This window comes from Clostridium perfringens (assembly GCF_016027375.1).
Classification (GTDB): Bacteria; Bacillota; Clostridia; order Clostridiales; family Clostridiaceae; genus Sarcina; species Sarcina perfringens.
The window spans coordinates 57,672-115,342 of record NZ_CP065681.1 but is presented as its reverse complement, the minus strand read 5'-3'; the positions used below and the strand labels follow the sequence as shown (position 1 = coordinate 115,342).

The window sequence follows — 57,671 nt, the reverse complement described above, 5'->3', positions numbered from 1 at the left end:
TTTAAGTACATGGAAAAACTTTAATATTTTATTTAAATGGAGATTTATAAAAATTCATATATAAAATTTATAATTTTGTATAAGAGTTTTTAAATAACTCCATTTTTTTTATTTAGAACTAGAATTTTATGATAATATGTTCAATGGAAAGGCTTCAGAGGTCTTTAATATAAGTGCTGAGTAGAAGTTATTTTAAGAAAAAGTCTATTTAAGGTTTTATAGTTAATTTAGAATATAAGCAAGGTAAGGGGGAGGTATTATGAGATATTCTGTAGAAGGTGTTTGCCAGAAGTTTAAAAGTGGAGAGGAACTAGAGTTTTTATTTTTCTGGGGACATACAAAAAATAAAAATGAAAAAATAACTAAGGCTTGTTTTAGCCAATGGTATCTTTCTGATTTTACAGTTAATGGAGTTTTATATAACTGTGCAGAGAAGTATATGATGGCTGAAAAGGCAAGGTTATTTAAGGATTATGAAACCTTAGAAGAAATATTATCTGTTGAAAATCAAAAAGAAATAAAAGACTTAGGAAGAAAGATTAAAAACTTCAATGAAGAGCTTTGGAATAGAGAAAAATATGAAATTGTTAAGAGTGGAAATTTAGCTAAGTTTTCTCAAGATGAAAATCTTAAGGAGTTTTTATTAAGCACAGGAGATAAAATAATAGTTGAAGCAAGTCCATATGACTCTATTTGGGGAATAGGAATGGGTGCAAAGGATGAGAATATAGAAGACCCTACAGCTTGGAAGGGAGAAAATCTCTTAGGTTTTGCTCTTATGGAAGTAAGAGACTTGCTAAATACAATGTAAAAATCTTTAAAGAAAAAATTTTAATATGTTTCTTTTATTAAAATTTAGATAGTGTATTTTAAAATTATGAAAATATATTAATTTTAAAAAGGGCATGTATCAAAACAATTTTCAATAGAAATTACAAATTCTTATAGAGGTTTAAGGACTCTCTAAATATTTTTGTGATTTTTCTTATTGTTTTTATATAGCCCTTTTTCTTTTATGCTTCAAATTTAGTTTTTTCTATTTCATTTAGTATTTTAACTATATTACCTAAGTCATATTGTACTGCTAAATTTGAAAATATATAAATATTATTATAGTTTTTTGGTATGTAATTAGGATCGAAGTTTGTAATTACAAGATCATAATTTTCTTTTTTATATTCATCATAAACTTCCACGATAACATCAAATTTTCTTCTTAAAAATTTTCTTAAATAGTCAATAGTGGTGTTAAGAATCAAACTATCTATTCTAGATAAAATACCTATAGTAAGGGAATGTTTGGACACTCCATTAAGATAATTTAAGGTTAATATTATGCAAAGTTTAAAGTAATCTGGGTCAAAGGAGTATTTTACCTTATATAAAGAGTTAATTTTTAATAATAAGTCATTAACAAATTTTTCTCTAGAATCACTTGTGAATTCATTTAAATAATAATTTGTAACAATTTTATTGTTTGAATAAAAAATTCCCTTAAAGAAGTAACTTTTAAAGCATAAACTTAGTAAATGCAATTTCACTTCATTATTGAAGTTATTAGGGTGAGTGGTATATAAGTTACTCATTTCCTCAGTCATTAAAGAGAAAATCTTAAAGGGAGTACTTTCATTAACTGTAGAAAATTCTTTAATAACTTCATATGGGATTATATTAAAACTTAAAATAAAGCAAAGAGTAGAGTATGCTAAGTATGTACTAGAGGACTTACTTAAGGAATCTTTTTCAAAGAAATTTTTAAGCTCTATAAAAATTTCAGTGTTTTCTAATATGCTTAAATTCTTTTTGGTGAATTCATCCTTAAAGAAATCTTCAACAAAAAATTTTTTTCTTATCATTAAGATTTTTAACCAAGTATATAAGGGATACTTTTCACTAATTTTTAAGGTGATATTAAAAGTTTTTTCAATTACTTCAGTTATGTTGTGATTAGCTGATACTACAGAAGATATATCTATTCTGTTATTCCAAAATAATAAATAATAAAAATAAGATATTTGAAGTTGAGAACCTGTAAGTTCATAGTTCTTAATAGATATATCAAACTCTTTAAGGAGTGAATTACATTCTAATATTTTTCTGTTTAAAGTTGCTAAACTTATATTAAAGTAATTACAAATTTGTATTCCAGTAAATTTCTTGGTGTGCTTAATAAAGAAAAATTTTAAAAGTTTATATTTAAGAGAACTTTCTATGTAGTAAGTTGTTAAAGAATGAAGACTTACTCCAGTTTCATACTTTAAAAAAATAAAGTCCTTTGAAGAGGATATTTTTACTTTTGATTTATAATATTTATTTAATAAGTATTCAATTTTCTTTAAGTGAGTTTTTAAAGTTGGCAATGATATATTTAAATCGGAGCATAAATCATTTTTATTAATCTTCCCGTTATTTACATATACTTTTTTAAAAATGTTATATTGAATTTTTTCAGATGTTTCTAATAAATCTTCTTTAAACATGTTTAAACCTTTCCATTTAGAATTTGCTTAATATATTACTTACAAATTTTTATAAATAGATAAAATATTTTTTATTAAAATATGTAAATGTTACATCTAAAATATAACTTAAAAAAATTAGCATTTCAACTAAAATCAAGAAAGTTTTATCTCTTAAGGGTTTTTATGAGTTATAAAATTAGTTGAAAATATATAAAATTATTTTAAGATTAACTCTCAATTTTTCAGAAAGTAAAAAAAAGTTGAGATTAATATATTAGAAAAATGAAGTATTATTAATACATAATTAGTTTCATTAAATATATGCGTAAGGGAATACTGGGTAAGATTTAAAATTAGCTTAATATGAAGTGCTTAGAAAGTATTTTAAATCAGGTATTAATTACAAATTAAAACTGAAAAAAACTGGTTTTTATTTATGTAAAAATCAGTTTTTTTTGTTTTTTATTAAAAAATGTTTGATTTTTTTGAAAATTAGTATAAAATATAAAATAACTTTAATAATTTATACATAAACTTTTAAAGAATATTTATAAATTAATATTGTTATATATGAAAAGCAAATAATTAGGGTAAGTTTAAAAATTTAATAGGTAATAATAAATTTTATTATAAATCAATCAGTAAACGTTTAAAGGAAAAGTTTTTTTAAAAACTAAGGAGGAAAATTTATGCAAGTTTTAATTGGGGCAGGACTTTTATTAATAGTTTTAGGATTGTTTACCTTATTTAGTTATAAGGCACCACATGGAATGAAGGCTATGGGAGCATTGGCAGGGGCAGCTTGTGCAAGCTTTTTAGTTGAGGCATTTCACTCATCATTCTTTGGAAATGTTCTAAATATAGAGTTTTTAAAGAAGGTTGGAGATGCTAATGGAAGCTTAGGAGGAGTTGCAGCAGCAATTCTTGTACCTTTAGCTTTAGGAGTTTCACCAGTTTATTCAGTTTTAATAGGACTATCATGTTCAGGATTAGGAATATTACCAGGATTTATAGCAGGTTATTTAATGTCATTTGTGGTTAAATTCTTAGAAGAAAAATTACCAAGTGGTTTAGATTTAATTGTAATAATAGTTGTGGCTACGCCTCTTACAAGAATAATAGGTGATTTTACAGCACCAGTAGTTGATTCTACTTTATTAAAAATAGGACAGGTTTTAATAGCTTCAGCAAACTCTAATCCAATAACAATGGGAATAATACTTGGAGGAATTATAACTGTAGTTGCTACGGCACCTTTAAGTTCAATGGCTTTAACAGCTATGCTTGGACTAACAGGAGCACCAATGGCAATAGGAGCATTATCAGTTTTTGGTTCATCTTTCTTAAATTTTGTTTTATTCCAAAAAATGAAGTTTGGAAGCAAAAAAGATACAATATCAGTTGCCATAGAGCCATTAACGCAGGCGGATATAATAACAGCTAACCCTATTCCTATTTATGTAACTAATTTTATTGGTGGCGCTTTATGTGGGATTATAATAGTTTTAATGGGACTTACTAATATGTCTCCAGGGACAGCTACCCCTATTGCTGGTTTTGCTGTAATGTTTGCATATAACCCAGCATTTAAGGTATTAATGGCTTCTCTAGCTTGTGTAGTTGTAAGTGCAGGTAGTGGATACCTAGGGTATTTATTATTTAAAAACTACAAAATACATACAGTAGATGAGATACGTGGAAATGATTTAGAGGTAGAATAATTAAAAATATAATATTAGGGATGTATCAAAATAACTTTATATATTTTGGTGCACCCCTTTTTTAATTTAAAATTTATAAACTTAGTAAAAAAATAAAATTTAAAATCTTTCTTATTAATAAAAATAACAAAAAAATTTGAAGTTTTTTTTAATTAATAGAAAAAATTTTAGTGGATTCAAATTCCATAAATGGAACTCATGTTATAATTGGAATCCCAGTTATTCACGATTAAAGCCCAGTTCTGCACAAAGTATTGAATGAGCTTATTTCCTCTGATATATTAAGGGTACTTATTACAAATGAATATTAAGTGAATATTTTCTGAACTTGATTTTAACTTTAGAGAGAGTTTAGGGAAAAGAAAAAATTAGAGTTTATTTAAGCTATGTTTACTCAAAAAATAATGTTCTTAAGATAATCTTAACTCTTAAGATTTACTAAAAAGTTAAATGAAAATGTTTACTTGGAGTTCAAAATAATAAGTCTTTTAAACCCTATTAAGTTTTTAAAACTTAAAAGCAGTATAAAGTTTTTAGGATTTATGAGCTTAATAAATTAGGGGAAAAATAAAAAAAAAGGGGGATTTATATTATGATAAGATTTAAGAAAACAAAATTAATAGCAAGTATTGCAATGGCTTTATGTCTGTTTTCTCAACCAGTAATTAGTTTCTCAAAGGATATAACAGATAAAAATCAAAGTATTGATTCTGGAATATCAAGCTTAAGTTACAATAGAAATGAAGTTTTAGCTAGTAATGGAGATAAAATTGAAAGTTTTGTTCCAAAGGAAGGTAAAAAGACTGGTAATAAATTTATAGTTGTAGAACGTCAAAAAAGATCCCTTACAACATCACCAGTAGATATATCAATAATTGATTCTGTAAATGACCGTACATATCCAGGAGCATTACAACTTGCAGATAAAGCATTTGTGGAAAATAGACCTACAATCTTAATGGTAAAAAGAAAGCCTATTAACATTAATATAGATTTACCAGGATTAAAGGGTGAAAATAGCATAAAGGTTGATGATCCAACCTATGGAAAAGTTTCTGGAGCAATTGATGAATTAGTATCTAAGTGGAATGACAAGTATTCATCTACACATACTTTACCAGCAAGAACTCAATATTCAGAATCTATGGTTTATAGTAAATCACAAATATCAAGTGCCCTTAATGTTAATGCTAAAGTCCTTGAAAACTCACTTGGAGTAGACTTTAATGCAGTAGCAAACAATGAGAAAAAAGTTATGATTTTAGCATATAAACAAATATTCTATACAGTAAGTGCAGACTTACCTAAGAATCCATCAGATCTTTTTGATGACAGTGTTACATTTAATGATTTAAAACAAAAGGGAGTAAGTAATGAAGCACCTCCACTTATGGTTTCAAATGTAGCTTATGGAAGAACAATATATGTTAAGTTAGAAACTACTTCTAGTAGTAAAGATGTACAAGCTGCTTTCAAAGCTCTTATAAAGAACACTGATATAAAAAATAGTCAACAATATAAAGATATTTATGAAAATAGTTCCTTCACAGCAGTAGTTTTAGGAGGAGATGCACAAGAACATAACAAAGTTGTAACTAAGGACTTTGATGAAATAAGAAAAGTAATTAAAGACAATGCAACTTTTAGCACAAAAAACCCAGCATATCCAATATCTTATACTAGTGTTTTCTTAAAAGATAACTCAGTTGCTGCTGTTCACAATAAAACAGATTATATAGAAACAACTTCTACAGAATATTCTAAGGGAAAAATAAACTTAGATCATAGTGGAGCCTATGTTGCACAGTTTGAAGTAGCCTGGGATGAAGTTTCATATGATAAAGAAGGAAATGAAGTTTTAACTCATAAAACATGGGATGGAAATTATCAAGATAAAACAGCTCACTATTCAACAGTAATACCTCTTGAAGCCAATGCAAGAAATATAAGAATAAAGGCAAGAGAGTGTACAGGTCTTGCTTGGGAATGGTGGAGAGATGTTATAAGTGAATATGATGTTCCATTAACAAATAATATAAATGTTTCAATATGGGGAACTACTTTATACCCTGGATCTAGTATTACTTACAATTAAACTAAAGTAAAAAACTGATTTTAGCTAGGCTAAAATCAGTTTTTTATTTCATATTTTAGAGTTATAATAAAGTAAATATTAGATTTGTTTTGGACATCACTATACAATAAATTTGGTTTACATGTATTAGATTCATATGAATTAAAAAAGTGTTTATGAAGCCGAGTTTAATAAAATTTTTATTGGAGGAATTAAAATGAAATTAGCTGAGGCATTGATTTTAAGAGCAGATTTACAAAAAGAATTAATGAGTTTAAAAAATAGAATAAATCAAAACTTACTAGTTCAAGAAGGTGAGAAACCCTCTGAGAACCCATATACACTATATGATGAGATACTGTTAAAAGTAAGTGAATTAGAGGGGTTAATTCTAAAGATTAATAAAACTAATAGTAATTACATAACTAGTAATAATGAAAGTATTTCTGATTTGATTGTAAAAAGAGATATGCTTGGAAAGAAGATAAGCATATTAAAAGAAATAGCTGAAGAAGCTACAGTAAAAGTAAATAGATACTCTCAAACTGAAATAAAAATATTTTCTGCAATGAAGGTAGATCAATTACAGAGAGAGATAAATAAATATTCTAAGGAATATAGAGAACTAGACACTAAGTTACAAGGTTTAAACTGGACAATAGATTTAATGGAATAAAAGTATCTAAATTATAAAGTTAATTATTCCTAGTTTAAACTAGATAATAGATTAATTAAATAGATGTTTAAATGTTGGTAGCTTTTATTAAGGAGGTCATAAATCCTAACCTGGGGAAAAAGGTGATTATACATGTATCTAGGAGCAGATACTTATTTTATAATTTATGCTCAAACAAGTTACATGGGTACTATTTAAGAATTACAATTTACAACCATATGACTATTAATAATAAGCGAGGATGGGGTAAGGGGATACAATTTAAAGAAGATAGAGTTATGATTCATTAAGGAAATTATAGCTCTATTTTTTTATTTTAAATTACAAAGTTATTTTAATTAAAGTAAATAAAAGCTAATTAAAGTTAATACATATCTTTTTATATAATTCTATTCTAAAAATTTAATTTTAACTTATTTTAGCTTACTAATAATTTCTAAAATTAAATGTAGAAAAATACTTTTTAAAGAATTTTCTTCTTTAGTTATAGCAAATACTTAATAAGTAAAAATTTTAGTAATCGTTTAATGGGCTATACTTCTACATAAACTCTTCAAAAACAATTAATTATAAAGTTTCTTCAAAATTATTTTCCAATAAAATCAAAAAAATATAAATTATAATAAATTATTAAGGATAATAATAAATAAAAAACTAAATTTCAATATAATTCACAGAAAATCAAGTTTAACCCCTAATAAATAATAAAGAGTAAATTTTAACTAAAAAACTTAAAGAAATAAAAGAGGTTTTTCATCTAATTATTAATAAGTTAATTTATTTAGAAAATAATGATAAAATATTAAAAAATAACAATGTTTTTATGCAATATATCAATAAAGAGAGCTTTTTATAAATATTATGCATAATACTTAATGTTAAAAATATTTTAACTAAGGATGATTTAGTAAAATAATTTAGTAAAATTATAGTTTTTTTACTAAATATTCAAATTTTGTACATTAACATTTCCACAAAAAATGATATTATAATGTCAGAAAACGTTTCCTAAGGAAACTTTATACTTAAAATATGAAATATGAGGGGGATTTTTAAGATGAGTGAGAGAAAAAGGTCGCTTAGTTCAGGGGCTTTAATGCTTATGACATTTACGGCGGTATTTTCATTCGGAAACATAATTGATAGTAGTGTAAATATTGGACTAGCTACAATACCATCATACATATTTGGTACAGTATTTTACTTTTTACCATTTGCTTTGATGATTGGTGAGTTTGCTTCAGCTAGTTCAGATTCTGAATCAGGTATAAATAGTTGGATAAAGAAATCTTTAGGGGCAAGATGGGCTTTCTTAGGATCATGGTCTTATTTCTTTGTTAACTTGTTCTTCTTTACTTCACTATTACCTAAAATATTAATTTATGCATCTTATACCTTTGTTGGTAGAAACGTATTTGATGGAAAAACAGTATTAATTTCTGTTATATCAATAGTATTATTCTGGGCAGTAACTATAATTTCTACTAAGGGTGTATCTTGGATTTCAAAAATAACAAGTATATCTGGTGTAGCTAGAATAATTTTAGGTTTAGGATTCATAGTATTATCTTTCGGAGTTATTTTATTCTTAGGAAAAGCTCCAGCTCAAGAATTCACAGCAGAAACTATTATGCCTAAGTTTAACTGGTCATATTTCATGGTTTTAGCTTGGATTTTACAAGCAGTAGGTGGTGCTGAAAGTATAGGTGTATATATTAAAGACGTAAAGGGTGGAAATAAAACATTCATAAGAACAATGGTAATTTCAACTGCTATAGTTGGTGGTTTATATGCACTTGGAGCTGTTTCAGTAGGTTTAGTTGTACCTTCAGAAGTATTACAAGGTAATTTCTCAAATGGTTTATTTGATGCCTTTGCAATATTAGGTGCAAACTATGGAGTAGGTAACATAATAACTAACATAGTTGGATTCATAATGATGCTTGCTTCTTTAGGTTCATTAGTTTTATGGACTGCAGCACCTGTTAAAGTATTATTCTCTGAAATTCCTGAAGGAATCTTTGGTAAATGGATTGCTAAAACAGATAAAAAAGGAACTCCTGTAAATGCTTTATATGTACAAGCTGTAATAGTAACAGTATTACTATTAGTACCAGCTTTAGGAATAGGTTCAGTTGATAGCTTACTTGAAATGTTAATAAACATGACTGCTTCAACTTCATTAATTCCAGTATTATTCTTCTTAGTTGGATACATTGTATTAAGAGCTAAGAAAGACGATATGGAAAGATCATTTAAAGTTGGATCTAAAAACTTTGGAATAGCAATTGGAGTATTATTACTTGCTTTATTCGTATTCGTATTTGTAATATCTTCAATTCCAGCTCCTCAAGACTTTGCAGCTTACTTTAATGGAACATTAGCAGAAGGAGCAACAAATCCTGTATTCGTACTTTTATACAATGTATTAGGATTAATATTCTTCTTAGGTTTTGCTGAAATCTGCTGGAGAAAATATGAAAAGAAAGTTGGAAAAGCTGTAGCTAATGAATGGGATCAAGAAGAGATTTCAGAAATAGCTTAATTAAAGTAATGACAAAATTATAAAAGACATCAATTAAGGAATAAGCTATAAAAATATAGCTTATTCCTATAACTATAAATTTATTTAGAAATACACAATTTACTTTATAGATTAATAAGAGAAAAAATGATTAACTTGGTAAGATGGAGGGATTATTTTGAAAAATTATGGACCAATAAGTTCTAAAGTAACAAAAATGCTTCATGGAGCAGATTACAACCCAGAGCAATGGATTGATATGCCTAACATATGGGGAGAAGATGTTAGATTAATGAAGCTTTCTCATACAAATGTTGTAGCTGTAGGCATATTCTCATGGACAATGTTAGAGCCAGAGGAAGGTAAGTTTAACTTTGAATGGTTAGATGAAATCATGGATTTAATGCACAAGAATGGAAACTATGTAATACTTGCTACACCAAGTGGAGCTAAACCAATATGGATGGCTCATAAGTATCCAGAAACTTTAAGAGTTGCTCCAAACAGAGTAAGAAACTTATATGGAGAGCGTCATAACCATTGCTATACATCTCCTATATATAGAGAAAAAATTGCTATAATAGACAGATTATTAGCTGAAAGATATAAAGATCACCCAGCTTTAATCTTATGGCATATTTCAAATGAGTTTGAAGGTCAATGTTACTGTCCTTTATGTGAAGAAGCTTTTAGAGATTTCTTAAGAGAGAAATATGATAATGATATAAATAAATTAAATAAAGCTTGGTGGACTAAGTTCTGGAGCCATACATATGCTTCCTTTGATGAAATAGAAGCACCAGCTCCTCATGGAGAACCAGCTCTTCATGGATTAAACTTAGATTGGATGAGATTTGTTACTCACCAAACTTTAGATTACTACAAGCATGAAAGAAGCATATTAAAGGAAATCACACCAGATATCCCTGTAACTACTAACTTCCATGATTATATTTCATTATTCAGAGGAATAGATTACTGGAAATTTGCTCCTTACTTAGATGTTGTATCATGGGATAACTATCCTTACTGGCATGGTGAAAGAACAGATGACCATGAAGGTAGTAGAATTGGATTTGTTCATGACTTAAATAGAGCTATTTTAAATGGTAAGCCATTTATGATGATGGAAAGTTCACCAAGTTCAACAAACTGGCAACCAGTTGCAAAACTTAGACGTCCAGGAATGCACGTTTTATCTTCTCTTCAAGCTGTAGCACATGGTTCAGATACAGTTCAATATTTCCAATGGAGAAAGAGTAGAGGATCATCAGAAAAGTTCCATGGAGCTGTTGTTGATCACTGTGGACATGAAAATACAAGAGTATTTAGAGATGTAACTAAGGTTGGAGAAATTCTATCAAAACTTGATGACGTAATAGGAACTTCTGTAGAGCCACAAGTAGCTGTTATTTACGATTGGGAAAATTATTGGGCAATAAATGATGCTCAAGGTCCTAGAATAGAGCAAAAGGATTACTTTGAAACTTGTCAAAAGCACTATAAAGCTTTCTGGGATATGTCAATTCCAACAGATGTTATAAACATGGATTGTGATTTCTCAAAATATAAGGTGGTTGTAGCACCAATGCTTTATATGGTAAGACCAGGTGTTGGAGAAAGATTAGAGGAATTCGTAAATAATGGAGGAACTTTAGTAACAACTTACTGGAGTGGTATTGTTGATGAGAATGATCTTTGCTTCTTAGGAGGATTCCCTGGCCCATTAAAGAAAGTTACAGGAATCTGGGCTGAAGAGCTAGATGCACTTTATGATGAAGATGTAAACTATGTTTCTATTGAAGAGGGAAATAGCTTAGGAATGAAAGGTGAATATGAAGCTAGAATATTCTGTGACTTAATTCACTCAGAAGGAGCTGAAGTTCTTGCAACATACAAAACAGATTTCTACAAAGGAATGCCAGCTTTAACTTGTAACAACTTTGGAGAGGGACAAGCTTACTATATAGCATTTAGAAATAATGATGAGTTCTTATCAGATTTCTACTCAAGCTTAGCTAAGAAGTTAACTTTAAAGAGAGCTATAGAAATTGACTTACCAAAGGGAATTAATGCTCAAGTTCGTATGGATGAAAAGAATGAGTTTGTATTCTTTATGAACTTCTCATCAGAGGAAAAAACAATAGACATTAAAGATCTTGATTTAACAGATATGGTAACTGGTGAAAAGGTAACTAAGGAAATGGAAATAGAACCTTATGGAGTTAGAATAGTTAGAAGAAAATAAAATAGATATTAACGTATAAATAAGATTTATAGTTAGTTTAATAGATTAATAAGAAAAAAGTAATGCTGAATACTTTTAGTCAAAATTGAATTTTTTATATGAGACAGGTAAGTGAAAACTTACCTGTCTTTATTTTATCAATAGTTTTTTTAAGAAGAGATTAAACTAAAAAATTATAACTTTTATTATTTATTAAGATAAGAATTTATAGAAAAAGTAAGAAGAATTTGAAATATTTATATTAAATTTAAGGGTGAATTTAGTATAAAAAGGGCTTAATATTAAAATTTTTTAAAAATATTATTCATCAAATATACATCATATATTCAATAAAAATTGATTATTAGTATTAATTGCAATATATGGGTTTTACAAAATTTGCTTGATTAACCGGTTTATTAAATAGTATTTTTTCTGAATAAAAATAAAAAGTTATATACAATAATTCCCATTTTATGGTTTGTAATCGTTTTGTTGAGGGTGTATAACATAGGTGTGGGACGGACAAGGACCTACAAAGTTATAAAAGTTAAAAGGAGGAAGGGTATATTATGAGAGATGACAGAGCATTAAATGTTACTTCTGAAATAGGAAGATTAAAAACAGTTCTATTACATAGACCTGGAGAAGAAATTGAAAACTTAACACCAGATCTATTAGATAGACTACTATTTGATGACATTCCATACTTAAAAGTTGCAAGAGAAGAACATGACGCTTTTGCACAAACTTTAAGAGAAGCAGGAGTAGAAGTGCTTTATTTAGAAGTTCTTGCTGCTGAGGCAATAGAAACTAGTGATGAGGTTAAACAACAATTTATAAGTGAATTTATTGATGAGGCTGGAGTTGAAAGTGAAAGATTAAAAGAAGCATTAATAGAATACTTCAACTCATTTAGTAATAATAAAGCAATGGTTGATAAGATGATGGCTGGGGTAAGAAAGGAAGAACTTAAGGATTACCACAGAGAATCATTATATGACCAAGTAAATAATGTATATCCATTTGTATGTGATCCAATGCCAAATCTTTATTTTACAAGAGATCCATTTGCAACAATTGGACATGGTATTACATTAAACCACATGAGAACAGATACAAGAAATAGAGAAACAATATTTGCTAAATACATATTTAGACATCATCCAAGATTTGAAGGAAAGGATATTCCATTCTGGTTTAATAGAAATGATAAAACTTCTCTTGAAGGTGGAGATGAATTAATACTTTCAAAAGAAATTTTAGCAGTTGGTATATCACAAAGAACTGATTCAGCATCAGTTGAAAAATTAGCTAAAAAGTTACTTTACTATCCAGATACAAGTTTTAAAACTGTATTAGCATTTAAAATACCAGTATCAAGAGCATTTATGCATTTAGATACAGTATTTACTCAAGTAGATTATGATAAATTTACAGTTCACCCTGGTATAGTAGGACCTTTAGAAGTTTATGCATTAACTAAAGATCCAGAAAATGATGGACAACTACTTGTAACAGAAGAAGTTGATACTTTAGAAAATATATTAAAGAAATATCTAGATAGAGATATTAAATTAATAAAATGTGGTGGCGGAGATGAAATAATAGCTGCTAGAGAACAATGGAATGATGGTTCAAATACACTTGCTATTGCTCCTGGAGAAGTTGTAGTTTACTCAAGAAACTATGTAACTAATGAAATATTAGAAAAAGAAGGAATAAAATTACACGTTATACCTTCATCTGAATTATCAAGAGGTAGAGGGGGCCCTAGATGTATGTCAATGCCTCTAATAAGAGAAGATTTATAAAATAACATTTAACTAGTAATTTACTATTAGAAATTTAAAAAAAGTTAATATTCTCATACCTACAAAAGAATGTATATAAGAATATTTAATATTAGGAGGAATTCAAAATGGCAGTTAACTTAAAAGGAAGAAGCTTTTTAACATTAAAAGACTTTACACCAGCAGAAATAAGATATTTATTAGATCTTTCTCATGATTTAAAGGCTAAAAAGAGAGCTGGAATATTAGGAGATAGCTTAAAAGGTAAAAATGTAGTTTTACTATTTGAAAAAACTTCAACTAGAACAAGATGTGCTTTTGAATGTGGAGCTGCTGAAGAAGGTGCTCATGTAACATTCTTAACTAACTCACAAATGGGTAAAAAAGAATCAATAGAAGATACTGCTAAGGTTCTTGGAAGAATGTATGATGGTATTGAATTTAGAGGATTCAAACAATCAACTGTTGAAGAATTAGCTAAACATGCAGGTGTTCCAGTATGGAATGGATTAACTGACGCTGACCATCCAACTCAAATATTAGCAGACTTCTTAACAATAGAAGAACATGCACATAAACCATTAAGTGAAATCAAATTAGTATTTACTGGTGATACAAGAAATAACATGAGTTATGCATTAATGTATGGTGCAGCTAAAATGGGAATGCACTTTGTAGCTCTTGGACCAGATAGCTTAAAACCAGATGAAGATATTCTTAAAGAAATGCAAGAATACTCAAAAGAAACTGGTGCAACTATAGAATTTAGTTCAAATGTTGATGAAGCAGTTAAGGGTGCAGATGTTATCTACACTGATATCTGGGTATCAATGGGTGAAGATGAAAGCTTATATCCAGAAAGAGTTAAATTATTAACTCCATACAAAGTTACTAGAGAAATGATGAATAAAACAGGAAATAAGAATACTTTATTCATGCACTGCCTACCATCATTCCATGATGAAGATACAGAAGTATGTAAAGATATGATGGATAGATTAGGTCTTGATATAAGAGAAGTTGAAGATGAAGTATTTAGAAGTAAAAATTCAGTTGTATTTGATGAAGCTGAAAACAGAATGCATACAATCAAAGCAGTAATGGTAGCAACTGCTGGAAGATAATAAATTTTCTTAAGGGGCCGTATTTATAATATCATCTAAGGAATAATTAGCATTTAAATTATTTAATTTTAATAACTGAATTTTCCTTTCATTGTATTATAAATGCTGCCCTGTTTTTAATAATATGAAAGTGGGTGAAGTTATATGGCAGAGCAACATAATGAACCAAAAAAATTAGGATTTGCTCAATTAGCAGCCTTAATAGTTGGTTCTATGATTGGTGGCGGAGCTTTCAACCTTCCATCAGATATGGCAAGGGGAGCTGGTACTGGAGCAGTTATAATAGGATGGATTATAACAGGTATTGGTATGATAGCTTTAGCATTTGTTTATCAATCTTTAGCTAACAGAAAGCCTGAATTAACAGGTGGTGTTTATAGCTATGCGAAAGCAGGATTTGGAGAATACATAGGATTTAATTCAGCTTGGGGATATTGGTTAAGTGCATGGATAGGAAATGTATCTTATTCAGTACTTCTATTTGGAGCAGTAGGTTATTTCCTACCTATGTTTGGTGCAGGAAATAACGTAGCATCTATTATTGGTGCATCAGTATTACTTTGGGCATTTACATTACTAATATTAAATGGGGTAAGTGGAGCAGCACTTATAAATCTTATAACTACTATAGCTAAGTTGGTTCCAATATTCTTATTTATAGTTATCTCATTATTTATGTTTAATTTTGATAAATTTACTTTCCAATTTTGGGGTACAAGTGATTTAGGCGGAATTGTAACACAGGTAAAGAGTACTATGCTAGTAACATTATGGTGCTTCATAGGAATTGAGGGAGCTGTAGTTGTTTCAGGAAGAGCTAAGAAACAAAGCGATGTAGGTAAGGCAACAGTACTTGGTCTTATAGGAACATTAATAATATATATGTTAATAACATTAATGGCACTTGGAGTTATGGACAGAGTTAAACTTTCAGGTCTTGAAAACCCATCAATGGCATATGTTCTTGAATTTGCAGTTGGTAAATGGGGAGCAGTTCTTATAAATTTAGGATTGATAATTTCATTATTTGGATCACTTCTTGGATGGGCATTACTTGCAGCAGAAATTCCTTATGTAGCAGCGAAGGATGGGGTATTACCTAAAGTCTTTGCTAAATTAAATAAAAAGGGAACACCAAGTGGTTCATTAATAATAACTAATTTATTAGTACAAGCATTTTTAATATTAACTTTAGTAGCAAGCAGTACTTATCAAGCTCTATATTCAGTAGCTAGTACAGCTATATTAGTACCATATCTTTTAAGTGCTATGTATGGATTTAAGTTAGCACTAACAGGTGAAACTTATGATAAAGATCCTACAGGAAGAACTAGAGATAAAATTTTTGGTGGAATAGCAACCGTTTACGCTATATGGCTATGCTATGCAGCAGGACTTAAATATTTATTATTATGTTTCATATTATATGCAGTAGGAATTATATTCTTCTACATTGGTAAGAAACAGAATAATAAAGATGCAGAAGTATTTGTAGGAAAAGAAAAAATACTAGCAATAATTGTTTTAGTTATAGCAATTATAGCAATAGTAATGTTATTTAACGGAACAATAACTATTTAGATTAAAAATAAAATGGAAACTTAGAGATTAAAGTTAGAAAGATGAAGGAGGAAAAGACTTATGAAAATTGTTTTAGCATTAGGCGGAAACGCATTACAAAAGGATTCAAAGGATAAAAGTGCAGAAGGTCAATTAGAAACATGTAGACAAACAGCTGTTTCAGTAGCTGATTTAATAGAAGATGGACATGAGGTATCAATAGTTCATGGAAATGGTCCTCAAGTTGGACAAATATTAGCTAGTATTGAATTAGCTCATCAAGTTGATAATGGAAATCCATTATTCCCATTTGATGTAGTTGGTGCTTTTTCAGAAGGTTATATCGGTTATCACCTTCAAAACACAATTAGAGAGGAACTATTAAAAAGAGGAATTGAAAAATCAGTAGATACAATTACAACTCAAGTAATCGTTGACAAAAATGATCCTGGTTTTAAAAATCCAACTAAACCAATAGGTTCTTTCTATACAAAAGAGGAAGCAGAAAAGTTAGAAAAAGATAAAGGATATACTATGAAAGAAGATGCTGGTAGAGGATACAGAAGAGTTGTAGCTTCACCAAAGCCAGTAGATATAGTAGAAAAAGAAGCTATAAAAACTATGGTAGATAGTGGCTTTATTGTAATCGCTTGCGGAGGCGGTGGAATCCCTGTAGTAGAAGATGGGGATAGATTAGAAGGAGTTCCAGCAGTTATAGATAAGGACTTTGCTGCTGAAAAATTAGCTGAAATATTAGATGCAGATGCATTATTAATCTTAACAGCAGTTGATAGAGTTTGTGTAAACTTCAACAAGCCAGATCAAAAGGCTTTAAAAGAAATTAATTTAGAAGAAGTAGATAAATATATAGAAGAAGGTCAATTTGCACCAGGAAGTATGCTTCCAAAGGTTGAAGCTTGTAAGAAGTTTGTACTAAGCGGAGACAAAAAGGTAGCTATAATTGCATCTTTAACTAATGCTAAAGCTGCTTTAAGAGGAGAATCAGGAACAAAAATAGTTAAATAAAATTGCCCATATATATTAATTTCATTGTTTATATAGCATACATACAGGGTTAAAGGGAGCAAAGGAGATATTATGAGTAATTTAGAGAAATCTTTAAGACATGAAGTAATATTAGATATAATAGAGAGCAAATGTATCTGTAAACAAGAAGAATTAATAATTGAGTTAAAAGAATGCGGAATAAATGTAACTCAAGCCACTTTGTCAAGAGATCTTCATGAGATGAATATAATTAGAAAAAGTTTTGAAAATCATGAGCATAGATATATAGTTACAAAGGAAGACAAGTTTATAAAAAAGTTTAAAAATATATTTAAGAGTTCTGTAAGAAGCATATCTATGCAAGAATATTTTATATCAGTTAATACTTTAGATGGTATGGCTAGTTTGATTGGAGAATTTATAGACAGGCTTGGTGATGGAAGAATAGCTGGAACAGTAGCTAAAAAAAATCATATTCTAGTTTTATGTAGAAGTGTTAATGCTACTCAGCAAATATTCAAGGAACTAGACTCCCTAAGAGTTTAATTAAAGCAATTAACTCTACAAAGAGTTAAAAATAAATATTAATAGCTTAAATGTTGCATTGTATAATTAATCATTATACAAAAAATCCATAGACTAAAATATTTTATATTTTTTACACTTTAACAGTAGTAAGAAATACAAAGATATTTTAGTTTATAAAAAGTCTTAAACAATTACCTAAAAAATACCTTTTTAATATTACGGTGAAGAGTGTAATTTACTGAGTTGCCAATAAAGTACATTGAATCACCGTAATATTTTTTTGTGTGATTAACTGGAATAATAATACATTTAATTTTAGTTATTAATGTATTAAAAAAATAAGTACAAAAAATAAAAAATAATAGGATTATTTAGAAATGACATATAAAAAATTACAAATTTTATGTTATAATTAAAAAAGTTACTAAATTAATAACAAATGGTGAATGATTTTTAAATGTGTAAGGTTATTTTAAATTATGTATATAAGAAAACTTAAGCTTAAATAAGCAAAGTTTTATTTATATAAATATTATTTAAGATAGAGGAGGCATTTAAACATGAAGAAAAACTTAAAAAGGGGAGAGCTAACAAAACTGAAGTTAGTTGAAAGATGGTCAGCTACCTTTACTTTAGCAGCATTTATTTTATTTAATAGCTCATTTAAAGTATTTGCAGCTAATAAAAAGGTAGAGAATAGTAATAATGGACAGATTACTAGAGAGATTAATGCTGATCAGATTTCTAAAACAGAATTAAATAATGAGGTAGCTACAGACAATAATAGACCATTAGGACCTAGTATTGCTCCATCAAGAGCAAGAAACAACAAGATTTATACATTCGATGAACTTAACAGAATGAATTATAGTGATCTAGTTGAATTAATAAAAACAATAAGTTATGAAAACGTACCAGACTTATTTAATTTTAATGATGGTTCATATACTTTCTTTAGTAATAGAGATCGTGTACAAGCTATAATATATGGTCTAGAGGATAGTGGAAGAACTTATACAGCAGATGATGATAAGGGAATTCCAACTTTAGTTGAGTTTTTAAGAGCTGGATATTATTTAGGATTTTATAATAAACAATTATCATACCTAAATACACCGCAGTTAAAAAATGAGTGTTTACCAGCTATGAAAGCGATTCAATATAATAGTAATTTTAGATTAGGAACAAAGGCGCAAGATGGAGTTGTTGAGGCCTTAGGAAGACTTATAGGTAATGCTTCAGCAGATCCAGAAGTTATTAATAATTGCATATATGTTTTAAGTGATTTTAAAGATAATATAGATAAGTATGGTTCTAACTATAGCAAGGGGAATGCAGTATTCAACCTTATGAAAGGTATTGATTATTATACTAATTCAGTAATATACAATACTAAGGGATATGATGCTAAAAACACTGAGTTCTATAATAGAATAGATCCATATATGGAAAGATTAGAAAGTTTATGTACAATAGGTGATAAGTTAAATAATGATAATGCTTGGCTTGTAAATAATGCCTTATATTACACAGGTAGAATGGGTAAGTTTAGAGAAGACCCATCAATATCTCAAAGAGCTTTAGAAAGAGCTATGAAAGAGTATCCTTATTTATCATATCAATATATTGAAGCTGCCAATGATTTAGATTTAAATTTTGGTGGCAAAAATTCATCAGGAAATGATATAGATTTCAATAAGATAAAAGCAGATGCAAGGGAAAAATATCTTCCAAAAACATATACTTTTGATGATGGCAAATTTGTAGTAAAAGCTGGTGATAAAGTAACAGAAGAAAAGATAAAAAGATTATACTGGGCTTCAAAGGAAGTTAAGGCTCAATTCATGAGAGTAGTTCAAAATGATAAGGCTTTAGAAGAGGGGAATCCAGATGATATTTTAACTGTTGTTATTTATAACTCACCAGAAGAGTATAAGTTAAATCGTATAATAAATGGATTTAGTACTGATAATGGTGGTATATATATTGAAAACATAGGAACTTTCTTTACTTATGAAAGAACACCAGAGGAAAGTATATATACATTAGAAGAATTATTCCGTCACGAATTTACTCACTATCTTCAAGGTAGATATGTAGTTCCTGGAATGTGGGGACAAGGAGAATTCTATCAAGAGGGAGTTTTAACTTGGTATGAAGAAGGAACAGCAGAGTTCTTTGCAGGTTCAACTAGAACTGATGGAATAAAACCAAGAAAATCAGTTACACAAGGGTTAGCTTACGATAGAAATAATAGAATGTCTTTATATGGTGTATTACATGCTAAATATGGCTCATGGGATTTCTATAATTATGGATTTGCTCTATCAAACTACATGTACAACAATAACATGGGAATGTTTAATAAGATGACAAATTACATAAAGAATAATGATGTATCTGGTTATAAAGATTATATTGCATCAATGAGTAGTGATTACGGTTTAAATGATAGATATCAAGACTATATGGATTCTTTATTAAACAATATTGATAACTTAGATGTTCCTTTAGTTTCAGATGAATATGTAAATGGACATGAAGCTAAGGATATAAATGAAATAACTAAGGATATAAAAGAAGTTTCAAATATAAAGGATCTTTCTAGTAATGTTGAAAAGTCTCAATTCTTTACTACTTATGATATGAGAGGAACATATGTAGGGGGAAGAAGCCAAGGGGAAGAAAATGACTGGAAAGATATGAATTCTAAGTTAAATGATATATTAAAAGAATTATCTAAAAAGAGCTGGAATGGTTATAAAACTGTTACTGCATACTTTGTAAACCATAAAGTAGATGAAAATGGTAACTATGTTTATGATGTTGTATTCCATGGAATGAATACAGATACAAATACTGATGTTCATGTTAATAAAGAGCCTAAGGCTGTTATAAAATCTGATTCTTCAGTAATAGTTGAAGAAGAAATAAACTTTGATGGAACAGAGTCAAAGGATGAAGATGGTGAAATCAAAGCTTATGAATGGGACTTTGGAGATGGAGAAAAATCTAATGAGGCTAAAGCCACTCATAAGTATAATAAAACTGGAGAATATGAAGTAAAATTAACAGTTACAGATAATAACGGTGGAATAAATACTGAAAGTAAAAAGATAAAAGTAGTAGAAGATAAACCTGTTGAAGTTATAAATGAAAGCGAGCCAAACAATGATTTTGAAAAGGCTAACCAAATAGCTAAATCTAATATGTTAGTTAAGGGTACTTTATCAGAAGAGGATTATTCAGATAAATATTATTTTGACGTAGCTAAAAAAGGCAATGTTAAAATAACTCTTAATAATTTAAATTCAGTAGGAATAACTTGGACACTTTATAAAGCGGGAGACCTAAACAATTATGTTTTATATGCAGCTGGAAATGATGGAACAGAATTAAAGGGTGAAAAGACTTTAGAGCCTGGAAGATACTATTTAAGTGTATATACTTATGATAATCAATCAGGAGCTTACACAGTAAATGTAAAAGGAAACCTTAAAAATGAAGTTAAAGAAACAGAAAAGGATGCTATAAAAGAAGTTGAAAATAACAATGATTTTGATAAAGCTATGAAGGTAGATAGTAATAGCAAAATAGTTGGAACATTAAGCAATGATGATCTTAAGGATATTTATAGCATAGATATACAAAATCCAAGTGACTTAAACATAGTAGTTGAAAACTTAGATAATATAAAAATGAACTGGTTATTATATTCAGCTGATGATTTAAGTAACTATGTGGATTACGCTAATGCAGATGGAAATAAATTAAGTAACACTTGTAAGTTAAATCCAGGTAAATATTACTTATGTGTTTACCAATTTGAAAACTCAGGTACTGGAAATTACACAGTGAATTTACAAAATAAATAAAACAATGGTTAAAATAGTATAAATAGAGGCTGTATCAAAGCTCAAATATAGAAATTATAAACAATACTTTTATAATTTTTATGTTTTAAGAGGGATGATACAGCCTTAAATTTTCTTTAAAATAAGTTTTATGTATTTTTATGAAGACTAATTAGTAGCTTCTTCTAAAACAGATGTACAATGAGGACATCTAGTAGCTTTTATGTCTATTTTAGTACAGCAATAAGGACAATCTTTTTCTGTAGCTTCAACTTTAACTTCTTCTTTTTTCTTAGTGAAGTTTTTAAGCTTGTTTATTTGTTTTATAACTATAAATATAGAAAATGCTATTATTAAGAAGTTAATTAAGTTATTTAAAAATAGTCCGTAATTTATAGTAGCAGCACCAGCAGCTTGAGCTTCTTGTAATGAGTTAAATTGTTGTCCACTTAAGTTTATGTATAAGTTAGAGAAGTCAACTTTTCCAACTAAGCTACCAACTACAGGCATTATAATATCATTTACTAATGAAGTTACTATTTTTCCGAAAGCACCACCTATAACAACACCAATAGCTAAGTCTATTACATTTCCTTTCATGGCAAACTCTTTAAATTCTTTCCACATCTTATTTCCTCCTTTTAAATTTTAATATAAGTTTATAAGAACTAATTTAATACAAATTATTTATTAATATTCCATATCTAAAAATAAAAATTTTTATTAAAATAATAAACAAATTGTAACAGATATTGGTATAGAAAGTCAATTTTTAATAATTTATGTTAACTTAGTTTAAAGAGTGATTATAGAAAGTATTAAATATAGATTTTATATTGTGTAGTAATAAAAAATCTATGCATAAGAGATTTTATTTTAAGAGAGTTAATGAATTTTTAAAAATAAATTCAAAAAGGTATTGATTTTTAATATGAATTATATTAAAATTTAATAAAAATTGCTAGTTTTCAGATAGAATTACTAGGATATAAATGCATTGAAAAAGTAAAGTAGCATTTTGGAAAATCACAGAGAGGAAAATGATGGTGAGAGTTTTCTATTTAGAAGAAATGTGAAGTGCACTTTGGAGCAGAAATCCGAAATTTTTAGTAGGGTTCTCCGGGATCACCCGTTATAGTGATTAGGCATGTTAGTGCTAAATTTTGAGTGCAGGTATATCTTTTATATCTGAATTAGAGTGGAACCGCGAGTTACCTCGTCTCTATAGATTTTTATAGAGACGAGGTTTTTTTATTTTAAATTTGCTTTATATAGTTGTTTTAATGCTAATATATCCTATTACATTATTTGAAAATTAATCAATTTAAAAAATATAGTTTATTTAGATTTTAATTAGGGGGCTAATAAAATGAATTCAGTAAAATATTTTAATTCCATAGCTAAAGAATGGAATAAAATGAGAGTAGACTATTTTAAGGATGAATTAAGAGAAATGGCAATAAAGTCTGTAGATATTAGTAATAAAGTTATTGCTGATTTAGGAGCAGGTACAGGTTTTATAAGTCTTGGTATTGCAAAGAAAGCTAATATAGTTTTTTCTTTGGATTCATCTAAGAACATGCTAAAAGAATTATATAGTTCTGCCAAGGAAAATGAGATAAATAATATTTATCCCATAAAAGGAGAACTTGAGAATCTTCCACTCTTTGATGATTCCATAGATTTAATTTTTATGAATATGGCATTACACCATGTAGCTAATCCTGATAAAGCTATTAAGGAAATGAATAGAGTATTAAAGCCTAATGGCAAAGTGGTCATAACTGATGTGTTAGAACACAAGGGAGAGTGGGCTAGAGAGGAAATGTTTGATACTTGGTTAGGGTTTAACTATGATCAATTAATAAATTGGTTTGAAAAAGCGGGATTTAAGAATATAAGTATAAAAAATACAGGATTAGTTGCTCGTGGAGAATCATCCTTTGGGGAAGTGATAGAACCAGGTATTTTTATGGCAATAGCTAAAAAATAGTAGTATGTGAAAAAATTAATTTAAATATATTATTTAGAGCAATAAATAAAAGGAGATGTAGTTATGAAGAAGAATTCTTTATTAATACATGGGGGTATAAGTATAGATGAAAAAACTGGGGCAGTAAATATTCCAATATATCAAACATCCACATACAAGCAAAGATCTTTTGGGGAGAATAGTGGATATGAATATTCAAGAACAGGAAACCCAACTAGGGAATCATTAGAAAAGTTAATTGCAGATATAGAATATGGAAAAAGAGGGTTTGCCTTTGCATCAGGCCTTGCAGCAATCACTGCAGTATTAAGTTTATTTAAAAGTGGAGATAAATTATTAATTACTAATAATCTTTACGGTGGAACATTTAGAGTAATTGATAAGATATTCTCTAACTTTGGTATAGGATATGAAATAATTGATGACTTTACAAATATTGAAGAAAAAATTGACGAGAGTGTTAAAGCTATTTATATAGAAACACCTACAAACCCTCTGTTAGATGTTATAGATATAAAAATAGCATCAGATAAAGCTAAAAAGTATAATTTATTAACAATAGTAGATAACACATTTATGACTCCATATTTTCAAAATCCATTAAATCTTGGGGCAGATATAGTTATTCATTCAGCAACTAAATATCTTGGGGGGCACAGTGATTTAGTTGCTGGGCTTGTAGTTGTGAAAGATGAAGAGCTTGGAGAGAAAATACACTTTATACAAAACTCTACTGGTGGAATACTTCAACCTTTTGATAGCTTCTTACTAATAAGAGGAATCAAAACTTTATCAGTAAGAATGGATAGACATGAATTAAATGCTAATTTTATAGCTGAAAAGTTAGGTGATTTAGAGGGGATAGATAATGTATATTATCCAGGAGTTAAAACTCATGTTGGACATGATATACAAAAGAAACAAGCTTCAGGTTTTGGTGGAATAATATCTTTTATTTTAAATAAGAAATATAATTATGAGAAGTTCTTTAATAGTTTAGAACTTATAACCTTTGGGGAAAGCTTAGGCGGAGTGGAGTCTTTGGCATGTCACCCAGCTTCTATGACTCATGCAGCTATGCCATTAGAACTTAGAGAACGTATAGGAATAACAGATAGGTTAATAAGAATTTCAGTTGGTATAGAAGATAAAGAGGATATTTTAGAAGATATACAACAAGCTTTAGGAAAGGCTGGTGATAAAAATGAAATATTATAATGATATAAGAGATTTAATAGGAAATACTCCAATATTAAAACTAAATAATATAAGTACCAAAGAAGGAGTAAATATTTATGCCAAAATAGAAGGTACTAGTCCAGGGGGAAGTTGTAAAGATAGAGTTGGAATATATATGGTAGAAAAAGCTGAGAAAGAAGGAAAACTTAAATCTGGAAGCACTATTATAGAGGCTACGGCTGGAAATACAGGCATTGGAATAGCTTTGGCAGCTATTAATAAAGGTTATAAAATAATATTTATAGTTCCTAATAAATTTTCTATAGAGAAGCAAAAGATAATGAAAGCTTTAGGTGCTGAAATAATAAATACTCCTAAAGAAGAGGGGATGGAAGGTGCTATAAATTTAGCAAATTCATTATTAAGTGAGATTCCTAATTCATTATCATTAAATCAATTTAAAAATGAGGCAAATCCATTAGCTCATTACGAGACTACTGGTAGAGAATTATATGATGGATTAGATGGACAAATTGATTATTTTGTTGCTGGAGCAGGAAGCGGAGGAACAATTTCTGGTGTATTAAAATTCTTAAAAGAAAATATTTCAGAAGTAAAAGGAATATTAGCTGATCCAGTAGGTTCTATTATTGGTGGTGGACAATGTGGAACTTATAAAATAGAAGGAATAGGAAACAATTTTATTCCAGAAACTATGGATATGAGCTTAGTAGATGATGTTATAAAAGTAAATGATGAGGAAGCTTTTGATGCGGTAAAATTATTAGCTAAAAAAGAAGGATTAATAGTTGGTTCCTCTTCAGGAGCGGCATTTGCAGCAGTATTAAAATTAGCTGAGAAGATAGAGGAGGGCAATATAGTAACAATATTTCCAGATAGAGGAGATAGGTATTTTAGTACAGATCTTTTTTAATAGATATTAAAGAAAATAGAATTTTAAATTGTTTAATAAAATAAGTAAAAATATAAACAGAATAGTTCGAAGGAGATGTGTTAAGTGGTTAAAGTTGAAAGTTTTGAATTGGATCATACAAAGGTTAAGGCACCATATGTAAGAAAAGCAGGAATAAAGATTGGACCTAAAGGAGATATAGTTTCAAAGTTTGATTTGAGATTTGTACAACCTAATAAAGAACTTTTAAGTGATAAGGGAATGCATACATTAGAACATTTTTTAGCAGGTTTTATGAGAGAAAAATTAGATGATGTAATAGACATATCACCAATGGGATGCAAAACAGGTTTTTATTTAACTAGTTTTGGAGATATTGATGTTAAAGATATTATAGAGGCTTTAGAGTATTCACTATCTAAGGTTTTAGAGCAAGAAGAGATACCAGCAGCAAATGAATTACAATGTGGAAGTGCAAAGTTACATTCACTAGAGTTAGCTAAGAGTCATGCAAAGCAAGTTTTAGAAAATGGAATAAGTGATAAATTTTATGTAGAGTAAACATAATATTTTTAAATTTAAAGGGCTATATTAAAACTACTAAATTGTTTTGATATAGCCTTTTAAAAATGTTAGAATCTTCTATAAGTAAAAAATTAATTATTTAAGTAATTACTATTTATAATCTAAAGTTATTTATTATTATTTATGTTACATATAGTTTTTTATAATTAAGTTGAAATGTTTTAAGTTTTTTACTAAAGAAATAAAAGCTATTTTGCCTTTAAGATGATAAAAGAGTAAAAAGGTAAATTTTAAATTAATTAATTATGTAATACAATAAATATGTATTTTATATAGTAAGCAAAATATATTATAAGGGAAAAGAGACTTAAGAAGGTGATTAACATGTGGTTTAAGAAATTATATGTAGGAACTATAGATTTATTATCAGCCATTGTGGAAAAGATAGCTAAATGCAATTTAGCATGTAAAATTTATAAAGCAGTCTTTCAATTGGGAGTTTTTCCAAAGCCGAAGAACTTTGATAAGATAGTTAGTAACCTAGTAATAGAGAAAGATATAGCTTATGAATCATCAATTTTAGAGGGAAATAAGTTAGATGTATATTATCCTAAGAATCTTAATAAAAAGGCGCCAATATTAATGTGGATACATGGTGGGGGATATATAGCTAATAGTAAGGAGACTGTTAAGAATTATATGATGACCTTGGCTAATAAAGGCTTTGTCGTATTTAACATAGATTATGCCTTAGCTCCAAAGTATAAATATCCAAGTCAAATACTTCAATGTAATGAAGCTTTAAAATATGTCTTTGAAAATGCAGAAAAGTTTAATGGAGATAGGGAGAATATTTTTATTGGAGGAGATTCCGCTGGAGCTCAGATGGCTAGTCAGTTAGCTGCAATTATAAGTAATGAGGAACTATCTAATAAAATGAATTTAAAACCAAGTATAACAAATAAGTTTTTAAGGGGAGTAATATTATTTTGTGGATTATATAATATGGATTCTCTAAGGGCAACTAAATTTCCAGGTATAAAAACTTATATGGAAGCATTAACTGGAGAGAGCAATTTTGAAAATTATGAAAGAATAGATGAACTAGCTACTATTAAATATATAACTCCTAATTATCCAAGTACCTTTATAACTGTGGGAGATATTGACCCCTTTGTAGATCAAGGAAAAGAGTTAGCATCTTCTTTAAGAGCTTTAGGAGTAAAGGTTGTTTCAAGATTTTTTGAAAATAAAGGACTTTGGCATGAATATCAATTTAAATTTTCAGTTAAAGAAGCTAGAGAAACCTTTAAAAGTGTAACTGAATTTTTAAATGATAATAGTAAAAGTATGAATTAAGTTTGCTTTTAATATAGATTTAACTTTAATTAGGATGGAGATAAAAAGGAGACTTACCTTAAAGCATGTTATGTGCTATAAGGTAAGCCTCTTTTTATTATATGAATACTAAAAGATAATTTTATTGAAAGTTACTTTTATGTTTATTTAAACATCATATGAGAAATAACTAATTTATATAGTAGCTTATGCTACTTTTTTATATTTAAGTATGATACATAAATTATATTTTAAAATCTTAAAGTTTATTTTTAAGTTTTGCACTATGTTATTAACTGCATGAAATAGTGTATAATCACAATAGAGCTTAGTATATTTACTTTATTTCATAGTCTATTTATAAGAGTTATAGATCTATATATTAAACTATAGCTTAGTATCTTTAGTTTCCAGAACTTTCGTAAGATGAAACCCCTTTAAGCCATATTCTGTATGATACAATTATTGATAAAATACCTACTATTAAAGTTAGTATAACTCCCATGAAGAAGCTTTCCTTGCCAAGGAGATATGTTCCAGGGTAGTATCCTGTAAAAGCAAAGGGAATTATAAAGGTTAATAAAAATTTTATAGCACCAGGGTAAATACTTATAGGATACTTAGAGAAATCACTTAATCCATAGGCCATTTGAACATGTCTAAAGCTTGTCTTAGTCCAAAAGGCTATGGAGGCTGTAGCAAGCTTAACTCCTGTATAGATTAAGGTTCCTCCCATAATAGCAATTATAAAGCCTATAATCCAAAGGGGAGTAATATTTACACTAAGCTTTATTGCAGAATAAACCACAAGAATAAATCCAACTACAAGTTCTCCAAAACCATCAGGTTGAAATCTTTCAGCTATTACTTGAAATAGTGGGTTTAAAGGTCTTAATAAATATCTATCAAACTCTCCACGAACTATGCTTCTACCAGAAAAAATCCATAAATAATCAGTAAATATGTGATCAATTCCCCTTGGAATTTGAGAAAATCCATATATAAAGATTATTTCGTAAAAACTCCATCCAGAAAGGGTGGGTACATTATTAAATATAAGAGAAATAAAAATTATAGAGGTAGCTTGAACTAGAAAAAATCCTAAAATACCATATATGAAATCCTCTTTATATTCAAGTAATGTCTTTAGGTATTGCTTCAAAAATTGCACATATATTCTAGCGTATCTTTTCATAATTCTAACCTCCTTGAATAGTTAATTTATCAATTACTTTATTCCACATAATTTTAGATAATACCATAAGAATTACTACCCATATAAGTTGTAATCCAAGGGATTTAGCTATTTGAGCGTAACTTAATTTGTTAAGATAAATCATAGCTGGAGTATATATAATTGAACTAAAAGGTAAAAAGTTAAATAACTTTTGAACTATTTCAGGGAAGAATGTAAGGGGGATCATTGCCCCTGAAACAAGCATTATAATAGCTCTAGCAATTTGACTTATTCCCCATATGTTATAAAACTTAAAAGATAGTAGTCCAAAAATATAAGAGTAATAAATATTGATTAAACATCCTAAAATAATACTAATTGAAAATATTAATATTGAAGCTAAGTTAATATTTATTCCATTTAATATTGCGTAGGTGCTAATTAAAATTGCGCCAGGCAAAAATAGTGTTAAAAAGAAAAATATAAAGTTTCCTATGCCTATAAAGATTATTCTAAGTCTATAATTTATAGGTTTAATCAGGTTTGTAGAAATTGATCCATCTCTAACCTCAAAGGATATCTCTTGGCTTATATCATTACTGGTAACGATTCCGATTAAAAGTGTAATCATAACATAAGTAAGCATTTCCTTTAGGGTAAATCCATTCATAATTCCTTCTTGAGAGCTACTGTAAATAGCTATCCAAAGAAAATAAGTAACACTTATCATAATTAATTGTCCTATTAGCCCCATAAGTAGATTGGCTTTATAAGATGAAAGAGCTTTAAAAGTACCCTTAGCAAAGGAACTATAAACTCGTATTGTTTTAAAGAAATCCATAGCTACACCTCATTTCTATAGATTTTCTTAATAATATCTTCAATGCTACTTTCTTTTAATAAGAAATCTAAAACATCAACTCTTTCAATAACCTTTGAAATAATTTTAGAAGATGTTATTTTGTTTTTATTAAAGGTTATAATAAGCTTTCCAGATTCAATATGTTCACTTAAATCATCACTAGAGAAGGTTTCAATAGGTATATTACTTTCAGATTTTAAAATTTCCTTAATGTTTAGTAAGGTTTTAAAATCTTTCTTACTTTGAATTTCTAAGGTTGTCATATAACCATATTTTTTCTTAATGTCATCTAAGCTTCCATCATATATCTTAGTACCTTTGTCTATGATAATTATTCTTTTACATAATTCCTCAATATCACTTAAATCGTGAGTAGTTAGTATGACAGTTGTTCCAAATTCTTTATTTATTTCTTTTATGGCTGTCCTTACTTTTTCTTTTACAACTACATCAAGTCCAATGGTAGGCTCGTCTAGATATAGTATTTTAGGATTATGTATCAAAGAGGCAGCTAAATCTCCTCTCATCCTTTGTCCAAGAGAAAGAGTTCTAACAGGTCTTGTCATGAATTCTTCTAAATCTAAAACCTTATTTAAGAAGTTCATGTTTTTTTCATATACTTCATCTGGAATAGAGTAAATGTCTTTTAATATTGTAAAGGTCTCAGATAGAGCTAAGTCCCACCAAAGTTGAGTCCTTTGACCAAAAACAACACCAATATCTTTAGCATTTTTTTCTCTTTCCTTATAGGGAACTCGTCCATTTACTAACACCTGACCAGAGGATGGGGTTAGTATTCCTGTCATCATTTTAATGGTTGTGGATTTACCAGCACCATTAGAGCCTATATAACCTACGATTTCTCCACTTTTAATTTCAAAGGAAATATTTGATACTGCTGTTTTTGAATCAAAATCACTAGAAAAAAGCGATTTAAAGGCTCCTTTAAGTCCACTTTCTTTTTTACGAATCTTAAATTCCTTAGTTAAATTTTCAACTTTTATCAAAAAATCACCTCCTAAAAAGTTCTCAATAATTCCCCTTAGTATATTGATTAAAAGCAAAATATTTTTCATTTGAATACGATTAACCAATGATACTTATTATATTTTAGTTCTTTTTCAATAAAATTACAATTGAAATTTAAAGAGATTTAAATAGAAATACACTATGATTTAGATATTGTATTTTTAATTATATACCTGAGTAAATAGATAAGAATTATGGTATAATAAATAAAATAATAATATCTTAATAATTAGAAAATAATAATATTACATAAAAATAATAAATCAACATGAATAGGAGGATATAATAATGAAATTGGATAGAAAAGATATTATAGATATTTTTAATTTTAGATTTGCTACAAAGGAATTTACAGGAGAAATAATACCTAAAGAGGATATGGAGATGATTGCAGAAACAGCTAGATTATCTCCAAGTTCATTTGGACTAGAGCCTTGGAAGTTTCTTATTGTAGAAAATAAAGAATTAATTAAAGAAATTTCAGAAGTATCTTGGGGATTTCAAAGACAAGCTTCAACAACAAGTCATATTGTAATTGCTTTAACAAAGGCAGGAAGTGAAGTTAAATATGATTCAGATTATATTAGAAACCTTTGGATTAATACAAAAGGTGTTTCAGAAGAGTTTTTTGAAGGAATAAAAGATGTATTAAAAAACTTCCAAGTTGGAAAGTTAGAAGCTGATGAAACAAATGAAAAATTACTTGAATGGTCAAAAAGACAAACTTATATAGCATTAGGGAATATGATGACAGCAGCTGCTATGAGAGAAATAGATTCATGTGCTATTGAGGGATTTGATAAAGAAAAGGTAGAAGAAATATTAGCTAAAAAAGGGATTTTAGATAAAGAAAAATATGAATTAACATATTTAATAGCCTTTGGATATAGGAAAGAAGATCCTAACAGAAAGAAATCAAGACTTCCAAAAAGTGAAGTAATTCAATGGGTAGAATAAAGTATATAATTTTCTAAATTAAAATGAGCTGTATCAATATATATTAATAAAAAATATTTTGATACATGCTCTTTTTTTATGAAATAAATTTTCAAAAACAAAAATTATAGGAATAAAAGTGAAAAAAATATGAATAAAAATGGCTTGAAACATAGGTTGTAGGCATATTTGGAAAAACTAAGAACCATAAAATAGAAAAATATTTTCAAAAAGTATTGAAATTCTGTGGGAAAAGGATTACAATAAAAACATAAAGAAAATAATTTTCAGAAAAAGGTGATAAAATGTTAGACGTGGTAAAAGGAAATTTAATAGTTTCTTGCCAAGCTTTATCAGATGAACCTTTGCATAGTTCTTTTATTATGGGAAGGATGGCTATAGCAGCTAAGCAAGGTGGAGCAGCGGCCATAAGAGCACAAGGCGTTAATGATATTAATGAAATAAAAGAAGTTACTAAACTTCCTATCATTGGAATAATAAAAAGAAATTACGATGATTCAGAAATTTATATAACTCCAACTATGAAGGAAGTGGACGAGCTTTTAAAAACAGATTGTGAAATGATAGCATTAGATGCTACAAAGAGAAAAAGACCTAATGGTGAAAATGTAAAGGATTTAGTTGATGCTATTCACGCAAAAGGAAGATTAGCAATGGCTGATATATCAACTTTAGAAGAAGGTATTGAAGCAGAAAAATTAGGATTTGATTGTGTATCTACAACACTTTCAGGATATACACCATATTCTAAGCAAAGCAACAGTGTTGACTTTGAACTTTTAGAAGAGTTAGTAAAAACGGTAAAAATTCCAGTTATTTGTGAGGGAAGAATAAACACTCCAGAAGAACTAAAGAAAGCACTTGATTTAGGTGCATATTCAGCAGTGGTTGGAGGGGCTATAACAAGACCACAACAAATAACTAAGAGATTTACTGATATTTTAAAATAAATCAAATATTTAAAGGATTTTGGGAGGAGAAAAACAATGAAAGGTATTTATTCAGCATTATTAGTTTCATTTGACAAGGATGGAAACATCAATGAGAAAGGTTTAAGAGAAATAATCAGACACAATATTGATGTATGTAAAATAGACGGGCTTTATGTAGGCGGAAGTACTGGAGAAAACTTCATGCTTTCAACTGATGAAAAGAAAAGAATATTTGAAATTGCTATGGACGAAGCAAAAGGACAAGTTAAATTAATAGCTCAAGTAGGATCAGTTAATTTAAAAGAAGCTGTAGAGTTAGCTAAATTTACTACAGATTTAGGATATGATGCAATCTCAGCAGTTACACCATTCTACTATAAATTCGATTTTAATGAAATAAAACATTACTATGAAACAATAATAAATTCTGTTGACAATAAACTTATAATTTACTCAATTCCTTTCTTAACAGGAGTAAATATGTCAATAGAGCAATTTGCTGAACTTTTTGAAAACGATAAGATTATCGGTGTTAAATTCACAGCAGCAGACTTCTACTTATTAGAACGTATGAGAAAAGCATTCCCAGATAAATTAATATTTGCTGGATTCGATGAAATGATGTTACCAGCTACAGTACTTGGTGTTGATGGAGCTATAGGATCAACATTCAACGTAAACGGTGTTAGAGCAAGACAAATCTTTGAAGCTGCTCAAAAAGGTGACATTGAAACTGCTTTAGAAGTTCAACATGTAACTAATGATTTAATAACTGATATCTTAAATAATGGTCTTTACCAAACAATAAAATTAATTCTTCAAGAGCAAGGTGTTGATGCAGGATATTGTAGACAACCTATGAAAGAAGCTACTGAAGAAATGATTGCAAAAGCTAAGGAAATTAATAAAAAATATTTCTAAGAATTAAAAGTTTTAAAGTATAGTGAGTTTTTAAGAGAAATGAAATAGTAGGCTAACTTAAAAAAGTTAGCCTACATAAAAAATTAAAGAGGGGAGAATTGGTATGCAAGGGTTTACGAAGTTTGATTTAGTTGTACTAGTTGTTTACTTAGGAGCTGTTCTTTACGCAGGGTTAAAGTTCTCTAAGAAGGAAATGAAAGGTAAAGAGTTCTTCAGAGGTGACGGAACTATCCCTTGGTGGGTTACTTCAGTTTCTATATTTGCAACTTTATTAAGTCCAATTTCATTCTTATCACTAGCTGGTAACTCTTATAAGGGAACTTGGATAATGTGGTTTGCTCAACTTGGTATGTTTGTAGCAGTACCTCTTACAATAAGATATTTCTTACCAGTTTATAGTAGACTAGATATAGATACAGCTTACGAATATCTAGAAATAAGATATAAAGATAAAGGGCTTAGAATTCTTGGAGCTATAATGTTCATTATTTATCAAATAGGACGTATGGCAATCATAATGTATTTACCATCAATGGTATTAGCAAATCTTACAGGAATAAATGTTTATTTACTTATAGTAGCAATGGGCGTAATAGCAATAATTTACTCATACACAGGTGGATTAAAGTCAGTTTTATGGACAGACTTCATTCAAGGTTGTGTACTTATAGCAGGTATCGTTTTTTCATTAATATTCTTAATTTCAACAATCAATGGTGGATTTGGAGCTATTATGCATGAATTAACTGAAGGAGGAAAATTCCTATCTTCACAAGAGCCAATATTCAATGCAAATATATTTAAAACAAGTGTATTCCTATTAATAGTTGGGGGAGGATTAAATACTTTCTCATCATATATCTCAAGTCAGGATATAGTGCAAAGGTTTACTACTACTACAGATATAAAACAATTAAAGAAAATGACTTATGGTAACTTAGTATTATCATTATTTGTAGCAACTGTATTCTATTTAATAGGAACAGCTTTATATGTTTTCTATAATCAAAATCCACAGTTATTACAAACTGCTCAACAAGACCAAATTTTTGCATCATATATAGCATTCCAATTACCAGTTGGTATAACAGGTATAGTTTTAGCAGCTATATATGCAGCAGCTCAATCAACACTTTCAACTGGATTAAACTCAGTTGCAACAAGCTGGACTTTAGATATCCAAAACTTTATAACAAAAGATATGTCAATGGAAAAGCAAACAAAAGTTGCTCAATATATATCATTAGGTGTTGGTATAGCTTCAATAATTATGGCAGTAATCCTTGCAAATGGTGGAGTAAACTCAGCTTACGAATGGTTTAACGGATTTATGGGACTTGTTCTTGGAGTTTTAGCAGGAATCTTCGTATTAGGAATATTCTTCAAAAAAGCTACAAAAGCAGGTGCATATGCTGGATTTATAGCATCAGCAATAGCTGTTGTAGTATGTAAATATGGCGGATTCGATGTAAGTATCTGGTCATACTCAATCATATCAATAGGTGTTTCAGTTATAGTTGGAATGATAGTTTCACTAATGACTCAATCTCAATTAGTTGATAAGAAAACTTTAAATGAAGCAACAGTTTACTACAATGAAAGTGAAATAGCTAATAGTTAATATAAATAAAAAATAATGTTTAATTAGAGTAAGTGTTGATTTTTAGATAGATTTAAAATTATCTGAAGATCAGCACTACTTTAAAATTGAATGTTTTAGAGGTGAATGAAATGATATTCGGCAATTTAATAAACTTAGAAAGTTATGATTATCTACCAAAACTTGTTAAGGAAGCTTTACTACATGCAAAAAATAATAATGTAATAGAGTTTGAACCAGGTACTCATGAAATAAAAGGCGAAGAGTTGTTCTTTAATAGAGTTAATTACACTACAAAAAATAAGGAAGATCGTTTTTGGGAAGGTCATAAAAAATATATAGATGTTCATGTGGTTTTTAGTGGAAGAGAAAGAATAGATCTTAACTTTAAAGAAAATTTAGAGTTTAAAGAGTTTGTTGAAAAAGATGATTTCTTATCTTTTGATGGCAAAGAAAATTCTACAGTTGTTTTAGAAGAAGGAGATTTCCTTATCTGTTATCCAGAAGATATACACATGACTTGTTTAAAGGCTGATAATGAGCCTTCAGATGTAAAGAAAGCTATTTATAAAGTAATTTTATAGTATTTTATTTTATGAGGTTGTATCAAAGCTTAAAGTAATAAACCGAGGAGCTAGAATTATTTAGGTTTGTAATTTTTATTTTAAGTTATTTTTGATGCAACCTTTATTGTTTATAATAGACTTAGAGAATAATAATTTTATTAGAGGTGATATGTATGGGTTTATTTGCAGTTATAGATATAGGCGGAACTAGTATAAAATACGGAGTTATAAATGAAGATGGAACATTATTAGAGACTAATGATAGAGACACTGAAGCGTATAAAGGTGGACTTAGTATAATAGATAAAGTTAAAGATATAATTCATGAGATTAAGATTAATAATGACATAAGTGGAATATGTGTATCAACAGCAGGAATGGTATGTCCTAAAGAAGGTAAAATAGTTTATGCTGGTCCAACAATACCTAATTATACTGGTGTTGAAGTTAAGAAAATATTAGAAGAAGAGTTTAATTTGCCTTGTTTCGTTGAAAATGACGTAAACTGTGCAGCTTTAGGAGAATTCTTTGGGGGTGCTGGTAAAGGAACTCATTCAATGGCTTGTTTGACTATAGGAACAGGTATTGGAGGAGCTTTAATAATAGATGGTAAAGTACTACATGGTTTTAGCAATTCAGCTGGAGAAATTGGATATATGATGGTTAATGGAGAGAATATTCAAGATATTGCATCAGCAAGTGCTTTAGTTAAAAATGTAGCACTTAGAAAAGGCGTTGAACCTAGTAGTATAGATGGAAGATATGTATTAGATAACTATGAAAATGGTGATTTAATATGCAAGGAGGAAGTTGAAAAATTAGCTGATAATCTAGCTTTAGGAATTTCAAATATTGTTTATTTAATAAATCCTGAAGTGGTAGTTTTAGGTGGAGGAATAATGGCTAGAGAAGAGGTGTTTAGACCTTTAATAGAAAATAGCTTAAGAAAATACTTAATAGAATCAGTTTATAATAACACTAAAATAGCCTTTGCAAAGCTTAAAAATACTGCAGGAATGAAGGGCGCTTATTATAACTTTAAAGAGAATTTTAATAAGTAGTTATCTTTTGTAATTTTACTTGAAATAAAGGACAATAATATAATTTATATAAATTATGGAGCTTATATGACAAGAATGATATACTTAAAATATTATATTTGACTTAGTTTTAGAGTGTTTTAAATTATTTATAAGTATTTAATATAACCATAGAATTGAGTCAAAATATTAAAACAGTAAGAGGTACTTTATGGGAATATTAGAACAATTAGAAAATCCAAAATTTAAAGCAACTAAGTCAGAAAAGACATTAATTGAATATATAAAGTCAGATTTAGACAATATTATATACAAATCAATATCTATAATAGCTAAGGAATCAGGAGTAGGAGAAGCTACCATAACAAGGTTTACTAAGAAGTTGGGGTTTAATGGATTCCAAGACTTTAAAGTTACTTTAGCAAAAGAGATTTCAAACAAAAAAAATACAAGTATTATAAACTTGCATGTTCATAGGGATGAGAGTGTAACAGAAACTGCAAATAAGATGTTAAAATCATCTATTAATATATTAGAGCAAACAGTTAAGCAGATTGATTTAGATTTAATGTGCAAATGCAGAGATTTAATAATGAATGCTAAGAGAGTTTATTTCATAGGTATAGGTTATTCAGGAATAGCTGCCACAGATATAAACTATAAATTCATGAGAATTGGATTTACAACAGTACCAGTAACTGATAGCCATACGATGGTTATTATGTCATCTATAACAAATGATGATGATGTAATAGTTGCTATTTCAAACTCAGGTACTACTAAAGAAGTAATAAAAACTGTAAAACAAGCTAAAGAAAATGGTACAAAGATAATAACTTTAACAGAAGATAGTGATAATCCATTAAGAAAGTTATCTGATTATGAATTGACATATACATCAGCTGAGACAATCTTTGAGACAGGATCAATATCATCAAAAATACCACAAATATTTTTATTAGATTTATTATATACAGAGGTAATTAAAGAAATGTTTAGTGAAGCTGTTGAAAAGAAAATCAAGACTACTAGTGCAATTCTTAATGATTAAAATTGTATCTTATTAAATAATTAAGAACTTAAAATAAGTTTGTAAGAGAGCTAGTATATTAGTAATATCTATAGTTTATAAGAGATACAAGGTTTTTTATTTAAAGTTAAATAAAAAGTTTAGTTTTATATTAATTAAAGTTAATTTAATAAAAAATAGGTCACAGTAATAAAGCTGTGACCTATTTTACTTTGTTCTTTTAGATAAAACTATATCAAAACAAGTTATTCCAAAAGCAAAGCCTAATGAGGAAGGTAACATTTTACTTAATTTTAAGTCTGGTAATGGTAATAAAAAATCACCAACTAAATTAAGCATCATGATTCCTATAAAAAACATTAAGAATTTAACTCCTTCTTTTTTTACCTCTTCAAAAGTAAAATGTTTAACTGTAAATAGGACTCTTACTAATATGTATAAAGGAATAAGTATTGCAAATATGGCGTAAGCTGTAACAAAATTAAGAACTGCATTGCTTGGAATATCCCTATATATTATGAAGAGTGTAACTATAGTCATAAAAATAAATAAGGAGTAAATGATTCCATCTAAAGTACGTACATTTCCTTTTTTCAATTTAATCCCCCCTGTTGTAATCTTTCCTATAATATGATTATACACAAAATTTTAACAATTAAATAGTTTAAGTGGATGACATGTGAGTTACAAAGACATTAAATTTACCTAAAATCTTTCTAAAGAAAAAATAAAGATACTAATTACTTTTATTAAAAAATTGGTTTATTAACATAAGAAGTAAATAAAATACATGTACTATTTGTTGGGAAACAATTACAATTTAGTTATAATATGAAAATGACTTTATGGGGGAAGGTTTATGAATAAGAACATTAGAAAGATTATTACATCTACAGTATTGGCAGCTATGACAATTAGTGTTTTACCATCAAATTTAGTTGTTTTTGCAACAGATGGTATTACAGAAAACTTTTATGAAATATATCCAAAGCCACAAGAAATAAGTTATAGTGGCGGAGAATTTCAAATAAGTGATGAAATAAATATTGTATATGATGATGGAATTGATACTTACACTAAAAAGCGGGTTGATGAAGTTTTAGAAGCTAGTAATTTAGAAGCCACTGTCTCAAATGAAATAGTGCCAGGAAAGACAAATTTTTTAGTAGGTATTAATGAATCAGGAGGAGTTGTTGATAATTATTTCAATAAAAATATTCCTCATGATGAGAGTTTTTTTGATGAAAAAATGGATGCCAATATAGTAAGTGTTAAGGATGGAGTAATTGGAGTAATTGCGGAGGATACAGATAGTGCTTTCTATGGAGTTACTACTTTAAAACATGTATTTAATCAGTTAGAAGAGGGAAATGAAATTAAGAATTTCAGAGCTGATGACTATGCAGAAGTTGCTCATAGGGGATTTATAGAAGGATATTATGGGAATCCTTGGTCTAATGAAGATAGGGCAGAACTTATGAAATTTGGTGGGGATTACAAACTAAATCAATATGTATTCGCACCTAAAGATGATCCTTATCATAATAGCAAGTGGAGAGATTTATATCCAGAAGAAAAATTATCTGAAATTAAGAAGTTAGCTCAGATGGGGAATGAGACTAAAAATAGATATGTATATGCCTTACATCCATTTATGAATAATCCAGTTAGGTTTGATACTGAAGAAAATTATCAAAATGATTTAGGAGTAATAAAGGCAAAGTTTACTCAACTTTTAGAGAATGATGTTAGACAGTTTGCTATTTTAGCTGATGATGCTTCAGCACCGGCTCAAGGTGCTAGTATGTATGTTAAGCTTCTTACAGATTTAACAAGATGGTTAGAAGAACAACAATCAACTTATCCAGATTTAAAAACCGATTTAATGTTCTGTCCATCAGATTACTATGGAAATGGAAGTTCTGCACAATTAAAAGAGTTAAATAAAGCTGAAGATAATGTAAGTATAGTTATGACTGGAGGTAGAATTTGGGGAGAAGTAGATGAAAATTTTGCAAATAATTTCATGAATAATATTTCTACTGAGGGTCACCCAGGAAGAGCTCCATTCTTCTGGATTAACTGGCCTTGTTCAGATAACTCTAAACAACATTTAATAATGGGAGGAAATGATACATTCTTACATCCAGGAGTTGATCCAAGTAAGATAGATGGTATAGTTTTAAACCCAATGCAACAAGCAGAAGCTAATAAGTCAGCTTTATTCGCTATAGCAGATTATGCTTGGAATATATGGGACAATAAAGAAGAAGCCGATGAAAACTGGAATGATTCATTTAAGTATATGGATCATGGAACTGCTGAGGAAACAAATTCTTCACTTGCTTTAAGAGAAATAAGCAAGCATATGATAAATCAAAATATGGACGGAAGGGTTAGACCTCTACAAGAGTCTGTTGAATTAGCACCAAAATTAGAGGCCTTTAAGCAAAAGTACGATAGTGGGGCAAGTATTAAAGAAGATGCTTTAGAATTAATAGAAGAATTTACAAACCTTCAAAAGGCTGCGGAGTATTATAAAAATAATCCAGGAAATGAGAGAACAAGAGATCAAATAATTTATTGGTTAAATTGCTGGGAAGATACTATGGATGCTGCTATTGGATATTTAAAATCAGCAATTGCAATAGAAGAAGGAGACGATGAAGCTGCTTGGGCTAATTATTCAGAAGCACAAAGTGCCTTTGAAAAATCAAAAACTTATGGTTTCCATTATGTAGACCATACTGAGTATGCAGAGGTTGGAGTTCAACATATCGTTCCATTTATAAAGAGTATGGGTCAAAACTTATCAGTTGTTATAGGCTCTATTGTTGATCCAAATAGAATAATAGCAACTTATATAAGTAATAGACAAGATGCCCCAACAGGAAATCCTGACAATATTTTTGATAATAATGCTAGTACTGAATTAGTTTATAAAAATCCAAATAGAATAGATGTTGGAACTTATGTAGGAGTTAAATATAGTAATCCTATAACTTTAAATAATGTTGAATTCTTAATGGGAGCAAATTCAAATCCTAACGATACAATGCAAAAGGCTAAGATTCAATATACAGTTGACGGAAGAGAATGGATTGATTTAGAAGAGGGTGTTGAATATACAATGCCTGGAGCTATAAAAGTAGAAAATTTAGATTTAAAGGTTAGAGGAGTTCGTTTAATAGCTACAGAGGCAAGAGAGAATACTTGGCTCGGGGTTAGAGATATTAATGTAAATAAGAAAGAGGATTCAAACTCAGGTGTAGAGTTTAATCCAAGTTTAATAAGAAGTGAATCTTGGCAAGTTTATGAAGGAAATGAAGCTAATCTTTTAGATGGAGATGATAATACTGGTGTATGGTATAAAACTCTTAATGGGGATACATCTTTAGCAGGAGAATTTATAGGTTTAGATTTAGGAAAAGAAATAAAACTTGATGGAATTAGATTTGTAATAGGTAAAAATGGAGGAGGAAGCTCTGATAAATGGAATAAGTTCAAACTAGAATATTCATTAGATAATGAAAGTTGGACAACTATAAAAGAATATGATAAAACAGGTGCTCCAGCAGGAAAAGATGTTATAGAAGAATCCTTTGAAACGCCTATTTCAGCTAAATATATAAGACTTACTAATATGGAAAATATCAATAAGTGGCTTACTTTCTCAGAATTTGCAATAGTTAGTGATGAATTAGAAAGTGCGGGAAATAAAGAGAATGTATATACAAATACAGAATTAGATTTATTATCTTTAGCTAAAGAAGATGTAACTAAGTTGATACCTATAGATGACTTAAGCTTAAATCATGGAGAATATATTGGGGTTAAATTAAATCGTATTAAAGATTTAAGTAATATTAATCTTGAAATTTCAAATGACACAGGCTTAAAACTTCAAAGCTCTATGAATGGTGTTGAGTGGACTGAGATAACAGATAAAAATACATTAGAAGATGGCAGATACGTAAGGCTAATTAATACAAGTAATGAAGCTGTTAATTTTAATTTAACTAAGTTTGAAGTTAATTCAAATGAAGTTTATAAACCATCATTAGTAGATGCTTATGTTGGAGATGATGGAGCTAAAAAAGCTGTAGATGGAGATTTAAAAACAAGAGTTAAATTCTTAGGTGCACCTAGTACAGGTGATACTATAGTCTATGATTTAGGACAAGAAATTCTTGTGGATAATTTAAAATATGTTGTATTAGATACTGAAGTTGACCATGTAAGAGATGGTAAAATTCAATTATCTTTAGATGGAGAAACTTGGACAGACGCTATTACAATTGGAGATGGAGTAGAAAATGGAGTAGATGATATGTTCTCTACACCATTAAAAAATGGATATAAACATGGAAACCAATCAGGTGGAATAGTTCCAATAGATAGTGCTTATGTTGAAGGAGATAATTTAAATCAAAAGGCTAGATATGTAAGAATACTATTTACTGCACCATATAGACATCGTTGGACAGTTATAAATGAACTTATGATAAACAATGGAGAATATATCCCTACAGTTAATGATCCAACTTATATTTCAAATCCAATTGAGGAAAGAGGCTTTGCTCCAAGTAATTTAAGAGATGGAAATTTAACAACTTCATATAAGCCTAATACTAATAATGGTGAGATTTCTGAAGGAAGTATAACTTATCGTTTATCAGAAAAAACAGATGTTAGAAAGGTTACAATAGTTCAAAGTGGAAGTTCAATTTCAAATGCTAAGGTTATGGCTAGAGTTGGTGATGGCAGTGAAAATGTAACTGATCAATGGGTTCAATTAGGAACATTAAGCAATAGTTTAAATGAATTTATTAATCGTGATTACAATAATATATATGAGATAAAAATTGAATGGACAGATGTTGCACCAAATATTTATGAAATAATAACTTTAAACCAAGAGTTTGAATTCCCAGTAAATGATTCTTTAAAGGCAAAATATGATGAGCTTATAAATTTAAGTGGAGATGAATACACTTTAAGTAGCTTTGAAACTTTAAAAGAAGCATTAAATGAAGCTAAGAGTATTTTAGATGATTCTAATTCATCTCAAAAGAAAATAGATAAGGCTTTAGAAAATCTAAATAAGGCAGAAGAAAGATTAGCTTTAAGGGCAACTGACTTTGAAGATTTCAATAAAGTTTTAACTTTAGGAAACTCTTTAGTTGAAGAAGAATATACAGCTGAGTCATGGGCTTTATTTAGTGAAGTGTTAGAAGTTGCTAATGAAGCTAACAAAAATAAAGCTGATTACACTCAAGATCAAATAAATCAAATAGTAATTGATTTAGATGCTTCAATAAAAGCTTTAGTAAAGGAAACACCAGAGGTTGATAAAACAAATTTAGGTGAATTAATAAATCAAGGTAAATCTTTACTAGAGGAATCTGTAGAAGGATTTAATGTTGGTGAATACCATAAAGGCGCTAAGGATGGATTAGCAGTTGAAATTAATAAGGCTGAAGAAGTATTTAACAAGGAAGATTCTACTGAAGAAGAAATAAATTCATCTAAGGAATCTTTAGAGGGTGCAATAGCAAGATTTAACTCTTTATTAATAGAAGAAAGTACAGGAGACTTTAATGGCAATGGAAAGATTGATATAGGAGACTTAGCAATGGTATCTAAAAACATTGGAAGTACTACTAACACTTCTCTTGATTTAAATAAAGATGGCTCTATTGATGAATATGAGATAAGCTTTATAAATCATAGAATACTAAATTAAGATAATTCAATAAGGATAAATTAGATTTATAATTTTTTAGGAATCATAAAGATGCTTAAAATCAAATTTAAAATACTAAGAATTTTAAAGAGTAGTATTTTAAAATGATTATTTGTATCTAATATGATTCCTTTTAATTTAAAACATAACTTAATAAAAATTTTTTTAAAATATTATTAGAGTCAGATTAATTTAAGATAAGTTCATTAAATTTATATGATAAACAGATAAGTTTCTTAATAATTAATATTTTATAATAATATATGAACAGGAATTATATGTTTAAAAATTACCGAAAGCCTTATATATAGCATATTTTCTAAAGAAATCTATAGAGTTTAATTGTAAATGCAATGCATATGCTATATAATGTTAAAGTATTGTAAAATTAAATATTTAGAAATAGGTTAAATAGTTACATTTGTAACTATATATTAAAAGGGAAGTTGGGTTTAAATCCCACGCGGTCCCGCCGCTGTAATAGAGGAGCTTTTTGTACTTTAAGCCACTGGAATATAATATTTTGGGAAGGCCACAAAAAGTGATGATACTTAAGCCAGAAGACCTGCCTATTTTTAAAACATCAAGATCCTACGGGAAATAGGAGGTGTTGTGCTTTGGTAAGTTATATTTTTTTAGAATTTTTATAACCTCTAGACGCAATGTCTAGGGGTTTTTTATTTCTAAGACTAAAGTTCTGATTTAACTAGAAATTAAAGTTATTCATATTTAGATTAAGTGTTATAAAGGGAAATATTTTTAGTACATATTGTTTTATTTGATGCAGAAATAGTTAAATCAAATTTTATCTTAAAATAAAAAGATGATAAATGGGAATACAAAATAAAAATATAATTTAAGGAGTAGAATTATTATGTCAAAAAAGAATCAAGTATTTATAGGATTTTTATTAATGTTCTTATTAATACCAAGAAGTGTTTCAGCTATGCATATCATGGAAGGATTTTTACAACCTAAATGGTGTATAGCATGGGGAGTTATAACTATACCATTTATAGTATTAGGATTATTCTCTATTAAAAACAAGGTTGGAAATAATCCAAGACTAAAGATTTTGTTAGCTATGGCAGGAGCTTATGCTTTTGTTCTTTCAGCATTAAAGCTTCCATCAGTTACAGGTAGTTGCTCACATCCTACAGGGGTTGGTCTTGCGGCAATATTATTTGGACCTACAGCAGCATCAGTTTTAGGACTTATCGTACTTTTATTCCAAGCATTACTTTTAGCTCATGGTGGTCTTACTACTCTTGGAGCTAATACTTTTTCAATGGCTGTAGTTGGGCCTTTAGTATCATACGGACTTTATAAATTAGTAAAAAAACTTAATGGACCAACATGGTTAGGTGTATTTTTAGCATCTGCTCTTGGAGATTTAGCAACTTACATGGTTACTTCAGTTCAATTAGGACTAGCCTTCCCAGCAGAGGTTGGAGGAGTTATGGCATCAGTTATGAAATTCATGGGTATATTTGCTGTTACTCAAGTTCCTCTAGCTATAAGTGAAGGAATATTAACAGTCATAATCTTTAATACAATAGAAAATTATGCAAAAGAAGATTTAATGGAACTTAACATTTTTTCAAAGGGGGTAAAATAATGAAAAATAAAAGAGTGTTAACTAATGTGATATTACTATTATTAGTTGTATTTATTACAATAATACCTTTCTTTGTAGCTAAAAATGGAGAGTTTGGTGGATCTGATGATCAAGCAGAAGAAGCAATAACACAAATTGATGAAAACTATGAACCATGGTTCTCACCATTATTTGAACCAGCTAGTGGAGAAATAGAAAGTTTATTATTTGCTCTTCAAGCTGCAATAGGTGCAGGGGTAATTGGCTTTGGATTAGGATATCTAAAAGGCAAAAAGAAAGTGAACGACGAAGTAAATGATAAACATAGATAAATATGCTTATGCATCTAAGTTAAAAAATATTAATCCATCGGAAAAGATGTTTTTTGCCTTAATTACTTTGTGCGTTTGTCTTTGGGCAAATAATTTTATTGTTTCTATGCTTATAATAAGTATTATGACTTTTTTAATAACAAAAGTAGGAAGAACAAAAATAAGAGTTTTTATAAAGTTAATGATGGTACCAATAGCTTTTTTAATAATTGGTATCCTAACAATTGTTGTTAGTTATTCATTAAAACAGGATACATTTTTAGTATCGTTTAAACTTTTTAATGGATGGATTGGAGTTTCAAAAAGTGGAATTATTCAAGGACTTAATATGTTCCTTAAGGTAATGGGATCTTTAAGTTGCTTATATTTTATATCCTTAACCACTCCAATGATAGATGTAATATCAGTTTTAGCTAAGCTTAAAGTACCAAGTTTTTTAATTGAGTTAATAAGCTTAGTGTACAGATTTATATTTATAATTTTAGAAACTTCAGAAATGATGTTTATATCGCAAAATTCAAGACTTGGATATAGAGATATAAAAACATCATATAAATCCTTAGGTGCTCTTGCATCAACACTATTTATACGTTCATTTAAGAGAGCTAATGATTTATATACTGCATTAGAAGCCAGAGGATATAATGGAGAACTTAAAGTTCTAGAAGAACAGGTTCAAAAAAGAAATTACATTTACATTATAACTATAATAATTAATCTTATTTTTATAGGAATAGCTATATTTATTAAGTAGAGTAGGAGGATTTTATGGAAGACTATATATTAAAAGTAGAAGAGCTTAATTATAATTATTCAGATGGAACTCATGCTCTAAAAGGTATAAATATGAATATAAAAAGAGGAGAGGTTACGGCTATATTAGGTGGAAATGGTGTTGGAAAATCAACTTTGTTTCAAAACTTTAATGGTATATTAAAGCCTTCTTCAGGAAGAATACTTTTTGACAATAAACCTATAGATTATTCAAGAAAAGGAATAATGAAACTTAGAGAATCTATAGGGATTGTTTTTCAGGATCCTGATAATCAACTTTTCTCAGCAAGTGTTTACCAAGATGTTTCCTTTGGTGCTGTTAATATGAAACTACCAGAAGATGAAATAAGAAAAAGAGTAGATAATGCATTAAAAAGAACTGGTATAGAACACTTGAAAAATAAGCCAACTCATTGTTTAAGCTTTGGTCAAAAGAAAAGGGTAGCCATTGCAGGGGTACTAGTTATGGAGCCAAAGGTTTTAATACTAGATGAACCAACGGCAGGTTTAGATCCAATAGGCGTTTCAGAGATAATGAAGCTATTAGTAGAAATGCAAAAGGAGCTTGGCATAACAATAATAATAGCAACTCACGATATAGATATTGTTCCTTTATATTGTGATAATGTTTTTGTTATGAAAGAAGGAAGAGTAATATTACAAGGAAATCCTAAAGAGGTATTCGCTGAAAAAGAAGTTATAAGAAAAGTTAACTTAAGATTACCTAGAATCGGACATCTTATGGAGATTTTAAAAGAGAAGGATGGATTTGTATTTGATGAGTTAGATTTAACTATTGGACAGGCTAGAAAGACAATAAATTCTTGGAAAAACAAAATTTTTAATGATTAATATTTAAGTTAGATTAAATTAAGCAAGAAAGGCTTATACCAAATTAATTTGGTATAGGCCTTTTATTAATTTATAATAGTATTTTAGTATAAGAATAATTATATAAAAATTTATTTTTTTAAAAGTTTATACTAATTTTATATAGATTTTAATATTGTAAAGGAAATGTTTTAAAATTTCAAACTAAAAGTGTAATTTTTTTACAAAAAATAAGTGGCTTTTTAAAATAAAGAATTTTTTTTATGACAAAAAATAGTTTTTATTGGTAAAATATGAAATATAATTAAAAAGATAAAAGAGCAATTTAATATTTTATTAATAAGTTATGGTTAAAAAAGGATAAATAGTATAAAAACTCATAATAAATTAATAAATATCCATGGTCGAATTTTGTAATTCTAAAATTATTTACTAATTAGTTAAATAATTTTAGAATATAGTTAAAGGATGATTTATTATCTTAAATTATGGTTTCTCTTTAAATATAAATGATTTTAATAAATTATCTAAGTAATTAAAATTTTATAGGTAAGAAATATGATGTTTTAATAGGAGATGATATTAAAGATTAAAAAGGGAGAGTATGATAAGATGTTTACAAATGAGTTAAAAGATTTATTAGCAGGTTTATATCAGAAATATGGATGTACTCAAGAGGTTCTTCAACTTAGCAATATAATTGATGAAATTATAGTTAAAGAGCAAAGAGAAAGACTAAAAGAATATTATAAATCAAGAAAAAATAATATCTAATTTCAAAAGTTATAAAGCATATAAATATTATTAACTCTAAATTATGAAAAACAATTGAATTATGATTATTACAATTAATTTTAAGGGACTTAAGACTTGGATTTGGTTAACATATATTATAATAAAAAAATCTATATTACAGTTAGTAATATAGATTTTTTATTCATAATATGTATAATTAAACTTCTTTAAATTAATTAAAGTTTATTTAAATGATTTTATACTATTTAATCTATCTTCAAGTTTTTGTTCTGGAGATTTTTTGAAGTCATATCCATAAACGGCATTTTCAAAATCACCATAAGTTGGATTTGGAAGCACTATGTATTTTGTTCCAAAGAATTGAGCTTCTTTATCTACTATTTCTCTTCTTTGTTCATTAGACTTATTATCATATCCATCAGGGAAGTCACCTAAGTTATCTCCACAATAAATTGCAAGATTATAATTCTCTTTTATCTTATCCCATCTAGCATCTTTACTACTTGTATCTGTTTTTAAAAGTATATGATCCTTATCTGAATTTACAAAACCTAATTTTTGCATGTTTTTTATAGTTGCATCAAGTTCCTTTTCTTCACTTCTATTTGAAACGTAGAAAACTTCAAATCCTTTACTTTTAGCATAATCAGTAAAGTCTTTAGCTCCATCTATTGCAGCTGCATCAGCCATTTGTACCCACTCACCAAAGTTTTCCTTTGAGAATAATTCATTATGCTTTATTTCATACCCTGCATGAGGTGAATTATCTATTATTGTTTCATCAATATCTAAGGTAACTGCATAGGGTTTAGCAGTAGGTTCTTTCACCAATTCATCAACATATCTCTTTCCAGAGTTGTATGCTTCATATCTTAAAGCCTTTACTTCTCCAGAATTTTGTTGCCATAAAGTTGCTAAAACATTTCCTTTAACAATCTCTTCAACTGCATTAGCCTTTGTTGTTTGTTCTAACTTAGAGATTTGTTTTGCTTCTTGGTTGTTTTCATAAACTAAAGTACCTCCAGTTCCAACACCAATACCTATTATTGCTGATAATACAATTGCTGTAATTTTTGAGTTTCTCATAATCTCATCCTTTCGTTTGTTACATAAAAATGTACAAAGTATTAAAATAGTTATCAATGTGTTAACGCTTTCATTATATTTTATGTTTCTATTAAAATCAAGTATTTAATTAATAATATATATCTTTTAATAATCAATAATTGATATGTAAAATTATTCTTATAGAAATTTAATTAATAATTATGTAAATAAAAAAAGATAGTCAAATGACTATCTTTTCTATTAAATATAATCCATTGGATTTACATGTTGTCCATTAATTCTTATTTCAAAATGAGCATGAGGGCCTGTACTATATCCTGTAGAACCAACTAAAGAAACTACTTGTCCTTGTTTTACTTTTTGACCTACAGAAACTTTTAATTGAGATGCGTGAGCATATAGAGTACTGAATCCACCACCGTGATCTATTATAACCATATTTCCGTAAGCAGGATGATATTCAGCAGCGGTTACAACCCCATCTTTAGCAGCTACAAATGGAGTTCCTGTTGAAGCTGCAAAGTCTACACCTGTATGAACTTTATACTGACCAGTTACAGGGTGAACTCTTGGACCATATGAACTAGTTATGGTAGAAGAAGCAACTGGTCTTATAAATCCACTTGATGAATTACTAGTTGGAGATGCTGTGCTTGGAGTTTTAGTAAAATATGATTGAATTTCCTTTTCAATTTCATCTTCCCTATCTGCTAATTCTTTAAGTTCAGCATTCTTTTCAGCTTCTAATTCCTCTAATTCGTTTAATTGAGATTTATAAGTATTTAATGTATTTTCATGTTCAGCCTTAACTTCATTAAGACTTTTTTCTTTATCAAGAAGTTCGGCTTTTTTGCTAGCTAATGTAGATTTAGAAGTTTCAAGTTCAGTTTGTCTAACTTCAAGTTCATTTTTTAAAGCTTCAATCTCTTCAATAAGCTTATTATCTGTTTTAACAAGAGTTCTTATGTTTGCTATATTAGAGAATAATTCTCCAAAGTTTTTAGACTCAAGAATCATATATAAAAACTTATCGTTTAAGTTAGATTTATATACGTTTCTAAGTCTTTCACCTAATATTTCTTTCTTTAACTCTTGTTCTTTTTTAGCTTTTTCAATTTCAGTAGTATTTTCTTCAATTGATTTTTCTACTTTACTTATTTCTGAATCAGTTGAAGAAATTTCATTATTTAAAGTTTTTATCTTCTCTTCATATTCAGTAACCTTTGCTTGAGCTGAATTAAGCTCAGCTTGTTTAGCGTCAATGCTATCTTTAATTTCATCGAGCTTTCCCTTTTTAATTTCTTTTTCTTCTGTAATTTGTTTTTTCTCCTCTTGTAATTTATTAACTTCGGGATTTGCTTTAGTTATTAATGGTGCTGAAAAAGCACTAATCATTAAAAAGCTACTCATAAACAAAGATACAATTTTAAGTTTGTTCATTTAATCACCTATCTTTAATATATTTTTCGAGAGTTTTATAGTAATTTCAACAAATTATACCTTAAAACCCTTAGTAATATCCACAAAAAAATTGAAAATTTTAAGTTAACTTTTAAATAAAGGATTAACAAATGGTAAAAAAAGATTATTATATTACAAAAACAATAATATATGTAAAATTAATACATTAATAAGTATAAATAAGATATTTCTTATTATTAAAGAAATTAATATAATATTTATGTAAAAGTTTTTTTGTGGATTTTAAAGAATCAAAGCAAAATGTAAATTTAAATATATGGATGATTTTTAAGTATATACCTTATTCTTAAATTGTTTAGAATAATAGCTAAGATTTGGTTTAAGATAAAATTTAATCTAATATAATTAAATTATTGTTAGACTATTAGAAATTTTAAATATCAACACAAAAAAGAAGGGCAAATAGATAATTGATTAAAAGCTACCTCATATTAATTTATTTTATACAGGCATATTAAGATTAATTTTAAATAATCTTAATATGCCTCTTTTAAATTAGGGATATGTTTATTAATAGTTACCTAAATATTAATTTAGAGTTTTATTAATCAATATAAATATATTTTTGGATTATATGTTTTAGTGATTAAGATTGATACTGCTTGTCAATAATTAAAGTGAATTATAAAAGAGGGGGAATTTCTTATGGCTAGAAAATCATCTAAAAAATATTTAAAAGAGGCAAATGCTCAAATAATATTATTTGTTTTAATTATGATAATAATGAGAATGGTAGTTTTAAACTTTATGAGTGAAATATCAGGAATAGAGTTTGATGAATTATCTAAGGCTAGAATTTATAATGGAGATATTACAGCAACATTATTTTTAGAGAGTCTTGTTAATTTTTTTGGTAACTTCATTTTAGAAACATATAAAGGAATAATTTTGCTTGCAATAATAAATGTATTTATTGCTTCTTATATATTAACTAAAAAAGACTTTACAGGTAATTCTTATTTTAATATGGTCATAGCATATCTATTTTCAGCCATAATAACAGTATTTTTATTATTAGCTGGTATAATTTTATTTTTTGGCATAATGCAATGCATGGTAGTTATAAATTCATTAAAGATAGATGTGTCTTCAGAAATTTTATGGTTAGCCATATCTGTATTAGTAGGAGTAGTCTTTATAAAGTATTTTAGGAAAAGTGTAGTTTTTTCTTTATTTGCATTTTTAATAATATCAGTTTATGCTTCTTACTACACTGATATAGGTAAAAAAGCAATTAACACAGACTATGCTCAATATAGTCTAGAGGAGTTTGCTAATAATTTAAACTTAGTTGGAGAATAGATCTATGTGATTATATTTAATAGTAAATAAGTGTTTTCTATTTATTATTTAGTAAATTAAATTTAATCACTTTAATATATTTTTATTTATTAATTAAAAAACATAGAGAAAATTATATATAAATTAATATGAAAATCTATTTTTGTATGCAAAATGTAAGCGTATTTTTTATATAATCTAAAAATATAGTATAAAATAATACAATATTCTACAGAAAAGTATATTGAATGTAAATTTTATTTAAAACACTTTACCTAGTGTATCTATATAGGAAAAAGTAAGTATTTTAAAGAAAAATATAGAAATAATAATATATTTTATCTAAAACAGAGAGAAGTATTAAATTAAATATGGTTAAAATGGTAAGATAAATTTCGTCAGCAAGAGACACGGCAACAAAACATCAAATAAAAATTTGAAAAAAAGTTGTTGACAAAGTTTCTTAAAGATGTTAAAATAAGAAAGTCGCTTGAGGGCGACAAAGAAATGGTCTTTGAAAATTAAACAGAAGATATTAACATAAACCAGCAATTCTTTTATAAGTAATATGAGTATAGATTAAACTTTTAAATTGAGAGTTTGATCCTGGCTCAGGATGAACGCTGGCGGCGTGCTTAACACATGCAAGTCGAGCGATGAAGTTTCCTTCGGGAAATGGATTAGCGGCGGACGGGTGAGTAACACGTGGGTAACCTGCCTCATAGAGTGGAATAGCCTTCCGAAAGGAAGATTAATACCGCATAACGTTGAAAGATGGCATCATCATTCAACCAAAGGAGCAATCCGCTATGAGATGGACCCGCGGCGCATTAGCTAGTTGGTGGGGTAACGGCCTACCAAGGCGACGATGCGTAGCCGACCTGAGAGGGTGATCGGCCACATTGGGACTGAGACACGGCCCAGACTCCTACGGGAGGCAGCAGTGGGGAATATTGCACAATGGGGGAAACCCTGATGCAGCAACGCCGCGTGAGTGATGAAGGTTTTCGGATCGTAAAGCTCTGTCTTTGGGGAAGATAATGACGGTACCCAAGGAGGAAGCCACGGCTAACTACGTGCCAGCAGCCGCGGTAATACGTAGGTGGCGAGCGTTATCCGGATTTACTGGGCGTAAAGGGAGCGTAGGCGGATGATTAAGTGGGATGTGAAATACCCGGGCTCAACTTGGGTGCTGCATTCCAAACTGGTTATCTAGAGTGCAGGAGAGGAGAGTGGAATTCCTAGTGTAGCGGTGAAATGCGTAGAGATTAGGAAGAACACCAGTGGCGAAGGCGACTCTCTGGACTGTAACTGACGCTGAGGCTCGAAAGCGTGGGGAGCAAACAGGATTAGATACCCTGGTAGTCCACGCCGTAAACGATGAATACTAGGTGTGGGGGTTTCAACACCTCCGTGCCGCCGCTAACGCATTAAGTATTCCGCCTGGGGAGTACGGTCGCAAGATTAAAACTCAAAGGAATTGACGGGGACCCGCACAAGTAGCGGAGCATGTGGTTTAATTCGAAGCAACGCGAAGAACCTTACCTACACTTGACATCCCTTGCATTACTCTTAATCGAGGAAATCCCTTCGGGGACAAGGTGACAGGTGGTGCATGGTTGTCGTCAGCTCGTGTCGTGAGATGTTGGGTTAAGTCCCGCAACGAGCGCAACCCTTGTCGTTAGTTACTACCATTAAGTTGAGGACTCTAGCGAGACTGCCTGGGTTAACCAGGAGGAAGGTGGGGATGACGTCAAATCATCATGCCCCTTATGTGTAGGGCTACACACGTGCTACAATGGCTGGTACAGAGAGATGCAATACCGCGAGGTGGAGCCAAACTTAAAAACCAGTCTCAGTTCGGATTGTAGGCTGAAACTCGCCTACATGAAGCTGGAGTTACTAGTAATCGCGAATCAGAATGTCGCGGTGAATACGTTCCCGGGTCTTGTACACACCGCCCGTCACACCATGAGAGTTGGCAATACCCGAAGTCCGTGAGCTAACCGCAAGGAGGCAGCGGCCGAAGGTAGGGTCAGCGATTGGGGTGAAGTCGTAACAAGGTAGCCGTAGGAGAACCTGCGGCTGGATCACCTCCTTTCTAAGGAATACATCTTAGGACAACTAAGATGATAATGAATTCTGGATAATATCTCTGTTTAATTTTGAGAGACTATCTCTCAAAATTGTTCTTTGAAAATTGCACATAATTTAATTTATAGAAACAACAAGCCAAATTGGCAAAACCAATTTCTATTCTTTGTAAAATGAGAACTATAACTAATATAGGTCAAGCTACAAAGGGCGCATGGTGAATGCCTTGGCATCAGGAGCCGATGAAGGACGTGATAAGCTGCGATAAGCTTCGGGTAGGCGCACATAGCCTGAGATCCGAAGATCTCCGAATGAGGAAACTCACATGGGAAACCCCATGTATCATTAAGTGAATACATAGCTTAATGAAGGTAACCCAGGGAACTGAAACATCTAAGTACCTGGAGGAAGAGAAAGAAAAATCGATTTTCTTAGTAGCGGCGAGCGAAAGGGAAAGAGCCCAAACCGGAAACTTGTTTCCGGGGTTGTGGACATAGCATCAAAGTGGAGGCTATTGTAACTGAAGAGAACTGGAAAGTTCCACCGTAGAAGGTAATAGTCCTGTAAGTGAAACGAGAAGACCACGAGTTATGATCCAGAGTACCACGAGACACGTGAAACCTTGTGGGAAGCAGGGAGGACCACCTCCCAAGGCTAAATACTACCTGATGACCGATAGTGAAGCAGTACCGTGAGGGAAAGGTGAAAAGAACCCCGGGAGGGGAGTGAAATAGAACCTGAAACCGTGTGCCTACAACCGCTCAGAGCCCCTTATGAGGGTGATGAGGTGCTTTTTGTAGAACGAGCCAACGAGTTACGGTATGTAGCAAGGTTAAGTACTTAAGGTACGGAGCCGAAGGGAAACCGAGTCTGAATAGGGCGACTAGTTGCATGCCGTAGACCCGAAACCGGGTGACCTATCCATGGCCAGGTTGAAGCGAGGGTAAAACCTCGTGGAGGACCGAACCACGTTGCTGTTGAAAAAGCATGGGATGAGCTGTGGATAGCGGAGAAATTCCAATCGAACCCGGAGATAGCTGGTTCTCTCCGAAATAGCTTTAGGGCTAGCGTCGAGTATGAGTAGTGGAGGTAGAGCACTGAATGGGCTAGGGGGCATAGCGCTTACCGAACCTTATCAAACTCCGAATGCCACATACTTTGAGCTCGGCAGTCAGACTACGAATGATAAGATCCGTGGTCAAAAGGGAAACAGCCCAGATCGTCAGCTAAGGTCCCAAAGTGTAAGTTAAGTGGGAAAGGATGTGAGATTTCTAAGACAACTAGGATGTTGGCTTAGAAGCAGCCATTCATTAAAAGAGTGCGTAATAGCTCACTAGTCGAGAGATCTTGCGCCGAAAATGTAACGGGGCTAAACTTACCACCGAAGCTACGGGCTTGAACTTATGTTCAAGCGGTAGGAGAGCGTCGTAACCGGGCTGAAGTCGTACCGTAAGGAGCGGTGGACTGGTTACGAGTGAGAATGTTGGCATCAGTAGCGAGATGTGGGTGAGAATCCCACAGGCCGAAAACCTAAGGTTTCCTCAGGAAGGTTCGTCCGCTGAGGGTTAGTCGGGACCTAAGCCGAGGCCGAAAGGCGTAGGTGATGGACAACTGGTTGATATTCCAGTACCACTACCATCGTTATTATCGATGGCGTGACGCAGGAGGATAGTGTGTGCTAGCTATTGGATGCTAGTCTAAGCGTTTAGGTAGTGAGAGTAGGCAAATCCGCTCTCATAATGCTGAGGCGTGATGGGGAAGGTTCCACGGAACCGAAGTACATGATTCCACGCTGCCAAGAAAAGCGTCTAGAGAGAGAAGTAGTGCCCGTACCGCAAACCGACACAGGTAGGTGAGGAGAGAATCCTAAGGCCGGCGGAAGAATTACAGTTAAGGAACTCGGCAAATTGACCCCGTAAGTTCGCGAGAAGGGGTGCCTACGAGAGTAGGCCGCAGAGAATAGGCCCAAGCAACTGTTTAGCAAAAACACAGGTCTCTGCTAAAGCGTAAGCTGATGTATAGGGGCTGACGCCTGCCCGGTGCTGGAAGGTTAAGGGGAACACTTAGCGCAAGCGAAGGTGTGAACTTAAGCCCCAGTAAACGGCGGCCGTAACTATAACGGTCCTAAGGTAGCGAAATTCCTTGTCAGGTAAGTTCTGACCCGCACGAATGGCGTAATGACTTGGGCACTGTCTCAACTGTAAATCCGGCGAAGTTGTAGTGCGAGTGAAGATGCTCGCTACCCGCGATTGGACGGAAAGACCCCGTAGAGCTTTACTGTAGCTTAGCATTGAGTTTTGGTATTGTCTGTACAGGATAGGTGGGAGACTAGGAAACCAGGGCGTCAGCCTTGGTGGAGTCAACCTTGGGATACCACCCTGACAGTACTGAAATTCTAACTGGCGGCCATGAATCTGGTCACAGGACATTGTTAGGTGGGCAGTTTGACTGGGGCGGTCGCCTCCTAAAAAGTAACGGAGGCGCCCAAAGGTTCCCTCAGAACGGTCGGAAATCGTTCGAAGAGTGCAAAGGCAGAAGGGAGCCTGACTGCGACACCCACAAGTGGAGCAGGGACGAAAGTCGGGCTTAGTGATCCGGTGGTACCTCGTGGGAGGGCCATCGCTCAACGGATAAAAGCTACCTCGGGGATAACAGGCTGATCTCCCCCAAGAGTCCACATCGACGGGGAGGTTTGGCACCTCGATGTCGGCTCGTCGCATCCTGGGGCTGAAGTAGGTCCCAAGGGTTGGGCTGTTCGCCCATTAAAGCGGCACGCGAGCTGGGTTCAGAACGTCGTGAGACAGTTCGGTCCCTATCCGTCGCGGGCGTAGGAAATTTGAGAGGAGCTGTCCTTAGTACGAGAGGACCGGGATGGACTGACCTCTGGTGTACCAGTTGTTCCGCCAGGAGCACAGCTGGGTAGCTAAGTCGGGAATGGATAAACGCTGAAAGCATCTAAGCGTGAAGCCAACCTCAAGATGAGATTTCCCATAGCGTAAGCTAGTAAGATCCCTTGAAGAACACAAGGTTGATAGGTCGGGGGTGTAAGCATGGTAACATGTTCAGCTGACCGATACTAATAGATCGAGGGCTTGACCAAATATAGTAAATTAAATATGTGCAATTTTGAAAGAACAAAGTTCTTTTAAGGAAACTCACTAAATCAAGTTTAGGAGTATCATTTTAAAACGAAATCGAAGATTTCTGTAAAATGACATCTGGTGATGATGTTCTTTAGGGTAACACCCGTTCCCATTCCGAACACGACGGTTAAGCCTTTAGAAGCCGATGGTACTGCACGGGAGACTGTGTGGGAGAGTAGGTGGTCGCCAGGTTTTTATTTTATGGCTCGATAGCTCAGTCGGTAGAGCAGAGGACTGAAAATCCTCGTGTCGCTGGTTCGATTCCTGCTCGAGCCACCAAAAGCTTAGTGAATTATTCGCTAAGCTTTTTTTATACAATTAAATAGTAATTTAAAGTTATATTTATTAATAATATAGTTAAAGTCATAATTAAAATTGATTTTTAATATGAACTAAGATGAATATGAATAAGATAAAAAAGTAAAAGGAATATTTATAAAATTTATTTATGTAAATAAATTTTATAAATATTCCTTTTTAAATTTTAAATCCACAATAAGTAGTTTCTTAGTTCATAGCAATAAAAGGGGAAGTTATTAAGGATATATTGTTGGGGAAGTATCATTAATTATTTTAAAACTAAGAATTAATCTACTTATTAATCGTGGATATTTTAATTATGGACAAATAACGGATTAATATACATAAATTGTAAAAATAATTGAGAATAAATAAATATTTAAATTAATATGATTTAATAAGTTAATTAATATTTTGAATTGATATTATTAATAAATAAGAGCGTTTTGATATAGATCTTTAAACAATTAGTTTAGTGAGGTGTTTTAATGAAGGATATTGTTATAATTGGAACTGAAAACATAGGAAAAGAGGTTGTTAAAATAATAGAGGCTATAAATTCAAAAAGAAATACTTGGAATGTGTTAGGATTTATAAGTCTTAAAAAAGATGAAGAAGGAAGTAATATTGAGGGATATAGTGTTCTTGGATCTA

41 protein-coding genes, 1 tRNA gene, 3 rRNA genes, 1 riboswitch and 1 other annotated feature (2 of these 47 cut by a window edge) are annotated in these 57,671 nt (G+C 30.0%); of the genes, 37 read left to right on the top strand and 8 right to left on the bottom strand.

Translation table 11 applies throughout. The annotated features are described in order from the left end of the window. Window positions 1–24, top strand: partial view of a TVP38/TMEM64 family protein gene (locus I6G60_RS00755; RefSeq protein WP_003452651.1) — the 3' end only. 654 nt of this gene lie to the left of the window's left edge; only the last 24 of its 678 coding nucleotides appear in the window; its start codon lies beyond the left edge, outside the window; its stop codon occupies window positions 22–24. A 235-nt stretch (window positions 25–259) separates the two neighbouring features. Further along, window positions 260–811: an NADAR family protein gene (locus I6G60_RS00750; RefSeq protein ID WP_057258238.1), complete on the top strand. Its 552-nt coding sequence runs from the start codon at window positions 260–262 to the stop codon at window positions 809–811. Between the two features lie 202 nt (window positions 812–1,013). On the opposite strand, the gene I6G60_RS00745 is transcribed toward I6G60_RS00750, so the two are convergent. After that, on the bottom strand, window positions 1,014–2,480 hold the full coding sequence (locus I6G60_RS00745; RefSeq protein ID WP_057258239.1) for a helix-turn-helix domain-containing protein: 1,467 nt from the start codon (window positions 2,478–2,480) through the stop codon (window positions 1,014–1,016). Window positions 2,481–3,151: 671 nt separating this feature from the next. Between I6G60_RS00745 and I6G60_RS00740 the strand changes: the two genes are divergently transcribed. The 11 genes from I6G60_RS00740 (at window position 3,152) to colA (ending at window position 21,572) form a co-directional block, all read left to right on the top strand. After that, entirely contained in the window at window positions 3,152–4,183 is a 1,032-nt protein-coding gene (locus I6G60_RS00740) for a PTS sugar transporter subunit IIC (protein ID WP_003471996.1), read from the top strand. A 592-nt stretch (window positions 4,184–4,775) separates the two neighbouring features. Beyond that, window positions 4,776–6,278, top strand: a complete 1,503-nt coding sequence (pfoA, locus tag I6G60_RS00735; protein ID WP_003479450.1) for a cholesterol-dependent cytolysin perfringolysin O — start codon at window positions 4,776–4,778, stop codon at window positions 6,276–6,278. A 196-nt stretch (window positions 6,279–6,474) separates the two neighbouring features. Continuing rightward, the gene (locus I6G60_RS00730; protein WP_003452597.1) at window positions 6,475–6,933 is read left to right on the top strand and encodes a DIP1984 family protein; all 459 of its coding nucleotides are present in this window, start codon (window positions 6,475–6,477) and stop codon (window positions 6,931–6,933) included. A gap of 1,057 nt (window positions 6,934–7,990) precedes the next feature. Continuing rightward, complete coding sequence (locus I6G60_RS00725) at window positions 7,991–9,478, top strand: amino acid permease (RefSeq protein ID WP_096071748.1); 1,488 nt, start codon at window positions 7,991–7,993, stop codon at window positions 9,476–9,478. Between the two features lie 157 nt (window positions 9,479–9,635). Next, the gene (locus I6G60_RS00720) at window positions 9,636–11,705 is read left to right on the top strand and encodes a beta-galactosidase (protein ID WP_003457456.1); all 2,070 of its coding nucleotides are present in this window, start codon (window positions 9,636–9,638) and stop codon (window positions 11,703–11,705) included. Between the two features lie 551 nt (window positions 11,706–12,256). After that, complete coding sequence (arcA, locus tag I6G60_RS00715) at window positions 12,257–13,498, top strand: arginine deiminase (protein WP_110077542.1); 1,242 nt, start codon at window positions 12,257–12,259, stop codon at window positions 13,496–13,498. Between the two features lie 107 nt (window positions 13,499–13,605). Continuing rightward, window positions 13,606–14,601 (top strand): ornithine carbamoyltransferase, encoded by a 996-nt coding sequence (argF, locus tag I6G60_RS00710; protein WP_003462779.1) that lies wholly within the window; start codon window positions 13,606–13,608, stop codon window positions 14,599–14,601. 144 nt (window positions 14,602–14,745) lie between these two features. Beyond that, window positions 14,746–16,182 (top strand): arginine-ornithine antiporter, encoded by a 1,437-nt coding sequence (gene arcD / locus I6G60_RS00705; protein ID WP_003457492.1) that lies wholly within the window; start codon window positions 14,746–14,748, stop codon window positions 16,180–16,182. Window positions 16,183–16,242: 60 nt separating this feature from the next. After that, complete coding sequence (arcC, locus tag I6G60_RS00700) at window positions 16,243–17,187, top strand: carbamate kinase (protein WP_003457589.1); 945 nt, start codon at window positions 16,243–16,245, stop codon at window positions 17,185–17,187. A gap of 72 nt (window positions 17,188–17,259) precedes the next feature. Next, a complete protein-coding gene (locus I6G60_RS00695; protein ID WP_003457490.1) occupies window positions 17,260–17,715 on the top strand; it encodes an arginine repressor in 456 nt (151 codons plus the stop codon). A gap of 542 nt (window positions 17,716–18,257) precedes the next feature. Next, window positions 18,258–21,572, top strand: a complete 3,315-nt coding sequence (colA, locus tag I6G60_RS00690) for a collagenase ColA (protein WP_197925522.1) — start codon at window positions 18,258–18,260, stop codon at window positions 21,570–21,572. A gap of 147 nt (window positions 21,573–21,719) precedes the next feature. On the opposite strand, the gene mscL is transcribed toward colA, so the two are convergent. After that, window positions 21,720–22,178, bottom strand: a complete 459-nt coding sequence (mscL, locus tag I6G60_RS00685; RefSeq protein ID WP_003457581.1) for a large conductance mechanosensitive channel protein MscL — start codon at window positions 22,176–22,178, stop codon at window positions 21,720–21,722. A gap of 361 nt (window positions 22,179–22,539) precedes the next feature. Then, window positions 22,540–22,778 (top strand) — a binding site (T-box leader). Window positions 22,779–22,920: 142 nt separating this feature from the next. Here mscL and I6G60_RS00680 point away from each other — a divergent pair. From I6G60_RS00680 to I6G60_RS00660, 5 genes are all read left to right on the top strand, one after another. Further along, entirely contained in the window at window positions 22,921–23,544 is a 624-nt protein-coding gene (locus I6G60_RS00680; RefSeq protein ID WP_003452591.1) for a class I SAM-dependent methyltransferase, read from the top strand. Window positions 23,545–23,607: 63 nt separating this feature from the next. Next, the gene (locus I6G60_RS00675) at window positions 23,608–24,762 is read left to right on the top strand and encodes a trans-sulfuration enzyme family protein (RefSeq protein WP_197925520.1); all 1,155 of its coding nucleotides are present in this window, start codon (window positions 23,608–23,610) and stop codon (window positions 24,760–24,762) included. After that, window positions 24,749–25,657: a PLP-dependent cysteine synthase family protein gene (locus tag I6G60_RS00670; protein ID WP_003467727.1), complete on the top strand. Its 909-nt coding sequence runs from the start codon at window positions 24,749–24,751 to the stop codon at window positions 25,655–25,657. The genes I6G60_RS00675 and I6G60_RS00670 overlap by 14 nt, the downstream gene beginning before the upstream one ends. A gap of 84 nt (window positions 25,658–25,741) precedes the next feature. Further along, entirely contained in the window at window positions 25,742–26,197 is a 456-nt protein-coding gene (locus tag I6G60_RS00665; protein WP_003452649.1) for an S-ribosylhomocysteine lyase, read from the top strand. 348 nt (window positions 26,198–26,545) lie between these two features. Then, window positions 26,546–27,520, top strand: coding sequence for an alpha/beta hydrolase (locus I6G60_RS00660; RefSeq protein ID WP_003452620.1), 975 nt, complete (start codon window positions 26,546–26,548; stop codon window positions 27,518–27,520). A gap of 382 nt (window positions 27,521–27,902) precedes the next feature. On the opposite strand, the gene I6G60_RS00655 is transcribed toward I6G60_RS00660, so the two are convergent. The 3 genes from I6G60_RS00655 to I6G60_RS00645 are packed head-to-tail and all read right to left on the bottom strand — an operon-like array spanning window position 27,903 to window position 30,545. Next, window positions 27,903–28,694, bottom strand: a complete 792-nt coding sequence (locus tag I6G60_RS00655; protein WP_096071744.1) for an ABC transporter permease — start codon at window positions 28,692–28,694, stop codon at window positions 27,903–27,905. Window positions 28,695–28,698: 4 nt separating this feature from the next. Further along, window positions 28,699–29,517: an ABC transporter permease gene (locus tag I6G60_RS00650; protein WP_003457462.1), complete on the bottom strand. Its 819-nt coding sequence runs from the start codon at window positions 29,515–29,517 to the stop codon at window positions 28,699–28,701. Window positions 29,518–29,519: 2 nt separating this feature from the next. Beyond that, window positions 29,520–30,545, bottom strand: coding sequence for an ABC transporter ATP-binding protein (locus I6G60_RS00645; protein WP_003457575.1), 1,026 nt, complete (start codon window positions 30,543–30,545; stop codon window positions 29,520–29,522). A 310-nt stretch (window positions 30,546–30,855) separates the two neighbouring features. On the opposite strand from I6G60_RS00645, the gene I6G60_RS00640 reads away from it, so the two are divergent. From I6G60_RS00640 to I6G60_RS00610, 7 genes are all read left to right on the top strand, one after another. After that, window positions 30,856–31,524 (top strand): NAD(P)H-dependent oxidoreductase, encoded by a 669-nt coding sequence (locus tag I6G60_RS00640; RefSeq protein ID WP_003457494.1) that lies wholly within the window; start codon window positions 30,856–30,858, stop codon window positions 31,522–31,524. Between the two features lie 284 nt (window positions 31,525–31,808). Continuing rightward, complete coding sequence (locus I6G60_RS00635; protein ID WP_003452659.1) at window positions 31,809–32,474, top strand: N-acetylmannosamine-6-phosphate 2-epimerase; 666 nt, start codon at window positions 31,809–31,811, stop codon at window positions 32,472–32,474. A 36-nt stretch (window positions 32,475–32,510) separates the two neighbouring features. Further along, the gene (locus I6G60_RS00630) at window positions 32,511–33,377 is read left to right on the top strand and encodes an N-acetylneuraminate lyase (protein WP_003457546.1); all 867 of its coding nucleotides are present in this window, start codon (window positions 32,511–32,513) and stop codon (window positions 33,375–33,377) included. Between the two features lie 103 nt (window positions 33,378–33,480). After that, window positions 33,481–34,998 (top strand): sodium:solute symporter, encoded by a 1,518-nt coding sequence (locus I6G60_RS00625; RefSeq protein WP_003457485.1) that lies wholly within the window; start codon window positions 33,481–33,483, stop codon window positions 34,996–34,998. A 110-nt stretch (window positions 34,999–35,108) separates the two neighbouring features. After that, entirely contained in the window at window positions 35,109–35,561 is a 453-nt protein-coding gene (locus I6G60_RS00620; RefSeq protein ID WP_003457506.1) for a YhcH/YjgK/YiaL family protein, read from the top strand. Window positions 35,562–35,716: 155 nt separating this feature from the next. Continuing rightward, window positions 35,717–36,604: an ROK family protein gene (locus I6G60_RS00615; RefSeq protein ID WP_003457583.1), complete on the top strand. Its 888-nt coding sequence runs from the start codon at window positions 35,717–35,719 to the stop codon at window positions 36,602–36,604. A 190-nt stretch (window positions 36,605–36,794) separates the two neighbouring features. Beyond that, complete coding sequence (locus I6G60_RS00610; RefSeq protein ID WP_003457572.1) at window positions 36,795–37,634, top strand: MurR/RpiR family transcriptional regulator; 840 nt, start codon at window positions 36,795–36,797, stop codon at window positions 37,632–37,634. Between the two features lie 186 nt (window positions 37,635–37,820). On the opposite strand, the gene I6G60_RS00605 is transcribed toward I6G60_RS00610, so the two are convergent. Then, on the bottom strand, window positions 37,821–38,210 hold the full coding sequence (locus I6G60_RS00605) for a hypothetical protein (RefSeq protein WP_003479965.1): 390 nt from the start codon (window positions 38,208–38,210) through the stop codon (window positions 37,821–37,823). 262 nt (window positions 38,211–38,472) lie between these two features. On the opposite strand from I6G60_RS00605, the gene nagH reads away from it, so the two are divergent. The 6 genes from nagH to I6G60_RS00575 all read left to right on the top strand — a co-directional run bounded on the left by nagH (window position 38,473) and on the right by I6G60_RS00575 (window position 47,667). Then, a complete protein-coding gene (gene nagH, locus I6G60_RS00600; protein WP_110035108.1) occupies window positions 38,473–43,359 on the top strand; it encodes a hyaluronoglucosaminidase in 4,887 nt (1,628 codons plus the stop codon). 387 nt (window positions 43,360–43,746) lie between these two features. Then, window positions 43,747–43,946, top strand: a riboswitch (cobalamin riboswitch). 287 nt (window positions 43,947–44,233) lie between these two features. Further along, window positions 44,234–44,977: an energy-coupling factor ABC transporter permease gene (locus tag I6G60_RS00595; RefSeq protein ID WP_003457455.1), complete on the top strand. Its 744-nt coding sequence runs from the start codon at window positions 44,234–44,236 to the stop codon at window positions 44,975–44,977. Further along, entirely contained in the window at window positions 44,977–45,288 is a 312-nt protein-coding gene (locus I6G60_RS00590) for an energy-coupling factor ABC transporter substrate-binding protein (RefSeq protein WP_003452599.1), read from the top strand. The genes I6G60_RS00595 and I6G60_RS00590 overlap by 1 nt, the downstream gene beginning before the upstream one ends. Beyond that, window positions 45,272–46,042 (top strand): cobalt ECF transporter T component CbiQ, encoded by a 771-nt coding sequence (gene cbiQ / locus I6G60_RS00585; RefSeq protein WP_096071742.1) that lies wholly within the window; start codon window positions 45,272–45,274, stop codon window positions 46,040–46,042. The genes I6G60_RS00590 and cbiQ overlap by 17 nt, the downstream gene beginning before the upstream one ends. A 14-nt stretch (window positions 46,043–46,056) precedes the next feature. Then, the gene (locus tag I6G60_RS00580; protein ID WP_057258258.1) at window positions 46,057–46,914 is read left to right on the top strand and encodes an ATP-binding cassette domain-containing protein; all 858 of its coding nucleotides are present in this window, start codon (window positions 46,057–46,059) and stop codon (window positions 46,912–46,914) included. Between the two features lie 555 nt (window positions 46,915–47,469). Beyond that, window positions 47,470–47,667 (top strand): hypothetical protein, encoded by a 198-nt coding sequence (locus I6G60_RS00575; protein WP_003457595.1) that lies wholly within the window; start codon window positions 47,470–47,472, stop codon window positions 47,665–47,667. Between the two features lie 204 nt (window positions 47,668–47,871). Here I6G60_RS00575 and I6G60_RS00570 read toward each other — a convergent pair whose 3' ends face one another. Both I6G60_RS00570 and I6G60_RS00565 read right to left on the bottom strand, forming a co-directional pair. Continuing rightward, complete coding sequence (locus tag I6G60_RS00570) at window positions 47,872–48,735, bottom strand: 5'-nucleotidase, lipoprotein e(P4) family (RefSeq protein WP_003457483.1); 864 nt, start codon at window positions 48,733–48,735, stop codon at window positions 47,872–47,874. Window positions 48,736–48,957: 222 nt separating this feature from the next. Beyond that, window positions 48,958–50,157, bottom strand: coding sequence for a murein hydrolase activator EnvC family protein (locus I6G60_RS00565; RefSeq protein ID WP_042262022.1), 1,200 nt, complete (start codon window positions 50,155–50,157; stop codon window positions 48,958–48,960). Window positions 50,158–50,844: 687 nt separating this feature from the next. On the opposite strand from I6G60_RS00565, the gene I6G60_RS00560 reads away from it, so the two are divergent. The 6 genes from I6G60_RS00560 to I6G60_RS00535 all read left to right on the top strand — a co-directional run. Next, complete coding sequence (locus I6G60_RS00560) at window positions 50,845–51,501, top strand: hypothetical protein (RefSeq protein ID WP_003457542.1); 657 nt, start codon at window positions 50,845–50,847, stop codon at window positions 51,499–51,501. Window positions 51,502–52,068: 567 nt separating this feature from the next. Next, window positions 52,069–53,581 (top strand): 16S ribosomal RNA (locus I6G60_RS00555). Window positions 53,582–53,768: 187 nt separating this feature from the next. Then, window positions 53,769–56,674, top strand: a 23S ribosomal RNA gene (locus I6G60_RS00550). A gap of 117 nt (window positions 56,675–56,791) precedes the next feature. Continuing rightward, a 5S ribosomal RNA gene (gene rrf / locus I6G60_RS00545) occupies window positions 56,792–56,909 on the top strand. The 16S, 23S and 5S rRNA genes sit together here with 1 tRNA gene alongside, the layout of an rRNA operon. A gap of 11 nt (window positions 56,910–56,920) precedes the next feature. Further along, window positions 56,921–56,996 (top strand) — tRNA-Phe (locus I6G60_RS00540). A gap of 509 nt (window positions 56,997–57,505) precedes the next feature. Then, window positions 57,506–57,671: the 5' portion of an LbetaH domain-containing protein gene (locus tag I6G60_RS00535; RefSeq protein ID WP_197925518.1), read on the top strand. The gene runs 464 nt beyond the window's last position; only the first 166 of its 630 coding nucleotides appear in the window; the start codon lies at window positions 57,506–57,508; its stop codon lies beyond the right edge, outside the window.

Excerpts from the sequence above, each read along its gene's own strand:
- cbiQ (WP_096071742.1), top strand. The coding sequence starts at position 45,272 with ATGATAAACATAGATAAATATGCTTATGCATCTAAGTTAAAAAATATT.
- arcC (WP_003457589.1), top strand. The coding sequence starts at position 16,243 with ATGAAAATTGTTTTAGCATTAGGCGGAAACGCATTACAAAAGGATTCA.
- arcD (WP_003457492.1), top strand. The coding sequence starts at position 14,746 with ATGGCAGAGCAACATAATGAACCAAAAAAATTAGGATTTGCTCAATTA.
- mscL (WP_003457581.1), bottom strand. The coding sequence starts at position 22,178 with ATGTGGAAAGAATTTAAAGAGTTTGCCATGAAAGGAAATGTAATAGAC.
- I6G60_RS00635 (WP_003452659.1), top strand. The coding sequence starts at position 31,809 with ATGTTAGACGTGGTAAAAGGAAATTTAATAGTTTCTTGCCAAGCTTTA.
- I6G60_RS00730 (WP_003452597.1), top strand. The coding sequence starts at position 6,475 with ATGAAATTAGCTGAGGCATTGATTTTAAGAGCAGATTTACAAAAAGAA.
- I6G60_RS00655 (WP_096071744.1), bottom strand. The coding sequence starts at position 28,694 with ATGAAAAGATACGCTAGAATATATGTGCAATTTTTGAAGCAATACCTA.
- I6G60_RS00725 (WP_096071748.1), top strand. The coding sequence starts at position 7,991 with ATGAGTGAGAGAAAAAGGTCGCTTAGTTCAGGGGCTTTAATGCTTATG.
- I6G60_RS00640 (WP_003457494.1), top strand. The coding sequence starts at position 30,856 with ATGAAATTGGATAGAAAAGATATTATAGATATTTTTAATTTTAGATTT.
- I6G60_RS00595 (WP_003457455.1), top strand. The coding sequence starts at position 44,234 with ATGTCAAAAAAGAATCAAGTATTTATAGGATTTTTATTAATGTTCTTA.
- pfoA (WP_003479450.1), top strand. The coding sequence starts at position 4,776 with ATGATAAGATTTAAGAAAACAAAATTAATAGCAAGTATTGCAATGGCT.
- I6G60_RS00680 (WP_003452591.1), top strand. The coding sequence starts at position 22,921 with ATGAATTCAGTAAAATATTTTAATTCCATAGCTAAAGAATGGAATAAA.
- I6G60_RS00560 (WP_003457542.1), top strand. The coding sequence starts at position 50,845 with ATGGCTAGAAAATCATCTAAAAAATATTTAAAAGAGGCAAATGCTCAA.
- I6G60_RS00620 (WP_003457506.1), top strand. The coding sequence starts at position 35,109 with ATGATATTCGGCAATTTAATAAACTTAGAAAGTTATGATTATCTACCA.
- I6G60_RS00610 (WP_003457572.1), top strand. The coding sequence starts at position 36,795 with ATGGGAATATTAGAACAATTAGAAAATCCAAAATTTAAAGCAACTAAG.
- I6G60_RS00670 (WP_003467727.1), top strand. The coding sequence starts at position 24,749 with ATGAAATATTATAATGATATAAGAGATTTAATAGGAAATACTCCAATA.
- I6G60_RS00675 (WP_197925520.1), top strand. The coding sequence starts at position 23,608 with ATGAAGAAGAATTCTTTATTAATACATGGGGGTATAAGTATAGATGAA.
- I6G60_RS00750 (WP_057258238.1), top strand. The coding sequence starts at position 260 with ATGAGATATTCTGTAGAAGGTGTTTGCCAGAAGTTTAAAAGTGGAGAG.
- colA (WP_197925522.1), top strand. The coding sequence starts at position 18,258 with ATGAAGAAAAACTTAAAAAGGGGAGAGCTAACAAAACTGAAGTTAGTT.
- I6G60_RS00745 (WP_057258239.1), bottom strand. The coding sequence starts at position 2,480 with ATGTTTAAAGAAGATTTATTAGAAACATCTGAAAAAATTCAATATAAC.
- argF (WP_003462779.1), top strand. The coding sequence starts at position 13,606 with ATGGCAGTTAACTTAAAAGGAAGAAGCTTTTTAACATTAAAAGACTTT.
- I6G60_RS00625 (WP_003457485.1), top strand. The coding sequence starts at position 33,481 with ATGCAAGGGTTTACGAAGTTTGATTTAGTTGTACTAGTTGTTTACTTA.
- I6G60_RS00630 (WP_003457546.1), top strand. The coding sequence starts at position 32,511 with ATGAAAGGTATTTATTCAGCATTATTAGTTTCATTTGACAAGGATGGA.
- arcA (WP_110077542.1), top strand. The coding sequence starts at position 12,257 with ATGAGAGATGACAGAGCATTAAATGTTACTTCTGAAATAGGAAGATTA.
- I6G60_RS00695 (WP_003457490.1), top strand. The coding sequence starts at position 17,260 with ATGAGTAATTTAGAGAAATCTTTAAGACATGAAGTAATATTAGATATA.
- I6G60_RS00590 (WP_003452599.1), top strand. The coding sequence starts at position 44,977 with ATGAAAAATAAAAGAGTGTTAACTAATGTGATATTACTATTATTAGTT.
- I6G60_RS00580 (WP_057258258.1), top strand. The coding sequence starts at position 46,057 with ATGGAAGACTATATATTAAAAGTAGAAGAGCTTAATTATAATTATTCA.
- I6G60_RS00660 (WP_003452620.1), top strand. The coding sequence starts at position 26,546 with ATGTGGTTTAAGAAATTATATGTAGGAACTATAGATTTATTATCAGCC.
- I6G60_RS00570 (WP_003457483.1), bottom strand. The coding sequence starts at position 48,735 with ATGAGAAACTCAAAAATTACAGCAATTGTATTATCAGCAATAATAGGT.
- I6G60_RS00615 (WP_003457583.1), top strand. The coding sequence starts at position 35,717 with ATGGGTTTATTTGCAGTTATAGATATAGGCGGAACTAGTATAAAATAC.
- I6G60_RS00565 (WP_042262022.1), bottom strand. The coding sequence starts at position 50,157 with ATGAACAAACTTAAAATTGTATCTTTGTTTATGAGTAGCTTTTTAATG.
- I6G60_RS00575 (WP_003457595.1), top strand. The coding sequence starts at position 47,470 with ATGATATTAAAGATTAAAAAGGGAGAGTATGATAAGATGTTTACAAAT.
- nagH (WP_110035108.1), top strand. The coding sequence starts at position 38,473 with ATGAATAAGAACATTAGAAAGATTATTACATCTACAGTATTGGCAGCT.
- I6G60_RS00650 (WP_003457462.1), bottom strand. The coding sequence starts at position 29,517 with ATGGATTTCTTTAAAACAATACGAGTTTATAGTTCCTTTGCTAAGGGT.
- I6G60_RS00740 (WP_003471996.1), top strand. The coding sequence starts at position 3,152 with ATGCAAGTTTTAATTGGGGCAGGACTTTTATTAATAGTTTTAGGATTG.